This window comes from Nostoc sp. DedQUE12b (assembly GCF_034530835.1).
In the GTDB taxonomy this organism is placed as follows: Bacteria; Cyanobacteriota; Cyanobacteriia; order Cyanobacteriales; family Nostocaceae; genus Nostoc.
Window position 1 is genome coordinate 1 of sequence record NZ_JAVRCI010000016.1, and the last position, 57,671, is coordinate 57,671.

At 41.5% G+C, this 57,671-nt stretch carries 48 protein-coding genes, 1 tRNA gene and 3 pseudogenes (1 of these 52 running past the window's edge); 26 read left to right on the forward strand and 26 right to left on the reverse strand.

What is annotated here, in order from left to right; all coding sequences use genetic code 11:
- Nucleotides 1-47 precede the first annotated feature (47 nt).
- Nucleotides 48-230, reverse strand: a complete 183-nt coding sequence (locus RMY16_RS10690; RefSeq protein WP_322736331.1) for a hypothetical protein — start codon at nt 228-230, stop codon at nt 48-50.
- Nucleotides 231-498: 268 nt separating this feature from the next.
- Between RMY16_RS10690 and RMY16_RS10695 the strand changes: the two genes are divergently transcribed.
- From RMY16_RS10695 to RMY16_RS10750, 12 genes are all read left to right on the forward strand, one after another.
- Complete coding sequence (locus tag RMY16_RS10695; RefSeq protein WP_322736332.1) at nt 499-2,355, forward strand: Mu transposase C-terminal domain-containing protein; 1,857 nt, start codon at nt 499-501, stop codon at nt 2,353-2,355.
- Between the two features lie 3 nt (nt 2,356-2,358).
- On the forward strand, nt 2,359-3,213 hold the full coding sequence (locus RMY16_RS10700; RefSeq protein ID WP_322736333.1) for an ATP-binding protein: 855 nt from the start codon (nt 2,359-2,361) through the stop codon (nt 3,211-3,213).
- On the forward strand, nt 3,167-3,721 hold the full coding sequence (locus RMY16_RS10705; RefSeq protein WP_322736334.1) for a hypothetical protein: 555 nt from the start codon (nt 3,167-3,169) through the stop codon (nt 3,719-3,721). Before RMY16_RS10700 ends, RMY16_RS10705 begins: the two co-directional genes overlap by 47 nt.
- Nucleotides 3,722-4,233: 512 nt before the next feature.
- Nucleotides 4,234-4,734 (forward strand): hypothetical protein, encoded by a 501-nt coding sequence (locus tag RMY16_RS10710; RefSeq protein WP_322736335.1) that lies wholly within the window; start codon nt 4,234-4,236, stop codon nt 4,732-4,734.
- A 14-nt stretch (nt 4,735-4,748) separates the two neighbouring features.
- Complete coding sequence (locus tag RMY16_RS10715; RefSeq protein WP_322736336.1) at nt 4,749-6,311, forward strand: class I SAM-dependent DNA methyltransferase; 1,563 nt, start codon at nt 4,749-4,751, stop codon at nt 6,309-6,311.
- On the forward strand, nt 6,301-7,677 hold the full coding sequence (locus RMY16_RS10720; RefSeq protein ID WP_322736337.1) for a restriction endonuclease subunit S: 1,377 nt from the start codon (nt 6,301-6,303) through the stop codon (nt 7,675-7,677). Before RMY16_RS10715 ends, RMY16_RS10720 begins: the two co-directional genes overlap by 11 nt.
- A 23-nt stretch (nt 7,678-7,700) precedes the next feature.
- Nucleotides 7,701-8,492, forward strand: coding sequence for an abortive infection family protein (locus RMY16_RS10725; RefSeq protein ID WP_322736338.1), 792 nt, complete (start codon nt 7,701-7,703; stop codon nt 8,490-8,492).
- Nucleotides 8,493-8,553: 61 nt separating this feature from the next.
- Complete coding sequence (locus tag RMY16_RS10730; protein WP_322736339.1) at nt 8,554-11,664, forward strand: type I restriction endonuclease subunit R; 3,111 nt, start codon at nt 8,554-8,556, stop codon at nt 11,662-11,664.
- A 144-nt stretch (nt 11,665-11,808) separates the two neighbouring features.
- Nucleotides 11,809-12,255 carry a hypothetical protein gene (locus tag RMY16_RS10735; protein WP_322686490.1) on the forward strand — a complete coding sequence of 149 codons (447 nt, stop codon included), beginning with the start codon at nt 11,809-11,811 and terminating at the stop codon, nt 12,253-12,255.
- 132 nt (nt 12,256-12,387) lie between these two features.
- Complete coding sequence (locus RMY16_RS10740; protein ID WP_322736340.1) at nt 12,388-12,684, forward strand: hypothetical protein; 297 nt, start codon at nt 12,388-12,390, stop codon at nt 12,682-12,684.
- A 197-nt stretch (nt 12,685-12,881) separates the two neighbouring features.
- A complete protein-coding gene (locus RMY16_RS10745) occupies nt 12,882-13,196 on the forward strand; it encodes a hypothetical protein (RefSeq protein ID WP_163929737.1) in 315 nt (104 codons plus the stop codon).
- Nucleotides 13,197-13,296: 100 nt separating this feature from the next.
- Nucleotides 13,297-15,255, forward strand: coding sequence for a GmrSD restriction endonuclease domain-containing protein (locus RMY16_RS10750; protein ID WP_322736341.1), 1,959 nt, complete (start codon nt 13,297-13,299; stop codon nt 15,253-15,255).
- A 219-nt stretch (nt 15,256-15,474) separates the two neighbouring features.
- Here the strand turns inward: RMY16_RS10750 and RMY16_RS10755 are convergent, their stop codons facing one another.
- The gene (locus tag RMY16_RS10755) at nt 15,475-15,687 is read right to left on the reverse strand and encodes a hypothetical protein (RefSeq protein ID WP_322736342.1); all 213 of its coding nucleotides are present in this window, start codon (nt 15,685-15,687) and stop codon (nt 15,475-15,477) included.
- A 119-nt stretch (nt 15,688-15,806) separates the two neighbouring features.
- Between RMY16_RS10755 and cas12k the strand changes: the two genes are divergently transcribed.
- Nucleotides 15,807-17,744, forward strand: a complete 1,938-nt coding sequence (gene cas12k / locus RMY16_RS10760) for a type V CRISPR-associated protein Cas12k (RefSeq protein WP_322736343.1) — start codon at nt 15,807-15,809, stop codon at nt 17,742-17,744.
- A gap of 1,036 nt (nt 17,745-18,780) precedes the next feature.
- On the opposite strand, the gene RMY16_RS10765 is transcribed toward cas12k, so the two are convergent.
- The 3 genes from RMY16_RS10765 to RMY16_RS10775 all read right to left on the reverse strand — a co-directional run bounded on the left by RMY16_RS10765 (nt 18,781) and on the right by RMY16_RS10775 (nt 20,558).
- Nucleotides 18,781-18,853 (reverse strand) — tRNA-Ala (locus RMY16_RS10765).
- 92 nt (nt 18,854-18,945) lie between these two features.
- Entirely contained in the window at nt 18,946-19,674 is a 729-nt protein-coding gene (locus tag RMY16_RS10770) for an HAD family phosphatase (protein WP_322736344.1), read from the reverse strand.
- Nucleotides 19,671-20,558 (reverse strand): class I SAM-dependent methyltransferase, encoded by an 888-nt coding sequence (locus RMY16_RS10775; protein WP_322736345.1) that lies wholly within the window; start codon nt 20,556-20,558, stop codon nt 19,671-19,673. The genes RMY16_RS10770 and RMY16_RS10775 overlap by 4 nt, the downstream gene beginning before the upstream one ends.
- Nucleotides 20,559-20,931: 373 nt before the next feature.
- Here RMY16_RS10775 and RMY16_RS10780 point away from each other — a divergent pair, with 373 nt between their 5' ends.
- Entirely contained in the window at nt 20,932-22,113 is a 1,182-nt protein-coding gene (locus RMY16_RS10780) for an RtcB family protein (RefSeq protein ID WP_322736346.1), read from the forward strand.
- Nucleotides 22,114-22,341: 228 nt separating this feature from the next.
- Here RMY16_RS10780 and RMY16_RS10785 read toward each other — a convergent pair whose 3' ends face one another.
- The gene (locus RMY16_RS10785) at nt 22,342-23,232 is read right to left on the reverse strand and encodes an Rpn family recombination-promoting nuclease/putative transposase (protein WP_322736347.1); all 891 of its coding nucleotides are present in this window, start codon (nt 23,230-23,232) and stop codon (nt 22,342-22,344) included.
- Between the two features lie 162 nt (nt 23,233-23,394).
- The gene (locus RMY16_RS10790; protein WP_322736348.1) at nt 23,395-24,690 is read right to left on the reverse strand and encodes a dihydrolipoamide acetyltransferase family protein; all 1,296 of its coding nucleotides are present in this window, start codon (nt 24,688-24,690) and stop codon (nt 23,395-23,397) included.
- Between the two features lie 501 nt (nt 24,691-25,191).
- On the opposite strand from RMY16_RS10790, the gene RMY16_RS10795 reads away from it, so the two are divergent.
- A complete protein-coding gene (locus RMY16_RS10795) occupies nt 25,192-25,713 on the forward strand; it encodes a hypothetical protein (RefSeq protein WP_322736349.1) in 522 nt (173 codons plus the stop codon).
- A gap of 55 nt (nt 25,714-25,768) precedes the next feature.
- Here RMY16_RS10795 and RMY16_RS10800 read toward each other — a convergent pair whose 3' ends face one another.
- Nucleotides 25,769-26,218, reverse strand: a complete 450-nt coding sequence (locus RMY16_RS10800) for a YlqD family protein (RefSeq protein ID WP_012412623.1) — start codon at nt 26,216-26,218, stop codon at nt 25,769-25,771.
- Nucleotides 26,219-26,260: 42 nt separating this feature from the next.
- Nucleotides 26,261-28,237: an AMP-dependent synthetase/ligase gene (locus tag RMY16_RS10805; protein ID WP_322736350.1), complete on the reverse strand. Its 1,977-nt coding sequence runs from the start codon at nt 28,235-28,237 to the stop codon at nt 26,261-26,263.
- A 230-nt stretch (nt 28,238-28,467) separates the two neighbouring features.
- Between RMY16_RS10805 and RMY16_RS10810 the strand changes: the two genes are divergently transcribed.
- Nucleotides 28,468-28,713 carry a hypothetical protein gene (locus tag RMY16_RS10810; RefSeq protein WP_322736351.1) on the forward strand — a complete coding sequence of 82 codons (246 nt, stop codon included), beginning with the start codon at nt 28,468-28,470 and terminating at the stop codon, nt 28,711-28,713.
- 252 nt (nt 28,714-28,965) lie between these two features.
- Here the strand turns inward: RMY16_RS10810 and RMY16_RS10815 are convergent, their stop codons facing one another.
- The gene (locus RMY16_RS10815) at nt 28,966-29,961 is read right to left on the reverse strand and encodes an RsmB/NOP family class I SAM-dependent RNA methyltransferase (RefSeq protein WP_322736352.1); all 996 of its coding nucleotides are present in this window, start codon (nt 29,959-29,961) and stop codon (nt 28,966-28,968) included.
- A gap of 163 nt (nt 29,962-30,124) precedes the next feature.
- Between RMY16_RS10815 and RMY16_RS10820 the strand changes: the two genes are divergently transcribed.
- The 3 genes from RMY16_RS10820 (at nt 30,125) to RMY16_RS10830 (ending at nt 33,942) form a co-directional block, all read left to right on the forward strand.
- Nucleotides 30,125-31,540, forward strand: coding sequence for a DUF2157 domain-containing protein (locus RMY16_RS10820; protein WP_322736353.1), 1,416 nt, complete (start codon nt 30,125-30,127; stop codon nt 31,538-31,540).
- A 177-nt stretch (nt 31,541-31,717) separates the two neighbouring features.
- Nucleotides 31,718-32,428: a GDYXXLXY domain-containing protein gene (locus RMY16_RS10825; RefSeq protein ID WP_322736354.1), complete on the forward strand. Its 711-nt coding sequence runs from the start codon at nt 31,718-31,720 to the stop codon at nt 32,426-32,428.
- A 437-nt stretch (nt 32,429-32,865) separates the two neighbouring features.
- Nucleotides 32,866-33,942 carry a type II CAAX prenyl endopeptidase Rce1 family protein gene (locus RMY16_RS10830; protein WP_322736355.1) on the forward strand — a complete coding sequence of 359 codons (1,077 nt, stop codon included), beginning with the start codon at nt 32,866-32,868 and terminating at the stop codon, nt 33,940-33,942.
- A 168-nt stretch (nt 33,943-34,110) separates the two neighbouring features.
- On the opposite strand, the gene RMY16_RS10835 is transcribed toward RMY16_RS10830, so the two are convergent.
- Entirely contained in the window at nt 34,111-34,521 is a 411-nt protein-coding gene (locus tag RMY16_RS10835) for a universal stress protein (RefSeq protein ID WP_322736419.1), read from the reverse strand.
- 89 nt (nt 34,522-34,610) lie between these two features.
- Between RMY16_RS10835 and RMY16_RS10840 the strand changes: the two genes are divergently transcribed.
- The 3 genes from RMY16_RS10840 (at nt 34,611) to RMY16_RS10850 (ending at nt 37,512) form a co-directional block, all read left to right on the forward strand.
- Nucleotides 34,611-35,813: a phosphoglycerate kinase gene (locus tag RMY16_RS10840; RefSeq protein ID WP_322736356.1), complete on the forward strand. Its 1,203-nt coding sequence runs from the start codon at nt 34,611-34,613 to the stop codon at nt 35,811-35,813.
- A gap of 86 nt (nt 35,814-35,899) precedes the next feature.
- On the forward strand, nt 35,900-36,517 hold the full coding sequence (locus RMY16_RS10845) for an NUDIX hydrolase (RefSeq protein WP_322736357.1): 618 nt from the start codon (nt 35,900-35,902) through the stop codon (nt 36,515-36,517).
- A gap of 116 nt (nt 36,518-36,633) precedes the next feature.
- Nucleotides 36,634-37,512, forward strand: coding sequence for a TauD/TfdA family dioxygenase (locus RMY16_RS10850; RefSeq protein ID WP_322736358.1), 879 nt, complete (start codon nt 36,634-36,636; stop codon nt 37,510-37,512).
- Between the two features lie 664 nt (nt 37,513-38,176).
- Here the strand turns inward: RMY16_RS10850 and RMY16_RS10855 are convergent.
- The 4 genes from RMY16_RS10855 to RMY16_RS10870 all read right to left on the reverse strand — a co-directional run bounded on the left by RMY16_RS10855 (nt 38,177) and on the right by RMY16_RS10870 (nt 43,145).
- Nucleotides 38,177-38,383, reverse strand: coding sequence for a hypothetical protein (locus RMY16_RS10855; RefSeq protein WP_322669127.1), 207 nt, complete (start codon nt 38,381-38,383; stop codon nt 38,177-38,179).
- A gap of 133 nt (nt 38,384-38,516) precedes the next feature.
- Complete coding sequence (locus RMY16_RS10860) at nt 38,517-38,894, reverse strand: hypothetical protein (protein WP_322736359.1); 378 nt, start codon at nt 38,892-38,894, stop codon at nt 38,517-38,519.
- A 216-nt stretch (nt 38,895-39,110) separates the two neighbouring features.
- A complete protein-coding gene (locus RMY16_RS10865) occupies nt 39,111-41,285 on the reverse strand; it encodes a serine/threonine-protein kinase (RefSeq protein ID WP_322736360.1) in 2,175 nt (724 codons plus the stop codon).
- A 174-nt stretch (nt 41,286-41,459) separates the two neighbouring features.
- Entirely contained in the window at nt 41,460-43,145 is a 1,686-nt protein-coding gene (locus RMY16_RS10870; protein WP_322736361.1) for a serine/threonine-protein kinase, read from the reverse strand.
- Between the two features lie 216 nt (nt 43,146-43,361).
- Between RMY16_RS10870 and RMY16_RS10875 the strand changes: the two genes are divergently transcribed.
- Nucleotides 43,362-44,942 carry a phenylacetate--CoA ligase family protein gene (locus tag RMY16_RS10875; RefSeq protein WP_322736362.1) on the forward strand — a complete coding sequence of 527 codons (1,581 nt, stop codon included), beginning with the start codon at nt 43,362-43,364 and terminating at the stop codon, nt 44,940-44,942.
- Nucleotides 44,943-44,986: 44 nt separating this feature from the next.
- On the opposite strand, the gene cax is transcribed toward RMY16_RS10875, so the two are convergent.
- From cax to RMY16_RS33005, 3 genes and pseudogenes are all read right to left on the reverse strand, one after another.
- Nucleotides 44,987-46,108: a calcium/proton exchanger gene (gene cax, locus RMY16_RS10880; RefSeq protein ID WP_322736363.1), complete on the reverse strand. Its 1,122-nt coding sequence runs from the start codon at nt 46,106-46,108 to the stop codon at nt 44,987-44,989.
- A gap of 794 nt (nt 46,109-46,902) precedes the next feature.
- A complete protein-coding gene (locus RMY16_RS10885) occupies nt 46,903-47,139 on the reverse strand; it encodes a hypothetical protein (protein WP_322736364.1) in 237 nt (78 codons plus the stop codon).
- Nucleotides 47,140-47,160: 21 nt separating this feature from the next.
- Nucleotides 47,161-47,220 (reverse strand): annotated as a pseudogene (locus RMY16_RS33005) (hypothetical protein); the annotation flags it as partial.
- A gap of 164 nt (nt 47,221-47,384) precedes the next feature.
- Between RMY16_RS33005 and RMY16_RS10890 the strand changes: the two are divergent.
- Entirely contained in the window at nt 47,385-47,588 is a 204-nt protein-coding gene (locus RMY16_RS10890; RefSeq protein WP_322736365.1) for a transposase, read from the forward strand.
- A 134-nt stretch (nt 47,589-47,722) separates the two neighbouring features.
- Here the strand turns inward: RMY16_RS10890 and RMY16_RS10895 are convergent, their stop codons facing one another.
- Nucleotides 47,723-47,908 (reverse strand): hypothetical protein, encoded by a 186-nt coding sequence (locus RMY16_RS10895; protein WP_322736366.1) that lies wholly within the window; start codon nt 47,906-47,908, stop codon nt 47,723-47,725.
- 36 nt (nt 47,909-47,944) lie between these two features.
- Here RMY16_RS10895 and RMY16_RS10900 point away from each other — a divergent pair, with 36 nt between their 5' ends.
- A complete protein-coding gene (locus tag RMY16_RS10900; protein WP_322736367.1) occupies nt 47,945-48,289 on the forward strand; it encodes a hypothetical protein in 345 nt (114 codons plus the stop codon).
- Here RMY16_RS10900 and RMY16_RS33010 read toward each other — a convergent pair.
- A complete protein-coding gene (locus RMY16_RS33010) occupies nt 48,226-48,498 on the reverse strand; it encodes a HEAT repeat domain-containing protein (RefSeq protein ID WP_416211660.1) in 273 nt (90 codons plus the stop codon). The two genes, RMY16_RS10900 and RMY16_RS33010, sit on opposite strands and share 64 nt — an antisense overlap.
- Nucleotides 48,467-49,147, reverse strand: coding sequence for an NACHT domain-containing protein (locus tag RMY16_RS10905; RefSeq protein WP_322736368.1), 681 nt, complete (start codon nt 49,145-49,147; stop codon nt 48,467-48,469). Before RMY16_RS10905 ends, RMY16_RS33010 begins: the two co-directional genes overlap by 32 nt.
- Before the next feature lie 88 nt (nt 49,148-49,235).
- Between RMY16_RS10905 and RMY16_RS10910 the strand changes: the two genes are divergently transcribed.
- Complete coding sequence (locus RMY16_RS10910) at nt 49,236-49,640, forward strand: hypothetical protein (RefSeq protein WP_322736369.1); 405 nt, start codon at nt 49,236-49,238, stop codon at nt 49,638-49,640.
- Between the two features lie 229 nt (nt 49,641-49,869).
- Here RMY16_RS10910 and RMY16_RS10915 read toward each other — a convergent pair.
- From RMY16_RS10915 to RMY16_RS10935, 5 genes and pseudogenes are all read right to left on the reverse strand, one after another.
- A pseudogene (locus tag RMY16_RS10915) lies at nt 49,870-50,599 on the reverse strand (transposase DNA-binding-containing protein).
- A 251-nt stretch (nt 50,600-50,850) separates the two neighbouring features.
- A pseudogene (locus RMY16_RS10920) lies at nt 50,851-50,934 on the reverse strand (molybdenum cofactor biosynthesis protein MoaE); the annotation flags it as partial.
- A 69-nt stretch (nt 50,935-51,003) separates the two neighbouring features.
- A complete protein-coding gene (locus RMY16_RS10925; RefSeq protein ID WP_322736370.1) occupies nt 51,004-53,565 on the reverse strand; it encodes a hypothetical protein in 2,562 nt (853 codons plus the stop codon).
- Nucleotides 53,566-53,627: 62 nt separating this feature from the next.
- Entirely contained in the window at nt 53,628-55,841 is a 2,214-nt protein-coding gene (locus tag RMY16_RS10930) for a hypothetical protein (protein WP_322736371.1), read from the reverse strand.
- A 75-nt stretch (nt 55,842-55,916) separates the two neighbouring features.
- Nucleotides 55,917-57,671, reverse strand: partial view of a cache domain-containing protein gene (locus RMY16_RS10935; protein WP_322736372.1) — the 3' portion only. It continues 39 nt past the right edge of the window; the window shows 1,755 of its 1,794 coding nt (coding positions 40-1,794); its start codon lies off the right edge, out of view; it ends in the stop codon at nt 55,917-55,919.

The following is a 57,671-nucleotide window of genomic DNA, read 5'->3' on the forward strand; positions in this document are numbered from 1 at the left end:
CAGCCTTCAGATGGAATGGCTTTTATCTCACAATGCTTAACCCGAACTCAGGTTAGATAAGGGTGAGGAGTTAACTTTGCCCAAGGAATTTTTGCTGTATCACCTTTAGCTTCGGTATATAACACATCAAACCATGCCGATGGTTCTGATTTTTGTACAGCTTCGGTAGCTAACTGTTTAACATAAAATCGTAAATCTTCAGGTTGCTGTTCAAACATAAAAACTGACATTACTAACAATTTGTACATTCGCAGATTAAATGTCGGTATTCGCAAATAACGACATCATCTTCTTGAATTGCTGAAACCTTTACTGTAAAAACTTTTCAGTTGATTTTGTTACTTAAAAGACAAGATTACTTAATTCGCATATTTAATGTCGAAAAACCATTTTTTGCAAATTTATGTCGTTTTCTTAGATTTTGCGAATTGCAAATTAAATGTCGTATTTCATAAATTAATGGTACATTAATACTATTAATCAGTTCTTCTTACTTCTATGGCAGACCAAGAATTTGGATTAACTGGAGAATCGACGGAAGTTACAGAAGCTATTTGCCTCAGTGACAGTAATTTCGCAGTCGATCCATTGCTGATTATTCTGAAAACTACGGATAATAATAAACTAAGATTTAATTTAATTCAATGGCTTGCTGAATCGCCAAATCACCAGATTAAGTCTCAAAGAAAGCAGGCAGTAGCAGATACTCTCTGTGTTTCTATTCGGCAGGTGGAGCGTCTTCTTAAAGAATACGATGAAGACAGGTTACAAGAGACAGCAGGAGTATCACGCTCAGATAAAGGCCAACATCGAATCTCCGAATACTGGCAAGAGTTTATTAAGGATATTTATAAAACGAGTGTTAAAGAGAAACATCCAATGTCTCCTACACAGGTTTTTAGCGAAGTAAAGCGAAAAGCGACGGTTGATCTTGGGCTGAAACAAGGAGATTATCCTCACAAGGCTACTGTATATCGAATTTTAAATCCGTTAATCGAGGAAGAAAGACGGAAGAAAAAAGTTAGAAATCCGGGTTCAGGACCTTGGTTGGGAGTAGAAACACGAGATGGGAAGCTACTAAAAGCGGATTTTAGTAACCAAATTATTCAATGCGATCACACACAGATGGATCTTCGGATAGTTGATATTCTTCTTAACCTGCTACCGGAGCGACCTTGGTTAACCACAGTTGTAGATACTTACTCAACCTGTGTTCTAGGCTATCACTTATGGGTAAAACAACCAGGTTCTGCTGAGGTGGCTGTAGCCTTAAGACACGCTATCTTACCCAAACAGTATCCTTCTAACTACCAACTTAGTAAAACTTGGGACGTATATGGGACTCCCTTACAATATTTTTTTACTGATGGAGGAAAAGATTTTCGCTCAAAACATCTGAAAGCCATTGGCAAGAAATTAGGGTTTCAGTGCGAATTGCGCGATCGCCCACTTCAAGGTGGCATTGTAGAGCGGCTTTTCAAGACTATCAATACTCAAGTTCTTGAAGGGCTACCTGGCTATACGGGATCAAATGTTCAGGAACGTCCTGAAAATGCAGAGGAAGAAGCCTGTTTAACCATACAGGAGTTAGATAAGATTTTAGCTAGTTTCTTTTGTGACATTTATAACCACGAGCCTTATCCCAAAGATCCTCGTGAAACGAGATTTGAACGTTGGTTGAGGGGTATGGGAGGAAAATTGCCTGAACCTTTGGATGAGCGAGAATTAGATATTTGCTTGATGAAGGAAGCTCAAAGAATAGTTCAAGCTCATGGCTCTATCCAGTTCGAGAATCTGGTTTATCGAGGAGAATCACTCAGGGCATATAAAGGTGAATATGTGACGCTGAGATATGACCCAGACCATATACTGACATTATATGTTTACAGTTGTGATGCAAATGATGACTTGGGAAATTTCTTAGGCTACGCTCATGCAATAAATATGGATAGCCAAGACCTGAGTTTAGAAGAATTGAAAAGCCTTAATAAGGAGCGAAGTAATGCTCGTAGAGAGCATTCTAATTATGATGCATTATTAGCATTAGGTAGGAGAAAAGAAATTATTGAAGCAGCTAAACAGAATAAGAAAGAAAGAGTGCAAGCAGAGCAAAAACGTTTACGTTCTGCTTCAAAGCCAAATTCAAATGTTGTACATTTAAGAAAAACTAAAACTTCAGCTTCTGTACCAAAAGAAAAACTTGAGGCATTGCCAAAACAGATAGAAGAAGATATAAAGCCTCAACAATCAGAATTTCATACTGAAGAAGATTTATCAAATCAAAGTAATAATAATAAAGAAGAGAGACACAAGTTAATTATCTCTAAGCATCAATATAAAAATAATATTTGGTGACCTATGGCACGATCGCAACTCGCAATTCAGCCCTCTGTCGCAACTCTAGCTCCTCAGCTTGACCTCAATGCTCAACTTGCTAAAATCGCTGAGGTTGAGGAGTTATTTAGAACTGCTTTTATTCCAACTGATCGCGCTTTAGAATACTTCAAATGGTTAGATGAACTAAGGTTAATCAAGCAATGTGGTCGAGTTATCGGCCCACGAGATGTGGGAAAAAGCCGAGCTTCTTTTCAATATAAGCAAGAGGATAGGAAGCGAGTTTCTTATGCCAAAGCTTGGTCAGCGTCTAGTTCCAAGCGTCTATTTTCACAAATTTTGAAGGATATTAAGCACGCAGCAATAACAGGTAAGCGAGAGGATTTACGTCCAAGATTGGCTGGTAGCCTTGAGCTATTTGGGATAGAGATGGTCATTATTGACAATGCTGAAAATCTCCAGAGAGAAGCTTTATTAGACCTAAAGCAACTATTTGAAGAATGTAATGTCCCTATTGTTTTAGTTGGAGGTCAGGAGCTAGATGATATTTTATGCGGTGTTGATTTGTTGACCAGTTTTCCCACATTGTATGAGTTTGAACGCTTAGAATACGAAGATTTTAAGAAGACACTACTGACAATTGAACTTGATATTCTGGATTTACCAGAAGTATCTAACCTAGCTGAAGGGTCTATATTCGAGCTTTTGACACAAAATACAGGTGCGCGAATAGGAGTTCTTGTCAAGATACTAACAAAGGCAGTTTTACATTCTTTGAACAACGGCTCTAGCAAACTTGAGCTATCTGTTTTAGAAAAAGTTGCTAATCGGTATGGCAAAAAATACACCCCACCAGAATCAAGCAAAAAAAATAAATGAAGATGATAACGTTCGTCCAAGGTTAGGCTATGTTGAGCCGTATGAAGGCGAAAGCATTAGTCATTATTTGGGACGCTTGCGACGATACAAGGCTAACAGTCTTCCTTCGGCATACTCTTTAGGAAAAATTGCTGGTATTGGCGCTGTGACATCTCGATGGGAACAGCTTTATTTCAATCCATTTCCTAGCTATGAAGAATTAGAAGCTTTGGGTAAGCTTATTTGCGTGCAGGTTGACAGGATATATGAAATGTTGCCGTACAAAGGTATAACAATGCAGCCTAGACCAATTAAATTATGTGGTGCTTGCTATGCAGAAGTTCCTTGTCACCGCATTGAGTGGCAGTTTAAGGAGAAAATGAAGTGCGATCGCCATCAGTTGGGTTTATTAACAAAATGTACTAACTGTGAGACACCATTTCCAATCCCTGCTGATTGGGAGCTAGGGGAATGCACCCATTGTTCTCTGCCTTTTGCAAAAATGGCAAGGCGTCAAAAGCGCTATTGACAAAAAACTATTGAATTATACAAGTAACCTCATTGATAGGGTTTTACAAAAGGCGATCGCACTTTCTTCGGGGAGGACGATCGCCTTTATTTTTTTATCAATAATCTACGTCTCATCGATGAGGCACAAGTGCGATCGCACGTATTCAAATTCAATTAGTGGCTGAAAATTAAAACCTATAGCGCTCAAAGTTTTTAACAAAAGCAGTAAATATACTACTTAGTATTAAAAACTTTAGAGCTTATACTTGTGAAGCTAGAATTCTAAGTAATTTTTTGTTAGCTTCAAATCCTGCTGTCAAGGATTTCTGCCATTAAAGGCAGTTTATGTAGCGTAAGTTTTACAAAAGCCTTCAGAGTAAATTTTGACTTGAGGTGGCTAGGGTATGGATGAAGTCGTCAAAAAAGTAGCTGCTTTGGGTTTACCTGGTGTGATTTTGGTAATCACAATGGCAGCTACAGGGTTTACAGGTGCTGCTGCCATTACAGCTGCTTTAGCTTTTTTGGGCGGGGATGCTGGGTGGAATTGCAGTTTTGGGGCTAACAGGATTAATTACAGATGCTTTGGCAAAAGTCAGCCTAGAAGATTTTCTCACAGCAGTTTATTGCCAACGCCGACAGGATGAGTCACATGGCAAGCTGTTAGAAGAGATTAACTCGTTGTCACTGTTTGACGGCGACATCAAAGATAGACTCAAGACGACTGTAACTGACGGGTGCGGTTGTGCAACGGTGGTTAAGTCTAGTACAACAGATGATGCAAGAGAAGCGATCGCTATTTTAGAGAATGTCCCTGGCATGACTCCTGCACACCACAGAGATTTTAAAAGTTCTAATCCGATCATCAGGCTCAGGGACGGGACAGTAGTGAGAACTTGGAAAAACCCCGTTGGTGTTGACCATGTTTTTTTAGGTGATCGCAGTGACAAAATGATTTACGGCGGGTTTGTCGGTTGGATTCACAGTGAAGGGTTAAACCAGGCAATCGTTCGCATTAGAAGAGACTTTACTTAAGGGAGTAGTACTTAGTGGCTCGTGGTCAGAAAAAAACCGAACAGAATAATGGCAATGGGGCGACTTTAGGCTTTGAACAAGCTCTGTGGTTAGCTGCGGATAAGCAGCGAGGTCACATGGACGCAGCGGAGTATAAGCACGTCGTCTTGGGGTTGATTTTTCTTAAGTATATTTCCGATGCTTTCAGTGAGCTTTACAACATTTACTCACAGCAAGCTCACGTTGACCCGGAAGACCGCGACGAGTACACAGCAGAAAATGTTTTTTGGGTTCCCAAAGAAGCGCGGTGGTCATATTTACAAGCTAACGCCAAGCAACCCACCATTGGCAAACTGTTAGATGAGGCGATGGATGCAATTGAGAAGGAGAACCCATCGCTCAAAGGCGTGTTACCTAAGGATTACAATAAGCCAGCCCTAGATAAACAACTGCTAGGAGAAATCATTGACCTGATTGCCAAAATTGGGTTAGGAGATGAAGCCAGTCGTTCTAAAGATGTTTTGGGGCGAGTTTACGAGTATTTCCTGGGACAGTTCGCCACTGCGGAAGGTAAGAGAGGCGGACAGTTTTATACACCGCGTTGTGTGGTGCAGTTGTTAGTAGAAATGATTGAACCCTACAAAGGGCGAATTTATGACCCCTGTTGCGGTTCTGGCGGAATGTTCGTGCAATCTGAGAAGTTTGTCGAAGCGCATGGGGGAAGGATTGGCGATATTTCCATCTATGGGCAAGAGTCCAACCCGACAACATGGAAACTGTGCAAGATGAATTTGGCTATTCGTGGCATTGATGGGAATATTGGCGCACACAATGCCGATACTTTCCACAATGACTTGCACAAAGACCTCAAAGCTGATTTTATCCTAGCCAATCCCCCATTTAACATGAGCGATTGGGGCGGGGAGAGGTTGCGAGAAGATACCCGTTGGCAGTATGGCACACCACCTGTAGGTAATGCTAACTATGGTTGGGTACAGCAGATGATTCACCATTTAGCACCAAATGGCATTGCTGGTTTTGTGTTGGCGAATGGTTCGATGAGTTCTAACCAGTCCGGGGAAGGTGATATTCGCCAAGCTATTATTGATGCGGATTTGGTTGATTGTATGGTGGCATTGCCAGGACAGTTATTTTACAATACCCAGATTCCGGCTTGCCTGTGGTTTTTTGCACGGAATAAAAAAAATGGGAAATTTCGTGATCGGGCTGGGGAAACATTATTTATAGATGCGCGAAAAATGGGGTTTTTACTTGACCGAGTACACCGAGAACTGACAGAAGAGGAGATAGCTCGGATTGCTCAAACTTACCATGCTTGGCGGGGTGAGAAGGAAGCGGCTGAGTATAAGGATATCCCCGGTTTTTGTAAAAGTGCCAAGTTAAATGAGATTGTCTCACATAGTTATGTTCTCACGCCGGGACGTTATGTAGGGGCAGAGGAAGTTGAGGATGATAATGAGGCGTTTGAGGAGAAGATGCTGCATTTAACAAAGAAATTAGAGCAGCAGTTTGAGGAATCGGCAAGGTTGGAGAAGGCGATTAAAGCTAATTTAGAGGAAATGGGGTATGCAGAATAAATGGACACGAAAAACAATTGCTGAATGTGCGGCAAATGAACTCTACTCCACGCAAATCGGCCCATTTGGGAAAGCTTTAACTCCTGAAGAATACACCTTGTCTGGTGTCCCGCTTCTACGCGGCGTAAATGTTAATCATGGACGCTTTTATGACGATGGTTTTGTATTCATCAGCGAAAAAACAGCAGATAGGCTATCCAAGTTCGAGTCATATCCTGGTGACGTGTTACTTGTACATAAAGGGACACTCGGTCAGATAGGACTTATGCCGAAGGACAGGAAGTACCATCGGTACATTATGGGCAACAGTATGTTAAGAGTTCGATGTGACGCTACAAAGCTGATACCAGAATATCTTTACTACTGGCTCTGCTCTAGTGAAGGACAGCATTACCTCTTTAGCCGGGTGTCTCAAGTTGGTGTTCCACAAATTCAGAGGCCATTAACTACTTTAAGAGAAGCTTCATTACCCGTCCCCCCACTGGATGAGCAGAAGGCTATCGTCCACATTCTCGGCACACTCGATGACAAAATTGAATTGAACCGGGAGATGAACCAAACCCTGGAAGCGATGGCACAGGCGATCTTCAAATCCTGGTTTGTGGACTTTGACCCCGTTCACGCCAAGATGGAAGGACGACAACCAGCCGGAATGGATGCTGCAACTGCTGACCTTTTCCCTGATCAGTTTGAGGAGTCGGCATTGGGGATGATTCCGAAAGGGTGGGAGGTATGGATGCTTGGAGATTTGATTAATATCAAGCATGGTTACGCATTCAAAGGTGAGTTTTTTAGAACAGAACCACCAGGAGACATACTTTTAACACCAGGAAACTTTGCTATTAATGGTGGATTCAAAGACGATAAATTTAAATATTACGTTGGTGAGGTTCCAGAAGATTTCGTACTTGATGAAGGCGAATTAATCATAACCATGACTGACTTAAGCAAAGCTGGTGATACTCTTGGCTATCCTGCCATTATTCCACCACTCCGAAGTGGTCGTTACTTACATAATCAGCGACTAGGAAAAGTTATTTTAAAACCTAATTTTTCCCTCAGCAAGTTACATCTCTACTATTTATTGCGTACAGATATATATAGAAATGAAATTTTAGCAAGTGCGACAGGAACAACAGTTAAACACACATCTCCAGACCGAATAAAAGCTTTTAAATTTCCTTTTATAGATAATAGACTTTCCGTAACCTTTGGGAAAATTGTCGAACCTCTATATAAAAGAATTATTTTAAACGATGAGCAATCACGCACCCTTGCATCTATCCGTGACACCTTAATGCCCAAACTCATATTAGGTGAAATACGGGTCAATGAAGCAAATAATTTTGTAAACTCCTTAACATGAATAAAATACATTCTTCAGTAAGTATGGAGATATCAGAAGTCAAAGTAGATGCCACATTTATTACCTTTGAAATGCACGGTGTTCGTGAGATAGTACAGATGACTGCTGGTGCTGTACATATTGAACGCCAAGTCACAGCATTGGAAAGCGCAATTGTAGAAAACCCAGGTTTAGCCATCGACCTTATCAGGGCATTGATTGAGAGTGTTTGTATAACTATACTCAATGACCGAGGACAAGAAGTTAGTAAAAAAGATGATTTACCAGACTTGTTTAAAAAGACACTCAAACAGTTACAGCTAGTACCTGAAGATCATGCTGCTGCAACAAAAGTTAGTGATAGCTTGAAGCTCACAGCCAACGGCTTGTTTACCGTGATAAAAGGAATATGTGAACTTCGCACTAATGAAGGAATTGCATCACATGGCAAGGATGCTTATTTCAAATCGTCACTAGAGTTAATGCAGGTACAACTAGCAGCACGATCGGCAGATGCAGTAGTAAGCTTTCTCTTCAAAGTTCATAAAAACTATGGAGAAAAACATTCAGTGAAGAGGTTAATGTACCAAGATTTCCAACAGTTCAATAATTATATAGATGATAATAACGAACCAGTCGCAATCTTGAGTTTGTCTTATTCTCCAAGTGAAGTCCTATATCAGGTTGATAAAGAAGCTTATCGTGACTTGCTCATAGAATATAACAATCAAGAGTTAATAGAGAATAATAATCCCACTAAATCTGAAGAGCAGTATTTATCTGATGTTATGTGCGTGAACTCTAAAGATAAAGAAATAGAAGAAAAATCTTGTTAGTGAAAAGGTTAAAAAAATAATCATCAATAAATATTAAATATTTTTTAAAAAAAATAATATTATGCAAAATTCTGACTTCACAGAATCAATAGTTGAACAAGCTACACTTGCTTGGTTTGAAAGTATAGAATATAACATTTTATCAGCTTATGACATTGCCCCTAATGAACCAAATTCTGAAAGAATAAATTACACTGATGTGGTGCTAATTGGCCGCTTACGTTTAGCACTAGAAACAATTAACCGCCAAATTCCCGCCGACGCTATTGAAGAAACCATTCGCAAAATTACCCGCAGCGAAACCCCTAGCCTCTTTGAAAATAACCGCCGCTTCCATAAATTCCTCACCGATGGCGTAGATGTCGAATACCAGACATCAGAAAGAATTGTCTACGACCAAGTTAAAATCATCGACTTTACCAACCCGGATAATAATGACTGGCTAGTACTTAATCAATTTACTGTTATTGAAAATAAAAAAGAACGCCGCCCTGATGTAGTAGTATTCATCAATGGCTTACCTTTAGCTGTAATTGAACTTAAAAATCCAGCCACCGAAAACGCCACAATTAAAGGGGCATTTAACCAACTCCAAACCTATAAACAAGATATCCCTAGCTTATTTCCCTATAACGAAATATTAGTAGTTTCCGACGGTACAGAAGCCAGAGTCGGAACCCTTACTGCCGACTGGGAGAGGTTCATGCCTTGGCGCATGATTGATGAAAAAGGCATTGCTTCTAAAAAAACCTCCGAACTGGAAGTTTTAATTAAAGGCATCTTTGAAAAAAACCGCTTTCTCGATTTACTAAAACATTTCATTGTTTTTGAAGTAGACGGTAGCGACATTACAAAAAAAATGGCAGGCTACCACCAATTCCACGCAGTCAATAAAGCCATTGAACGTACTGTGATAGCCACATCACCCGAAGGTGATAAACGTGTAGGTGTTGTTTGGCACACTCAAGGTAGCGGTAAGAGTTTAACAATGGCATTCTACGCCGGAAAAATCATCCAGAATCCAGAAATGGCAAACCCAACTCTGGTTATTCTGACAGACCGCAACGATTTAGACGACCAATTATTTAACACCTTTGCTTACTGTTCTGACTTGCTGCGCCAGAAGCCAGTCCAAGCTCAAGATAGGGAAAACTTAACAGAACTGCTACAAGCGTCATCTGGTGGCGTTGTTTTTACCACTATTCAGAAATTCGCACCAGAACCAAGGCAACAATACCCCGAACTTTCTCCCCGTCGCAACATCGTTGTGATTGCAGATGAAGCACACCGTAGCCAATACGGTTTAGAAGCGCGTGTAGTCACAACTCAAGATGAAAGCGACACCTATATTGCTTATGGTTTTGCGAAACATTTAAGAGATGCTTTACCTAACGCCTCATTTATGGGCTTTACAGGAACTCCCATAAAATCAACTGATATTAATACAACAGCCATATTTGGTGACTATATTGATATTTACGATATCCAAAGAGCAGTTGAGGATGAAGCCACTGTCCGCATTTATTATGAAGGACGTATGGCGAGACTGGAACTGTCAGAATCAGAACGTCCTCACATTGATCCAGAATTTGAAGAAGTCACAGAAGGTGAGGAACAGTCAACCAGAGAACAGTTAAAAACCAAATGGGCAAGATTAGCAGCTTTGGTAGGTGCAGAAAAACGTATTGCCCTAGTTGCTCAAGACATCGTGGAACATTTTAAGCGTCGCCAACAAATTCTTGACGGTAAGGCAATGATAGTCTGCATGAGTCGTCAAATTTGTGTAGATTTGTACAATGCAATTATCGAAATTTGCCCAAATTGGCATCATCTCGACGACGACAAAGGAAAGCTGAAAGTTGTAATGACAGGTTCAGCCGCAGACCCTCTAGAATTTCAACCCCATATCCGCAATAAATCAAGACGTAAAGCACTAGCAAAGCGGTTTAAAAATGAACATGACCCGATGAAATTGGTAATTGTGCGGGATATGTGGCTAACAGGATTTGATGCTCCATGTTTGCACACTATCTACATTGATAAACCAATGCAAGGTCATGGTTTAATGCAAGCCATAGCCAGAGTTAACCGCGTCTTCAAAGACAAACCAGGCGGTTTAGTTGTGGACTACTTAGGCATTGCTGACCAACTAAGATCAGCATTGAGAGATTATACTGCTGACAGTCAAGGTCAAACAGGCATTCCTCAAGAACAAGCGATCGCTCTCATGCTAGCCAAGTACGAAAACGTCACAGCACTGTTAGACGGTTTCGACTATTCGCCGTTCTTTACAGGTACTCCATCTCAACGTGTCTCCACCATCCCCGCCGCAATGGATCATATTCTGGGATTGGAAGATGGACAACAGCAGTTTATCAAAGCTGTGAACGAATTAGCCAAAGCCTTTGCTTTGTGCAGTTCCAGTGATAATGCGATCGCAATTCGGGATGAAGTCGGTTTATTCCAAGCTATTCGTGCTGCTTTTGTCAAACACACTACAACTGGGGGTAAAAGTCCCGAAGATGTAGATACAGCAATTCGCCAAATTGTCTCTAACGCCGTTGTAAGTAATGAAGTGGTAGATATTTTTGCTGCTGCTGGGGTGAAAAATCCTGAGATTTCCATCCTCTCCGATAAATTTTTAGCAGATGTCCGCCAACTACCCCAGCGTCATCTAGCTTTAGAATTGCTACGGAAATTAATCAATGACGAAATCAAAACGCGATCGCATCGTAATTTAGTACAGTCCCGTTCCTTTGCCGAAATGCTAGAACAGACAATCAAAAGATACCAGAACCGCACCATCGAAACTGCCCAGGTGATGAGCGAATTAATCGAACTAGCAAAAGAAATCCGGGAAGCGACAAAGCGAGGCGAAAGCCTGGGATTATCTGAAGATGAACTAGCATTTTACGATGCCCTGGATTTAACTGATACCTCAGTCCAAGCATTAGGCGATGATACCCTCAAAGCGATCGCTCGTGACCTTGTAGATACAGTTCGCCGCAACGTTACCATAGACTGGACACAAAAAGAAAGCGTCAAAGCCAACCTGCGCCGCTTAGTCAAGCGCCTACTGCGGAAATACGGCTATCCACCCGAAAAGCAAGAGAAAGCGATGGTAACAGTCCTGCAACAGGCAGAGTTACTTTGTAAAGATTGGGCTGCATGAGGGGGAGAAAGTGCGATCGCACTCAGTGTAGAGAGTGGTTTACCTACAAGGAGTTTGTACAAGACAATGCTTTCTAATCTTTGGTAGTTTGGAGATTAGAAATTTAACACTTCCTTTAACCCTCCAAAATTACGGTAAATAAAAATGAATACATTACTTTTTCAAGTTCAACTTGAAATGCTCCATTTATGTCTGTTATGCAGCGAAAGTGAAGTCAAAGAAAGTGAAATCAAAGAAAGTGAAGTCAAAGAAATTGAACTCATCGTGCCATCAATAGCAAGTATGGCAGCACTACGCGGAGTTGCATTACATAAAAAATTCGGTGGGGGGAAAAATTTGACCTTAGCTGAAGCGATCGCACAAGAAAAACCTCTGACCCTTGAAGATATTGATAAGATGGTGGATTTTTTTGAGAAATTCAAACTAGACATGGACGATCCAGGGTGGTACAACCCTGAAAACCCTTCTGTAGGTTGGATTCGCTGGTCCCTCATGGGAGGACAGTCCGGTAAAAACTGGTCAATAGCCACCAAAAAGATGGTTGAAGAAGGTTTGAAAGATAAATCTATAAAAATAAAGACGCTGGAATAAATATACAGCAGAAAAAATACTAAAGCTTCCAGTTTTTCTAAGTAGTTCTATTTATTTGGCGATCGCAAGCAGGAACACTAGTATTAGTATAGTCGTGAACTCCGACTCTTCCCACAACCACAGCGACAAAAGGTGATAGACAGCGATACGCTTTCAACCCAATATATAATCGACGTACTCAGTAGACTACCTTTGGAGCCTCTAGAATACTGTCGGCGATGGGTTGAAGTACCTTCAGATGAACGTGGTTATCGCAAAGCTTGTGTTACGGCTCTAGCCGAGGCTACAGGCTTAAGTCCACGTACAGTTAATGACTGGGGCCCAAACTTTGAAAGGCGACCAGATCACGTTTTACACGTTCTCAGAATGGCGGATATGCTTAACCAGATCAGGAAAATAGTCTTACCACCTGATTATCCGCAAAAATAATTTAATCGGATTTTCCGACTAAAGTACTGGTATTGTGGGCAGAGATTTCTTAATCTGTAGACTGTTGTATTAGACTGCCGCTTGAGAACAACAGCATTTGCCTACACTTTTGAATCAACAAATTGAAAGTAGGCAATTGCCAATATAAAATCACTCAAGCCTTCATCTGGTACTTGCCCATCCATTACCAGCCAAGATTGCTTGTGAGACTTTCCCCTAGTCCAGAAGAGCAGAGGATTGATGCTATCCGTCAGCTGCCTTTGGAGCCGATGGAATATTGTCGTAGGTGGGTAGATATTGACCCAGCCAGAGGTTATCGTAAAGCTTGTATCAATGCTCTGGCACAAGCCACAGGGTTAAGTCCTCACACCATCAAAGACTGGGGAACCAACTTCGACAGACGACCCCATTACATTCCTTTCCTGCTGCGACAGGCTGATTTACTCAATCAATTTAAACAACTGGTTATCAGCCAACAAATAATTTTGCCTACCAACTTTCTTACTAACTAACTGTTCGTGATTTACGAGTAACTCGTGATAAAACCTCTTGCTCATACAGCTAGGGACGTTTTATTCTGTCCTACATCTGTATTCATTCGCGTGAAAATAAGTGACATCTTATCATCCTAAAGTTGCTCGTATTTCACAAAATAAAACTAATTTACCTGCGCTTGCAGCAGTATCTGAACAAAGGGCAGTAACTTCAGAACAGCAAATGCATTCTATCAGCACATTTGATATCACAAAATATCCTTTACTTGATATTTTAAAAGATATAAAAACTGGACGCATCCAACTGCCAGATTTTCAACGAGATTGGGTTTGGGATGATGCTCGTGTGCGCCGTCTACTTGCCAGCATCTCTCTTGCATACCCCATTGGTGCAGTCATGATGCTCCAGCAAAGTAACCAGCAAGTCCAATTCAAACCCCGCCTCATCGATAACGTTAAAGAGCCAAAGTACGATAAGCCCAACCTGTTAATTCTTGATGGTCAGCAACGCTTAACTACTTCATTTATGGTTTTGCTGTCGGAACAACCCGTTGTCATTAAAGACCAAAAAAGCCAAAAGCTGATAAAAAAATGGTACTACCTCGATATAGCCAAATCCCTTGACCATAACATCGACCGCCGCAGTGCTATTATTGCTTTCCCGGAATCAAAACAACTCCGAACATTTGGTGGTGAAATTATAGACTGTTCCACTCCAGAAAATGAGTATGAAGCAGGACTATTCCCATTATCAAAAATCTTCTTCTTTTCGGAATGGAGAAGTAAATATTCTAAATATTGGCAATATGATGCTCAAAAGCTCGAACTTATCGATACTTTAGAACTGGAGGTACTCAAGAAATTTGAGCATTATCAAATACCAGTAATCCAACTGCGGGACTCCTTACCCAAAGAAGCAGTCTGCCAAGTGTTTGAAGATACCAACACCTCCGGCTGTGACCTCAACTACTTCGATTTGATGAGTTCCAGCTATTGCGCCAATGACTTCAGCCTTAGAGACGATTGGAAACTGCGGGAAGCTCGTTTTCAGCAATTTAAAGTATTACGTTTAGTCCGTAACACTGACTTTGTGCAAGCCGTAACTTTAGTAGCTGGCTACGTGCGGAGAATGGAAGCCATTAACAAAGGCGGCAATTTAGACAAATTGCCTGGTGTATCTTGCGGTCGTGGAGATGTTTTAAAACTTTCCATTCCAGAATACTCTACCTGGGCTGATAAAGTTACCACAGGATTTGAGGAAGCAGCCAGATTCCTGCATGGGCAGAAAATTTTTGACGCAATGGATTTGGCTTATCCGATTCAACTAGTTGCCTTGGCGGCAATTTTGGCTGTTTTAGGAGAACGTTCTCGCTCTGTTAAGTCTCGTTCAATGCTGGAACGTTGGTTTTGGTGTGGGCTGTTCAGTGAGATGTATACGGGTTGGCACGAAACACGTACAGGACGAGATGTAGTAGAAATGCCACTATGGCTGCAAAAAGGGGGTTCACTCCCGTCTACAATCCAAGAAGCCAATTTCTTCCCAGAGCGGTTACTGACCGTAAGAAAGCGTTATGGTGCAGTTTACCAAGGTTTATCAGCCCTGCTGCGACTTTCTGGGGCAATTGATTTCATTACAGGCGAAGAAATCAATGATGTGCTTTATTTTGAAGAACAGATTGATTCTCACCACATCTTTCCCATCGCTTGGTGCAGAAAGCAAGGTATCGACCCTAAAAAATATAACTGCTTAGTCAACCGCACTCCTTTAAGTGCCAAAACAAACAAAAAGATTGGTAGTAAACCACCTTCAGCTTACCTTCAAGAGCTTGAGATGTCTGGCGTATCACCCCAAAGACTTGATCAAATATTGCGATCTCATGCCATAGATCCCGAAACTCTGCGACGAGATGACTTTGAGGGATTTTTCCAAGCACGGACAAAGGCATTGTTGGAGTTAATCGGCAAGGGAATGGGTAAGTGCTTATACATTGAGGCTTTAGAGGATTTAGGCGGAAAGCATCAAAACAGATTTATTAACAGACTGAATTCAGAAAGTTTATTCAAGAACTATTTGTAGTCATTACAACTTTGCTATAAGTCAAACTTAAGTGCAAACCAAAACAAAAGCCATGAGTAAGCCCTTTAATATTAATCGAGTGGAACATGAGTTGAAAGCAACACTGATTAGTAACGAGTCTCTGCCACCAATAGAAAAGGTTACTAGGGGCTGCAACGTTACTATACTATTGACCAATTTTGAAGCTGTGGAAAGAGATCGCTTTCCACAACTGTCCTGCTACTTTTCATTAGCAGCGGACTCTTTCTTTTTTAACCAATCCCTAATCGCCTCCTCCAAAGCTGCTGTCTGTGTGAACTCTAGACGAGCGCAAGCGATTTCAAAAGCAATTTTTAATTCTTTAGGAATTCTTCCCCGAACTTCTCTCGTTTCTTCTGCCATCTCCACATCATGCCTTGGTTCGGGGTTAATTGTTGCACAGCCTTTTAACAAAAGTACATTTGCGCTAAAAAGCTTTTATGCTATTGCGCTATTGCGCTTATAATAAAGATAGGTAGCAAAACCAGTCAAAGACTAAGAGAGCAACTTCCGTCAACGCCACACAACACACCATGAGCCTTATCACTATTCTCTGTCGCCTAGTTGCTGATAAAGCAACTCTTCGCTACCTGTGGGAACTGATGGCTGATAAAAACACGCCGCTTATTAATGAATTATTAGAACAGTTAGGACAACATCCTGATTTCGAGACTTGGTTAGAAAAAGGTGAAGTGCCTAAAAACACTATCCAAACAATATGCAACTCTCTCAAAATAGAAGACCGTTTTGCTGACCAGCCAGGTCGTTTTTACACATCAGCAGTTACTCTAGTTAAGGAAGTTTATAAGTCTTGGTTCGCCTTACAACAGCGACGACAGCGCCAAATAAAAGGAAAAGAACGCTGGCTAAATATGTTGAAAAGCGATATAGAATTACAGCAAGAAAGTCAGTGTAATTTAGATATTATTCGCGCCAAAGCTACTGAAATTTTGATTTCATTTGTTGCCAAATTTACCCAGGATAAAAATAAGCAATCCAAAATCAAAAAAGGCAATAAGACTAAAAAAAATAAAAAAGACTCTTCAAACACTACGCTTTTCAGTGGATTATTTGATATTTACGAAAAAACAGAAGACTGTTTATCTCGGTGCGCCCTTGCCTATCTGCTCAAAAATAAATGTCAGGTAAGTGAGGTTGATGAAGATCCCGAGCAATATGCTAAGAGTAGGCGTAAAAAAGAAATAGAAATTGAACGTTTAAGAAATCAAATCAACAGTCGGAAACCCAAGGGACGAGATTTAACAGGAGAAAAATGGCTAGAAACTTTGTCAGAGGCAGTTAATCAAGTCCCTCGGAATGAAGATGAAGCTAAATCTTGGCAAGCTATCCTCCTGAAAGGAAATAGCTATATACCATATCCTGTTGATTATGAAACTAATACAGACCTAACTTGGTTGACAAACGATAAAGGTCGTATCTTTGTCAAATTTAATGGGTTGAATAAACTAATAGATGAACCTAAATTTGAGGTTTATTGCGATTCTCGCCAGTTTCATTATTTTCAACGCTTCTGTCAAGACTGGCAAATTTGGCATGATGAGGATGAAACATATTCTTCTGGGCTATTTATTCTACGTTCTGCACGTCTACTCTGGCAGGAACAAAAGGGTACAAAGGAGCCGTGGGAAACTCACCACTTGATTCTTCAATGCTCTGTAGAAACACGTTTGTGGACACAAGAGGAAACAGAACTAGTTCGCCTTGAGAAAATCAACAAAGCTGAGAAAACCATTCAGAATATGGAACAAAAAGGTAATCTCAGTCAGACACAGCTACCTCGTCTAGAAAGGGAACGAACTCAGAGGCGCAAACTTAACAACCCTTTTCCTGGTCGTCCCAGTAAACCTCTGTATCAAGGAAAATCTCATATTTTGGTTGGTGTCAGTTTGGGTCTAGATAAACCAGCAACAGTTGCTGTGGTAGATGCTGCCAACAATAAAGTTCTGACTTATCGCAGCGTTAAACAACTACTCGGTGACAACTACAATCTTCTCAACCGCCAGCGACAGCAACAGCAACGTCTTTCACACGAACGTCACAAAGCGCAGAAACAAAATGCGCCAAACTCATCCGGAGAATCAGAGTTAGGGCAATATGTTGATAGATTACTGGCAGATGCGATTGTTGCGATCGCAAAAACTTACTTTGCTGGCAGTATTGTTCTACCCAAACTCCGCGATATGCGAGAAATCATTCAAAGCGAGGTTCAAACAAAAGCAGAGAAAAAAATTCCAGGTTACAAGGAAGGTCAACAAAACTATGCCAAAGATTATCGTATCAGCGTCCACCGTTGGAGCTACGGTCGATTAATCGAAAGTATTCAAACCCAAGCTGCAAAAAGTGGAATATATATCGAAAGCGGCTCACAGCCGATTAGAGACAGCCAACAGGAACAAGCCAGAGAATTAGCTTTGTTTGCTTATCAACAGCGCCAAGTTAAGGTGCTTTAGTTAAAACACTGAACCTTGAAAATATAATATAAGAATAATAGCGCCGCAGTTCATGTTCTTTAGAGCCAATGTACTGTGAAAAATCTGGGTTAGTTTGACGGTTGTCAGACCGTTTTGCTTTCTGACCCTGGTAGCTGCCCGCTTCTGATGCTGCTGTCGCAAGACAGGATAGGTGCGCTCCCTGCAATAAGAAGTAAAGCTTGAAAAAGTAATAGCCGTTGCTAGCAACGGTACGGGTTACCGCAGTGGTGGCTACTGAATCACCCCCTTCGTCGGGGGAACCCTCCTAAATATTTTTTTGGCATGTCGAAGCAAGGGTGAAAACCCCAGACCTCCTGCCAAAAAATAAAACCTTTGTCCAGACTTAGTTTCAGTCTTTTAGACACGAAGATAAGCTCTAGTTAGAGGAACGAAAAGCCATTTATGTACTTGCGCTGCCAAATTTAAGTTTGGAAGCCTGTACTGATAAGGGTATAGACGGGTCGAGTTTCAACAACCATCCCGGCTAGGGGTGGGTTGAAAGGAAGCCAAGCATCCACATGCCAAAAAAAGTTACTCGAAGTTTCAACAACCATCCCGGCTAGGGGTGGGTTGAAAGAGTCGGGCGTATATTGGAATATTTTGATATAGTTCGGTTTCAACAACCATCCCGGCTAGGGGTGGGTTGAAAGAATTTTGGGCATCTCGTGATGGGAAAATCGAAATTTATGTTTCAACAACCATCCCGGCTAGGGGTAGGTTGAAAAAATAAGCAATAAAAACTATGTACTCCGCACTAACCAGATTTTAAAATGGTTAAAGAGTATAACTAAGTTATTAGGAGGGTTGAAAGGAGTGCTGCGATCGAACAAATGTCAGCGAAAAATAATTTCCTTGTGGTAAGTTTGACAGCTAATGATGGAATAAGACGACATTAATTTGCGAAAACCTAATATACTAAAATTAGTGACACAAACTTACAAAATCGACCTTAATTTGCAAAAAGCGACATTAATTTGCGAACACCGACATATAATGTGCGAATGTACAGTACACATGGAGAATAACGGATTCGAACCGATGACCTCTGCGGTGCGATCGCAGCACTCTACCAACTGAGCTAATTCCCCTTAATCAGTGCTGAGTTATGAGTGCTGAGTCCTGAGTTATGAGAAATATCACTCTTGAGATCAATACTCTTTCACCATCACCATTGACTATTTTAGCATTCAGTTACCGATGGTTGAGGCTGTTTTTGGGAATAAACTTTTTGCACCCGTTCGAGTTCCAAATCACTGAGATAATCAACAGTCCAGTTACAGCAGCGCTGGAGCATGTGGAATGGGTAAGTATTCGCTACACCAACAACTTGCATTTGCGATCGCTTCGCGGCTTCAATACCTGCTGGAGTATCTTCAATTGCCAGACACTCGTATGGTTGAAGATTCAATTCAGGATATTCTTTATTTAGGCGTTTTACTGCTAGCAGATAACCATCGGGTTCTGGTTTACTGGTGGTGATGTCATCACCTGCGACAATAATTTTAAAATGTTCAGCTAGTTTAGCGCGATTGAGTACCAGTTCTATTTCTTGGCGAATCGCGCCACTGACTAATCCTAGTTTCAGATTGTGCGATCGCACCTGAAATATTAAGTCTTCTACACCTGGATATAAAGGCAGTTTCTTTATTTTCTCTAATTCCACCGTATAAGCTTGGGCTTTGCGGTATAGCAACTGAGTTAAATAGGTTTCATTGGCTACTCTACCACGATTAGCGAGTAGTTGCCCAAAACAAGCGCGATCGCTGCGTCCTAAAGAAGCTTGACGCTCGCTTACCTTTTGGGGTTGGAGATTTTCTTGAATGAGAATCTCATCGATCAGTTGCAGGTGGATTGGCTCATCGTTAATGATGACACCATTAAAATCAAAGAGAACTGCCTTTAAACTCATGCCATTATGCCAAACGCTGGAGAACCAAGTCCCTCCAAATCATTATTATCTACTGATGTGGGAGTATAATGACGGACATTTTCGGTTGCTATTGGTTTTATGCCGCTAGTTACCTGATTTATCCACCATACATCCTGCGATCGCACTGCTTCAAATCCGGCTGCACCCATATTCGCTTCTGTACTACTAGCAGCATACTCACGAATATATGGCTCCTCAAAAACATCATTGAGCCATTCTAACTGACGCAGAGTCTTCTGATTCCCATCTAGAATTAATACTTGTCCTCCAGTTACCAGCAACCGGAAGCTTTCCCGCAAAATTCCTAGTGACACTGCATCTGGTGTTTCGTGGAATAGCAAAGAAGCTGTTACTAAGTCAAATGTTGCATCCCTCAAACCAGTTTTTTCAGCATTTCCGTGTCGCCAGACTATTTCCAAGCCAGCATTTCTAGCTTTATCTTCCGCCCTTACCAGCATATAAGGTGATAAATCCAAACCAATAACTTCCGCTTCAGGGAAAGCCTGCTTTAACATTAAAGTAGTGGAACCAGTACCGCAACCTAAATCGAGTATGCGCCGTGGTTTCACTTGGACGGCATCAACTAAAGCTTGACGGACAATACCTTCATTAGGCGGTAGAACGTATTGAGTAACCGGATCGTAAGTAACTGCTGCATCGGAATTGAGATATCCGCCAGCAATACCATGAAAGTTTTGATTACTGTAGTACGACGGAATTATGACATCATCTCGTCGATAGCGATCGCTCTCTTTTTCCCAATTAATACTATCAGCGTAACGCCGTAACCCATCTTCATCAATCAAAAGACGCACTACAGGGGATAAAAAACGTTCCCAGATTGTATCTTGACGCACTGCCATATTGTGTCGGAAGTTTAAGGAGCTATTTAAACACAGTGATTTTCTTTACAAATTTTAATACATTGGGAAAATATTTGCTTTCTCCCTGTGGTGATAGATTGACCCTTGTAATCAATTTTGTTACATTTGTAGTATAAAGATGTAACTCCTAAAAGTAGTTCTTCAGCTTCACGAAAATTCAGGGAGCTAAATGAAAGACAATACAACATATAAATTGCTACAACTAACTAGGTAATGGGTTATATGTCATACCGATAAGTGTCACTGCCCTATACCAAATCCCTACGGGTTCAGCAGTTGCTCATGGGGGAAACCCCTAAGACCGCACTGCCTCACCAAAATCTAAAATTTAAAATCCAAAATAGAAAAAATTATGCCCTACGAAAAATTAGAAATTACCACACCAGCACCCGTCTTATCTTGGGCAAATCACTCTTTGGGCCCAGAAGAAACCAAGATGGCCAAGAATGTGGCATCATTACCATTTGTATTTAAACACGTGGCATTAATGCCAGATGTTCACTTAGGAAAAGGTGCTTTAGTGGGTTCTGTAATTGCAACCAAAGAGGCAATTATTCCAGCTGCTGTCGGTGTGGATATTGGTTGCGGTATGAGCGCGATCAAAACAGCATTTACCGCCGAACAACTAGAAGGTAAACTAAAGAAAATCCGCCTGGATATTGAAGCAGCAATTCCGACTGGATTCAACGAAAACAAAGACGTTGAAAAATCCGTCAGCAATTGGCAACACTGGGATGATTTTAAAGACTTGCATCGTGGTGTGCAAGACCTACAAGGTAAAGCAATGAAACAGATGGGTTCTCTGGGTGGAGGAAATCACTTTATTGAAGTGTGCCTCGATACAGAGAATCAAGTTTGGCTAATGCTGCATTCTGGTTCGCGTAACATTGGCAATAAACTCGCCCAGTGTCATATTCACACAGCTAGAGAATTAGCAAAAATGGCAGGTAATAAATTGCCTGACCCAGATTTGGCTCACTTTGTCGCTGGTACGCCAGAATTCAAGGCATATTGGCACGATTTACAATGGTCACAAAACTATGCGCGTGTCAACCGCGATGTGATGATGGCGCGTTTTAAGCACATAGTTGAGAAGTATTTAGCAGGTGGGAAGGCAACTAAACCTTTATTGCAGGTTAATTGTCATCACAATTACGCCGAAAAAGAAGTGCATTTTGATAAGGATGTATACGTTACTCGTAAGGGTGCAGTCCGCGCCCAAACTGAAGATTATGGGATTATTCCTGGTTCGATGGGGGCGAAATCTTTCATCGTGAAGGGTAAAGGTAATGCTCATAGTTTTTGTTCTTGCTCTCACGGTGCAGGGCGTTTGTTGTCTAGAAATAAGGCAAAAAATGTCTATACACTTGATGATTTAATTGAGCAAACAAATGGCGTTGAATGCCGCAAAGATGAGGGTGTGTTAGATGAAATTCCTGGTGCTTACAAGCCAATAGAGCAAGTTATGGCAAATCAAGCGGATTTGGTTGAGGTTGTAGCGACTCTCAAGCAAGTTCTTTGTGTGAAGGGATAAGTTTGTTGGGTGGGTAATACCCACCTTTTTTATTTTTTTAAACGCAGAGGTACTCTGAGGAATAAATGATTGTTTTAAGTGAATCGATTGAACAAATAGAGCTATCTGCTAGCGCTAACGAAAATAAATTAATGACCGAGGCTGCCCAATTATTAGGGTGCAAAGTCTACGAGCTAGGTACGAAAATCTAACTTTTTTTATAACTGATAGAAAGGTTTAGAGCAAACTCTAATTTTCTATTGTATTTAGCCAATTCATCAAATCAGCTTCACTGACAAAATCTAGTAATACTTCACCTAAGTCCTCTAACTGAGCCAAGGACAACTCTTGCAACCGAGATTGTAACTGAGAATTAATTGAACCAAGCCGACGAGTTAATAGACGCATCACTAGCCGTAGTTCTGATTGTCTTCCTTGTTCAATACCTTGTTCAATACCTTGTTCAATACCTTGTTCAATACCTCGTTGTCTACCTTCTTGCAGTCCTTCTTCAAGAATTTCTTGATAAATCGCAGATTCTCTCATATCTTCTCTCCTCAAAAACTGACGAATTAGTTCTGGCTCGAATACTAACCCTGCTAAAAGTTGGGTACATACCGAGATACTCTGTTTGGTGGCTTCTTCTTCAATCATACTCACCTGAACTGCTACCTGTTGGAGTAGACTTTGAGGAGAATCTGTTCGCGCCAAAGTTGCTAGAGGTAATAAACCAGGAAATAACAATAAAGGTTCTGGATCTTGTTCCCAAATTCGGATGACGCGGTAACGGTGGGTAGTATTGCGGGCAGTAAATTGATCTATAAAGACAGCTTCTGAAGTTGTCGGTTTAAGAAAAATCACTATCTGCTCAATATCGCAATTGTATTGTCGATATAGTCGCACCCAATAGTCCAACATCCGCAGTGGCAAGGGTGGAGTTGATGCTGGTAAGGTTTGAAACTCTAAATGCAGTATTTGATTAGCAGTTTGCAAAAATGTTACTGAATCGGCACGAATTGGCTCTTGATTTAATTCTGTTTTGAGAATCTGGATATCCGTTGCTTCAGATGCGAGTAAGTAGCGGATAAAATCTTCTGGATACTCCTCAACCAGATATTTCAGGGTGTTGTCGTATGTCACTTTGATATCAGTTTGGACATAAACTCATGTAGAGACGTAATATCGCCACATAGTTTGTCCATAAAAAATTTAAGTGTAAGTATTGTTTCTTGTTAGCGCTACTCTACGAAAAACTGCTGCTCGCTGATAGCGCTAACATTTAAATTTGGTGTTTTTTCAAAACTACATTGTCAAAGATTGAGGATTTGTCTCAATCAATTTTGCTAAATCTTGCAAGAACGCCGCAGCATGGGCACCGTAAATAATCCGGTGATCAGAAGTAATATTGACTTGCATTTGTTGTCGCAGGCCAAATAAACCGTCAGGTGTTGCTACCACTTGCGGACGGGATGCCCCGATCGCTAAAATTGAACCTTGTCCAGGCGGCAAAATCGCATCAAATTTATCTACGCCAAACATCCCCAAATTGGACAGGGTGAAAGTACCACTGTTGTATTCTTGAGGCTGTAGTTGTTTTGTCCTCGCACGTTCTACCAAAGATTTCCAAGTACGCGATAGAGAATATATATCCACTGCGTCTGCATTTTGCAGCACAGGTGTAATTAATCCGCCATCATCCATTGCTACTGCGACAGAAATGTTGATATCAGAATGATAAACAATACCCTGGTCTGAGTAGCTAGCATTTAACAATGGGTGTTTTTGCAATGTCACTGCTACAGCTTTCGCCAGTAGCGCTGTCATTGTCACGCCTTTGGATTTAATTTGTTTATAAAGTTTGTCTAACCCATCAGTGGTAATTGTATAACCGACACGGAAGACGGGCACGGATATGGTAGCTACCATGTTCCGCACTACGGCATTTTGAAAGGTAGTTAAAGGTACGGTTTGACCAGGAACAGCCGCCGCTACGGGTGCGGATGCCGGTGTCCGAGGCGCTGGGGAGGCAACTGGGGTGCTGGTTGGTACGGGTGCTGGTGGAGCAACTGGGGTGGGTTGCTTGCCTTTGTTAGACAATGCTTCTACATCTTCGGCGACAATGCGCCCGTGGGGGCCACTGCCTTGGAGTGTAGTTAAATCAACTTTGAATTCTTTGGCTAACTTACGGGCACGAGGTGAAGCTACAAGCCTTCCTTCTTTGTGGTTAGACCCGTTTTGAGACGCTAAGGCAGGTGTTGCAACTGAGGCTGTGGCGGCAACTGGTTCCGGGGAAGAGGTAGTAGTAGCAGCCGCACCGCCAGAATTGGCAAGAGATTTCGCCTGTTCAATTTCAGCTTCCGTTTCGGCGATGAAGGCGATCGCAGATCCTACCGGGGCAGTTTCACCAGCTTCAACTATGATATGGGCAAGAAATCCCTCATAAAAGGTTTCTACATCCATATCTGCCTTATCTGACTCTACAACCACCACTGTTTCGCCTTTTTCCACTTTGTCCCCAGGCGATTTCACCCAGGAAACGATTTTGCCTTCTGTCATGGTGGAACTCAGCGCCGGCATAAATACTTCGTGAATGCTCATAGGGTGGTTTGGAAATCAATGGTTTATGGACTTTAACAGTTTTTGTCAGATCGAATTGTATCTTGATGGGAGAGTTTTAGACTGTTTATATTTTAAGTTGGGCATTGGGAATTGGGCATAGTAGTTCCAAGTTCTAAGTTCCGAGTAAAGAAGTAAAATTCCTCACTCAGCATGGGCTAAATGCCCCGCTACCGCTAACAGCACTCAGCACTCCTCAAGGGCATTGGCTATTCACTAATGACTCTAGGAACCTAAATATAGCTTAGAAGTCTATAATACAGAGCTATCTTCAATGGCAAGCCAATATCTCGATCTCGTTTTAGTCATTGACTTGCAAAAACCACCACGAGTTTCTCACAGATTAAATGGGATTGCTATTTAATATTCCTCATAACCACTACTTAAGATACAAGAGTTTCTCACGGATAGAGGATATGGGATGTAGTTCAATTTAGAATTCAAAATTGGTAATAAACCTATTTGAAATTCCTGTTTACTTTTATGTCGGCAAAGCTGAAATTCTTTTTGATTGTGATATTAAGTATCTCTACTACGGTTGGTGCTGGAGTTTATATTATCCAGCACCAACAATCTGCACCGATTGTTGAGACTAGTGATGAGCAAACCCAGCAGATGGGAGCAATACATCAGTCTCAGGAAGTTGCAGCATTCTCAGAGCGTTCCGATTATCAAACTATACCTTTAGAAAAACTTAACTCATCTCTCCAAGGCAGTAATCCTACTACCCTCGCCCTGAATGCCTTTGAGGAGATAGCAGTGGGAGGATCGCGAAAGATAGAGGTAGTTTATCCCCAACCAAATCAGGCGTTAGTGACAATTACACAAATCAAGCGGGGTAATAATTCAGTTGGGACGGTTAAATATCGAGCAAAGATGACAACCTTTGGGCGATCGCTTTTTATTAGCTCACCTCCAGTGTGGCAAATTGTTTGGGCTGGCTCCCAGGTGGAATGTTGGGCTGGGAGCCGCTCTCAAACTAAGTTAAATCACATCTGTGATTAGTCATTAGTCATTGGTCACAAAATAAATGACAAAGGACAAATGACAAATGACAAATTTAAATGTCGCCGCGAATTTCTTCTACAACGCCATCGCGCAGAACGATTTCAACTTGCATTTTGCTAATCAGGTTATCACCGATTTCTACCCGGAAAAAGCCTTCCATTTGGAATTGGTTGACTTCCTGATCTTGCTGGAGAAACTGCACTTGCTGAAGATTTTGCAGCAACTGATTTTTTTGCTCCAAAAATTCACTTTTCTTTTGATTGACTTGGAGTTGGATATTGTCAATTTGTTGGAGGGTCTGGGGGCCAGGTGGTTGCAGACTCTGCTTTTGAATTGCCGCGATCGCTCTTTGTCCTTCAACGTCTAGCTGTTGCAGTTGCTGATCGAGTTGATTGATTTGCGTTTGCAGCTGCTGTTGTACTTCCTCTTTCCAGAGGGGAGTCACAATGACTTTGACGTTAACGACGCGTTTCAGAAGCAAATTAGATTTGGAGACATCCATAAATATTTCACGTTCACTCTTTACAGTTAGCAGGTGGAATGATCAGGCAAACATGCCGTCAATAATATCGCGATAGCGTTCCGTGACGACATGTCGGCGAACTTTTAGTGTTTGTGTCATCAAGCCATTTTCGATGGAAAACGGTTCCAGGATGAGTTTAAACGTTCCGATGCGGTCATCCGGTCGATAGCCTGGACGATTTTGGACTTCCCGATTCAATTCTTGGCGAAATAAATCCTGGATCATTCTACTCTCGAAGTCAATTTTTTGACTATCTGAGGAAGTCACCTGATTGCCCAGCGTATCCAGCGTTAGATTCTGACTTGCTGCCCATTTTTCTAAGGCTTCGACGTTGGGGACAATTAAGGCTCCCAGGCTGCGCTGATCTTGGCCGATGAGCATAATTTGATCGATGTATGGCGATCGCAAACACGCATCTTCGATCGGCTGTGGCTCGATGTTTTCCCCGTTAGTCAATACAATGGTATCCTTCGCCCTACCAGTCAGTACTAAGTCGTCTTGTGGTGTCAGCCAACCCAAATCGCCGCTATCAAACCAACCTTCCGCATCAATTGCTTTCGCTGTCGCTTCGGGATTTTGGTAATAGCCTTGCATAATTTGCGGCCCTCTCAACAATACTAAGCCTCGCTTTTCTATTGGTAAAGGCGATTTTGTCTCAGGATCGACGATTTTAGCTTCTGTTGCCGGAAGTGGTTGCCCTGATGCGCCAATCAAATTTCGCCAAGGACGCCGTACATGGGTGACAGGAGAAGTTTCTGTCAAGCCATAGCCTTGCAAAATCTGCACACCAATAATTTCAAAGAAATTATCTATGTGTCTGGGAAGCGCACCACCACCGCTAATCATCTGCTTAACTTGTCCCCCTGTGGCTTCCCGAACTTTGGCGTAAACCAGTCGTTCTCCCAAGGCATGGAGGGGTAATAAAGCTGATGCTTGGATCTTAGCTGTTAATCGTTCGGCGGCTGAAGCATGAAGATTATTTAAATCCAATCCCTGAGCAACTCGCCGCGCTTTAATATATTTTTCGCTAATGCCCAATAAAAATTTAATTAGGCGTTGCTTTTTGGCTGGTTGTTCGCGAAACTGCTTTTGCACTCCTTCATAAATCGATTCCCACAGACGGGGTACACCCACCATGTAGTTGGGTTTAAATTGTCTCAAATCCCCTTTTACAGAGCGCAAGTTGGTATAAACTTGCGTACAACCTTGAGATAGTAGGTAATATTCAACAGTTCGTTCATAGCTGTGCCACGAAGGCAAAATACTGAGAACTATATCGCCTGCATTTGGTTGCAATACTGTGCCAAAGGTTGTCACTTGGTGCATCAAGTTACTATAAGACAGCATTACACCCTTGGGTTTACCTGTGGTGCCAGAGGTATAAATTAGGGTTGCTAAAGCCTCACGATTTTGCTTGACTGGCACAAAATTATGGCTTTTCCCAATTTCGAGCAACTGCGAAAAGTTGAGTAACTTTAGGGTTTCGCCTGTTGGTGGTGCTTCATCGGAAAGTAAGATGACCACTTGAATTGGTAAATCGTTGAGGCGATCTTGTAGTTTTTTAAGTGTTTTTAAATCCTCAACGACGATCGCTGTACTACCGCTATTAGCGATGATAAACAACAGTTCTTCTTTTTCGGCTTGGGAGCTACGAACCGCATCAACGCCTCCAGCAGTCATTATGCCTTGATCGGCAATAAACCAGCGAGGACTATTGTCAGAAATTAAGGAAATGCGATCGCCTACTTTTACTCCCAACGCCTGTAACCCAGCAGCAAATAGTTGCATTTGCTCTGCCAACTGGGTATAAGTAATCGCTACTTCTGGTTTAGCGTGAGGGTTGCGGAGGGCAACAATATCACCAAATCGTTGAGCTGCCAATGGCCAAATTTCTGGTAGCGATTCCACATTTGTGTAATCTACCAAGCGCTTTAATGCTTGCCGTTCTTGCTCACTGATGTTAGATAAAAAAGAAGACGCGGTTTGGGTTTTTGACATAACACCTTACCTAAAGATTTTAAACTGATCGTTTTCCAGCTTATTTTGTTATTACGCTACAATATCCATCCTTATTATCCACATACCCTTCTGTGTATGATAATTCCAGGAATTCCACGTTTATATTTACAAAAATTTATGTTAAAGTTAATTTACATAGAGTGCAAGCAATGGATTGTGTTTGCATCTAAGAACAGCAATCGCCTATGTTTCACAGGAGATGATTACCTATGAATTTTATAGACGCCATCATGCTAACGCTGCTCAATATTGCTGCTTGCATAGCGTTACCGAAGCTTTTAGCTATCCTTTTGGCTGATAAAACCAAACTTACTGAAACATTGGCAAATGGCTCCAAATTACAAACAGCCAAAATTCAACTTACAAGTTTCCCTTATTGTACAGTTTACCCAGTAACAGGTAGTCAATACTGCAAATTCAGTCCTGATTTTTGCGCCAAGTGTTCTCCAAATTGATGGACTATTAGTCTGTAAATTATATTTTAAAATTTAGGTGAGGTAGTTTATTTACCTCACCTAAATTTTGTTAAGGAGTTAGTTTACAAGGTCGCTGATACTTTAAGTAAGATGCCCTAGTGCTCTTTTATCCTTCTAAATAGAGAAAAAGAACATTCTGTAACTTGTATATAAGTTGGCTAAAATTTTTCTTTGATTATAGTGATAAAAAAACGACAGAAGAGTTACGCTTAATTAAATATAGTTACCTAACTAAGTCCTAACTAATGATACGGACATGATCTCACTTGAATTTTTCAAATTTTGGTAAATATACAACGAAGAAATTGTATTTAAATCTATTTCTTTAGGCTCATATTCATTAGTATTTTTAAACAAGACTGTAAATGCACCAGCACCTAATCTATCTTGAGGAAATATCCGATAACAAGGTATTGTCATTAAATGCGATTGATATTTGGCTAAATTAGTAATTTCTATCGCTTCAAACTGGGGAAACCGTTCTAAAAACCATTCACAAACCTGCTCATTTTCTTCTGGTGAATATGTGCAAGTCATATAAGCAAGATAACCTTGCGGTGAGACGATTTTAGCAGAGTTAGCTATAATGCGCTTTTGTCGATTTGCGCTCTTATTAATAGCAGTTGGGTGAAAACATCCAGGTGCTTTTTCACCTTTGGCAAGTAAAGATTGTCCAGTACACGGAGCATCTACTATGACTAGATTGCTAGAGCCAGTAAACATTTCGGCAAAAATACTGGAATCTCGATTAACCACTGCACTAGGGCTAACCTGGCAACGCTTCAAATTAGAAATTAGCATTCCCAGACGTTTGCCAATTACTTCGTTACTGATGAGCAATTCAGGTTTTAAAGCTCTCCAAGCAAAGATACTTTTACCTCCTGGTGCGGCACACATATCAAAAACTAAACGCACTGACTCAGGAATAGCTAACAAAGTACTAGCTGCAAACACCGAAGAAAAATCTAAACAATAGAAATATCCTTTTTCATGCAAGGGATGCTTACCAGGTTTTTCTCCCAGTGATAAGCGGTCTATAAATTGTGGTTGCCAAACTGTTGGTGTTTCCACTGCCATAGGCGCAATATCTGGTTTTTGTTGACACCAAAGAATACTAGGTGAAAAAGGCTGAGGATTCATTAAAGCCTCAATAAACTTTTCTTGATCGTCTACATTGGCGAACAAACGCCGTGAGACTTTAAGTAATAAATTAGAAGGTTTTTCCATCAAGATTATCAATTATAAATTAATAGAAGTACGTTGTATCTAAATCAAAATCAAACTGTTACACAAGAACAATGTAATTAAGGCTTTTGGCTTCATACTCAAAATATAATGACCGCCATTGGGATCGCAATGGCCAAGCTACCCCACTGCACCGGAGAAGGTCATGATCTTAGATAGTTTTCAGGAAAAATTACGCAAACAAGCACAATTATGGAGGGATGAAGGATTAATTAGTTCTTCGCAGTATGAGCAGATAGCAGAACGTTATCAATTTAAAAACTTGGAAGCTGCTGCACGCGATCGCAATAAAGCAATCGCGATCGCTATCGGTAGCATCCTTTTATGCTTAGGCATAATTACCTTTGTATCAGGAAACTGGCAGGGGGGATCGCGAGAAGTCAAAATTATTCTGATGATGAGTTTGTTTTTTGCGATCGCCATCACCGGATTTTACAGATGGAGGCCACCTGAAGGAAAGAAGCCAGAACGAAGCAAACGCCTACTAGGAGAGGGGTTGCTAATTTTAAGCGCCTTCATCTTCGGTGCAAATTTACTGCTGATGGCCCAGATGTTCAATATTGTCGGTTCAGTTTCCCAACTGTTTCTCGCTTGGGGATTCGGTGTTGTGGTCATGGCCTTCAGTTTGTCCTTAAATTCTTTAGGAATTCTGTCAATTATCCTTGTGGAAATCGGCTACTGGACTGGACTAGAAGACTTATGGTACGCTTCAGGGGAGCTAACTTGGTCGCGGTTAGTAGTGCAGCATCTGCCTTTGTTGGCATGGCTGGTATTTGTACCTTTAGCATACTTCTGTCGATCCCGTTGGATTTTTGGTCTAGCAGCCTTTGTTTTTGCTAGTTCCTTACAAGCTAACCTTAATCCACTGCCACTGCTGAATTATGCTGATATAGCTCCTTGGGTGGCGTCTTTTGCTTTTACACTGCCACCTGCATTATTCTGGAGTTATGATGATTTACTCTTTCCAACCATAAATTACAGGTTGTTTCAATATCTAGCCCGTAATTTAGCGTTAGTAAGCTTCGGCGTTGTCTTTTACGTTCTGTCTTTTCGTTGGGTCTGGGAATCTCCAGATTATAGTTATAATCAGCCAACGAATTTGACAAACTTATTCGAGTCTCTGCCGATTATCGATTTGGGGATTCTCAGCGGCTTGGCGGTATTGCAATGGTTGTTTCTACTGCGCCAAAGAAATAACCCTCCGCGCCGCGAAGTAATTTTCACAACTGCTGTCATTAGTACATTTCTTGTCTTTATTGCAATAGTACCTTTTTGGCATCAAACTATCAGCCGGATTGATGAACTTGGCATTTTTATTTTCAATGTACTTCTTGCAACATTAGCCTGGGGACTAATTCAAGAAGGATTGAAATTAAGCAACAGAAGTTCCTTTTGGGGCGGTATGCTGTTAGTAACACTGCAAATTATCAGTCGCGTGCAGGAGTACGACACCGACTTACTTTTTAAGTCGCTAGTCTATGTCCTGTGCGGTTCTGCTTTAATTAGCGCTGGACTCTGGTTTGAACGCCGCCTACCTGGTGGTAGTACAAGTCAAAAGTAGGGCAAAAGATGAAAGAATTCAGGAGTCAGAATTCAGGAATTGAATAATTCCTAACTCTTAACTCCTAACTCCTAACTAAAAATCTCTGTGCGTCAAAGTTTTTAAAGTTTCTCTGCGTTAGTCCTAATCTCGTTACTTTTAACCTCCTCAAGACCTCTGCTTTTTAGGACTACGCTCATGACTAATACTTCTTCTGAATCTAAGAATAAACCCTTGTCTCCTGAAGCCGAATTTTCCAGTAAGGTGACTTTTCGGGATTACTTGATTGCTACTGAACAAAAATCGAATAAGCCCTTACCTTTTTGGCGGTTACTTGCTCCCCTGGCGCTGCAAACAGGGCTAATTATGGCAGTACCAGCCCAAGCAGTTTATACAGATGTGACAGGTAAGACGGTGATTTTGCAAACCGTACCTGTAGACCCTAACAATGCGATAGAAGGTAACACCTTAGCCTTAGATTACAACATCTCCCGTACCTCAAATTTGAGCAGATTGCCTGGTTGGCAAACATTAGTCAGCAGAGGTCGTGGAAGTGGCAGAAGATTGCCTGAAGGAACCAATATTTACGTGACTTTGCAAGAGCAATTATCTACCGATCGCGGTGTTCCGAGAGCTTGGAGACCATTACGAGTAAGTAGCGATCGCCCCACAACTCTTAGAGCCAATCAGGCAGCCTTAAAAGGTGTTTATCAGGATGGTTCCGTTAACTACGGCTTAGAAACATATTACATCCCAGAAAACCAACGGCAGCAGATTCGGAACGACTTACAAGCCCAACGCGCCCGCCGAGGACAAGTACCACCTATTGTGGTCAAGGCGAAAGTAGATCCACAAGGAAAGGCTGTGCCAGTTAGTATGTGGGTGCGCGATCGCAACTATCGTTTTTAAGCTGTTAGGCAAATAAAGAGTGCATATTTACACCACGCCAGTTTGGTCTTTGAAATTCTGAGCGCCGACTTCCGACGCTCAGAGTTTTCTGTTTTTCATTAGACATTTCGTGAAAAAGAATATAGAGACGTAGTAATGCTACGTCTCTACAAAGATTCTAGATAAAGCATATTTAATTTCACCAGATATCTTATATATCGCCTACATTTAGAAGTTGTTTTAAAAGTGTTTGGCTGTAATTTTAATCACATTTTTACCCCCCTTAATTCCCCCTGATTAAGGGGGAAAACAATAAAATCCGGTTCCCTCCCCTTTATAAGGGGAGGGTTAGGGTGGGGTAAACAAATATTTGATACACTACTACAGACTTTTCAAACATCCTCTTAGAATGAAATAGCCCTGGATTAGAGCAATTCCAGCAACAATTACAGGTAACAATGGCACGTTATCGAGTTGGTGATGGAACTGGTGGCGCAATGATATCACCTGCTACCTCATGTGTCCAAGACGCAAGCCAAGCACTTTATGCTGCGATACTGGCAATTAAAAACCAAGTTGCTACAACTCCTCAAATTCAAACTTGGATACGCGCCAACCCCAATCACCCGCAAACATTACGCTTTCAGCAGCTAGTTGAATTAGGTCAATCTTTGGAACAACAATTAGCACCCTTAGGTATAGTTCGCGCTGATTGGCAAAGTCAAGCAGGTATACTCGCAGGTACGGGTAGAGGAAAAACGACAAAACCATTTCAAGATCGTAGTATTTGGGCTGGTTTGACAACATGGCGAACAATAATGCCTAGACTTGCACATGACGACCTAGCCGCAATATTTTTAAAACATGGCGCAACTATGCAAGTATTGCGAACTAATCAAGTTGGTGGTTGGGAATCTAATATTACACCCATTGCCCCAACAGCACTTTTAGGACAAATTAAGATTCCTTTTACCAATATTTCACCACTTTCAATTCTTTTAAACCGCACTTTAGCGTCCTTAGTAGTTCCGAGGTTCAAAGATTGGTTAGTTATTGTTGTACTGTTGATAATTTATAGTATTCTTGCTCTACCTTATGGTTGGAAATTTGGATTTTTACAGATAGAACTTTGGTCTGCAAATTGGACTAATAAATGCTTGTTAATATTACGTTGCTTATTTTTACCTGCAATTGTGGAAGAACTCTTTTTTCGCGTTTTTTTGCTTCCTCATCCTAGCGAAATTACCAGTTGGTTCCAATGGTCTTTGTGGGCAATAGTGAGTTTAGTATTATTTATTTTGTATCATCCCTTGAATGCTAAAACATTTTTTAAAGCTGGAATTACTACATTTTTTAATCGCGTTTTTCTTGTTTTAGCGGCATTTTTGGGAATTATCTGTACTGTTGCATATACCCTCACAGGATCTTTATTTGCGATCGTATTAATTCACTGGATTGTTGTAGTAGTTTGGTTAATTGTTTTTGGAAGAATCAGAAAATTAGATAATCAAAAAATTCAGAATGCTAAGGTTTAAGGAGGCAGGGGGCAGGAGGTAGGAGAATAATGCTTGCTTAAGGCTAAAAATTGATGCCTTTATTTAGCACTACTAAATCTAGAACAACCTTCCTCAGCCCCCTTTTTATAGCAACCGCAGAACTTTTTATTAGCGATCGCACTACAACTAGTATTGAGCAACACACTGCTAAGGCACAATCAACACTGGGCAAGGGGAAAGGTTAATCACACGAGTGGTAACGCTATCATCCGCTCCCTCTTCAGTCAAACCTAGCCCCCGACAGCCCATGATAATTAAATCTGCCCCAATTTCATCAGCGACATCGCAGATCGTAAAAGCTGGTTTGCCTTGCCTTTCTATGGTTTCAGATTGAATTCCTTGCCCAGAAAATAAAGATTGGGCATTTTCCAGCAGTTTCGCAACTACCTCTGGCGACACCATCGGATCGTCGGCGCTAGGTGCGTCTGGAGGCGCTTCTTCTACCACAGACAGCAGCACCAAGCGACTGCTGTACTTTTTGACTACGTTGGTAACAACATCAGCAGCTTCCCGCGTTTCCCGGCTTTGATCGATAGGAAATAATACCGTCTTAAATATATCTGTCACTTGGGTACCCCTGACTCCGGTAAAATCTTGATGGTTCTACTTTCAAAACAATAACAAAAAGGCAATCAGGAGAGTTTGGTGTGTCCAAAAAAAGTTTAGCAAGTTTATCTTCGGCTGATATCTCTGGGAAACGTGCCTTAGTGCGGGTTGACTTTAATGTGCCTGTGGACGATCAAGGCAACATTACCGACGATACTCGCATTCGCGCCGCTCTACCAACCATCCAAGATTTGACGCAGAAGGGAGCTAAGGTCATTCTCGCCAGCCATTTTGGCCGTCCCAAGGGTGTGGATGACAAATTACGCCTAACTCCCGTTGCCAAGCGTCTGTCTGAGTTACTGGGGCAAGAAGTCATTAAAACTGATGATTCCATTGGTGATGAAGTTGCAGCTAAAGTTGGCGCACTGCAAAATGGCCAAGTTCTGTTACTCGAAAATGTCCGTTTTTACCCAGAAGAAGAGAAAAACGACTCAGAATTTGCGCAAAAATTGGCAGCTAATGCTGATTTTTATGTAAATGATGCTTTCGGTACTGCACATCGCGCCCATGCTTCTACTGAAGGTGTGACTAAATTCCTCAGCCCTTCTGTGGCTGGATATTTGGTTGAGAAGGAATTGCAATATCTGCAAAATGCCATTGAAAATCCCCAACGTCCTTTAGCGGCAATTATTGGCGGTTCCAAAGTTTCCAGCAAAATTGGCGTAATTGAAACACTGCTGGAGAAGTGCGACAAGCTAATCATTGGCGGTGGGATGATTTTTACCTTCTACAAAGCCCGTGGTTTGAATGTTGGTAAGTCGTTGGTAGAAGAAGACAAGCTGGAACTAGCGAAGTCTTTGGAAGCTAAAGCTAAGGAACGTGGCGTTGCTTTATTGCTTCCCACAGATGTGGTATTGGCAGATAACTTTGCCCCTGATGCCAATTCTCAAACCGTTAGCATTGAGAATATCCCCGATGGTTGGATGGGTTTGGATATTGGGCCAGACTCGGTGAAATTTTTCCAAGAAGCCCTTGCAGATACCAAAACGGTAATTTGGAACGGGCCAATGGGTGTGTTTGAGTTTGATAAATTTGCGAAAGGTACAGAAGCGATCGCTCATACCCTCGCTGAAATTGGCAAAACTGGCACAACTACCATTATCGGCGGTGGTGACTCGGTAGCGGCTGTGGAAAAGGTTGGTTTAGCCGATCAAATGAGCCACATTTCCACCGGTGGTGGCGCTAGCTTGGAGTTACTTGAAGGCAAGGTATTGCCTGGAATTGCAGCTTTAGATGATGCTTAATACAGACGTTACAGCAATTTTCAGGTAATTAAACCATCGTTAGAGGCGCACAGATGTGCGCCTCTACTGTAGATAGGAGAAAAACTGTGGAAACCAAATGGCTGGAATGGGCACAGAAGTTACAAGCGATCGCTCAAAGTGGTTTGACTTATTCTGACGGTGTTTATGATATAGAACGTTACAAACAATTACGAGCGATCGCCACGGAAATCATGGCGAGTTACTCAAATGTAGAACACAGCTATGTCCTCGATTTATTTAGCCGTGAACTCGGATATGCAACTCCCAAAGTTGACGTGCGAGGAGCAATTTTTCGTGACGATACTATATTGTTAGTCAAGGAGCGAGTAGACGGCTGCTGGACTTTACCTGGTGGATGGGCTGATGTTGGCGAGTCGCCCAGTGAGGCAGTTGTGAAAGAAGTATATGAAGAATCGGGATATCAAGCACGCGCTATCAAACTTTTAGCAGTCTATGACAGAAACAAACAGGGACATCCACCATTACCGTTTTATATCTACAAGTTGTTTTTTCACTGTGAACTTATTGGTGGTTCTCCATCATCAAGTATTGAAACTGAAGAAGTAGGTTTTTTTTCTGAAGGTGCGTTACCAGAACTTTCTCTCGGACGTGTGACACCAGCACAAATCAATCGACTTTTTCAACATTATCGCCAACCAAATTTACCGACAGACTTTGATTAGTAGCCCCTTCAATATTTAATATACTTGGCCAACTGTTTTAGGTAAGATGCTACTAAACAAATGTCCTATTTACACTAATTAACTATATAGTTTGCTACCAAAATAAATGCATAGCAATGACTCAAATTACTCAACAACAACCAATCCAGCACCACCCAAGACTCGGAATTGAAGTCCTGCGCGGTTGCAATCTTAACTGCCTCACAGAAATAGAGTCGCGTGAATTAAAAGAATCACTTTGGAAACATGGCGTTGTAGTCGTCAGACAACAACAGCTTACCGCACAACAATTAAAAGAATTTGCCAAGCAGACCTTTGGCGATTTTATGTTTGGTGGCCCTCCGAAAACATTAGATCCTGATATTAGTCCAGACTTACAAAGCCAATATGTTTATATATTGGGCAATCCTAAAGGGCCGGTTGCCGATCCAGCCGGGAAATATGCGTGGCAATGGCATCATGATAAAGATGGTCTCCCCCGTGCAGAGGGACTGGATATGAACGCGCTATATGTTGTGATGCTTTATGGAATACAAGTGCCGGAAGGTGTAGATGGGCAACCTCACACTACCGAATTCCTCGATATGGTAGAAGCGTATAATAACCTAGATCCTCAACATCAGCAGCAATTAGAGCAGATGTCGATGTATCACTCGCCACCAATGTTTTCTAAAAGTCCCAATGTAAAGACTGATACACCGAGGAAAGTGCATCCGATTGTGTCTACTCACAAAGTCACTGGTAAAAAGGGATTATATTTAGGTTCGGACACTGCGATCGCAGTTGGTATGGAAGATCGACCAGAAGAAGCAAAACGTTTCTGGGAGGATTTGTTTAGGACTGTTCTAGACTGTACGCCAGTCTACTCTCATGTTTGGCAGCCAGGAGATATTATTTTTTGGGACAATTCACAAGTGATGCACAGAGGTAGACCTTACGATCCAACGAAGCACCAGCGAATTGCGTTGCGTTTAGGTGTAGTGCAAACAGATTGAAAGACACTACTACCGCAAGGCGGAATTCAAAATTCAAAATTCAAAATTCAAAATTAATGCAGCATAAGCGTTTTGTTGATTTGAAATGGTATGTTTATTTCCGCCGTGTTGTACTACTACAATAGACCTCTTGCAAAAGTTGAATAGACCCCCCTTAATCCCCCCTTATAAAGGGGGGAAACTTGAAATATTGCCCCCTCCTCAACACATCGGGGAGGGTTGGGGAGGGGTATTCAAGGATTTTTGCAAGAGGTTTAATGTCTAAGCTAGTAATGAAAAGTTTGTAGTAAGCATTTTAGTGCTTAGAAAACTAAGGACTAAAGTCTTTACTACGAACTTACTTACCTATCAATTTAAACTTGAGAGACTACTAGCTAGACTTTAGAGGTTGTTTGAAAAGTATTTTACCTAGCTCCCCTTAAAAAAGTGGGAACGGGAATCAAAGTCCTCCAATATATTGAGGGATTTAGGGGTATCTATAACTTTTTATACCGACAATACGACTTTTCAAACATCCTCTAATAAAGGTGCAGCAATGAGAATAGCTAAAGTTTGACCACTAGAGAGCGAAACATTAACTATTACTATTTAGGTATACAAAAGTACTACTAGTGTACTCTCTCTCAAAGAACCTTCTAATAATGTCCATCCCAAACCTGATACTTTAATAAAGTATCGACTTAAATAAAATACCAATAATTAGACTAACTATTCCAGCAATCAAACCGGCACAAAAGAAGTAGAAAAACAATTCAAAACTTGCTTGAATATTTTGGGTATATCTGAAATAAAATATTGCCCAAATTGCTCCAAGCATTCCTAAAATAACTGTTGGAATCGTTACGATTACAATAATACTTTGAGTTTTCATTTATAATATATGTATAGTAGTATGAGCCGGAAAATTTTATAGTTAAACACATAACATAAAAGACGGAAATTCGACAAAAAACTAAAAAATACGCACGAATAGGATCTATAAACACGTATTTATCCAGAACGGATTATAAATAAAATCTGATAAAAATCAATCCTCCTAAAACTGCTCCCACAATAATGCCTATAATCCAGAAAATTGAAAGCCAAATAATCCAACTTGCGCCTTCAGAGGTAATAAAGAAATCACCTGAAAATTCTTCAGATACCCTCGAACCAACTAGATGACCAATAAAACCACCAATTATTCCACCAAGCAATCCTCCCAAAAATGAGTAGAAAAATAATTTGAGAGTTATTTGAATATTTTGGCTATACAGTAGATAAAATATTGCCCAGAGCGATCCTATGATTGCTGAGATTACTAATGGTTTTGTTATATAAAAAATTATCCATTTCATCACTTTTTTTGCGGTCTTAGCTATAAGTATTATTAAAAAAGGCACTATTAAACAAAGGAAATAAGCCTCAAAGTTAATTTAAATCTTCGACTTTTAACTATATACATTTTGAGATCCTTAACTCAGCACTACTGGGTCATTTTGTCCTTTCTTAGTCTAAACACCAATACTAGTACAGCGCGGCGGAAATCAAGCCACCATTTTAAACAAGCAAAAGCCTTGATATACAAACTTTTGACTTTTGACTTCCGCCTTGCGGTACTATGGCGTTGTCTCAGGAGTTGGTGTTGGTGTAGGTTCAGGTTCAGGTGTGGAGGTTTCTGTAGGCGTGGGTGTTTGCGTAGGTGTTGGCGTTGGCGTGGGAGTTGGTGCAGGTGTGGATGTTTCCGTGGGCGTGGGTGTTGGTGGTGGGGGAGCGATGGGATTTTCTGCTGTAATAGTGAGTTGATAATCTACTGGCTTTGTTGCTGTGGAAACCACGACAAACTCATAAAATCCATTTTCTGGTAATTTAGTTGACAAACTACGCTTGGTAGAATCTTCTAAAAATCGAATTTTGCCGGAGGGTGAATAGACTGATAACAAGACTTGGGAATTTGCTTCTAGGTTCAAGTCTAGAGATTGGTCTTTGGCAAGTCCAGCAATGAATACCTTACCACCACCAGGTTGGAGAGTACCGTTGACTGTTTTGCCAGTAGCCCCAGGATCGAAGACAAGTTTCTGGAAAGCTCTACCAGCAAGGATTGCACTGAGTCGATCGCTAACAAATCCATACCAAACTTGTCCAATGGGCTGACCTTGAAAACTTTTACCCCGCTGCTCAGGAAATACACTTAAAAAAGCAGTATCTCCCAAATCATATAAAGAACGACTACCAACGTTGATTTTGTTGACTTCTGCTTTCCAGCGATCGCGTTCAGCAGTTGTGTAAGTTCCCAGTTTTTGGCGGGCATTATTACTCAGTGGTGCAAGCTTTTCTAGTAATTCTGAAGCTGTTTTATCCCATTCTGCGCGCAAACTCTCATCTTCAGGGCCATTGCTGAGAGTACGTCCCCGTAAACTGGGATTTCTGTCCCAAAAAACTTGATTCACCAAGTTCACATAGAAGTTAGAGTCAATACCCAACTGTTCACGGCGATCGCTTAATCTTTCTTTGCGTTCCCTTTCTGCTGGCGAATATTGCGCTAAAGGATCGGTTGGTTGTTCGCTAGTTGGAACGGGACTGGCTGTAGGATTAGGATCGACTTGCCCAATATCTCGTCTGCCATTCAATCCCCACCAAATTAATCCCACACTACCAGCGACTAGCGCCGCCACCAGGAAGGTTTTTGTTGGCGTCCACCATGAGGAAGAGGGGGAAGATGAGGGATATGAAGGATATGGAGGGGTTGGGGAAGGTGGGGGAGGTGGAGAGACGGCGACGGTGGCGGATGTGGGTTGTGGTGGAGTGGGATATTGAGTTGGCGGATAGTTTGCTGGGGGTGAGTTGAGGGCTTGGAGTACTTGACGGGCTGATTGATAGCGATCGCTTGGTCTAGCAGATAGCATTTTATCTAATACTTGTGCCAAATCTTGACTCAGATTAACTTCCCGTCGCCATTGCCAACTGAGAGTATAGGTATCAATTAATTCTTGAGGTTGTTTCCCTGTCAGTAAAACCAACATTGTTGCAGCCAAAGCATACAAGTCGCTGTGGGGGGATACTAACCCAGTTTGCATTTGTTCTGGGGGCGCAAATCCGATTTTACCTAATAAGGTTGGTGCTGGTGGAGGCGCAACCATACCGGGTTGGTAATATTCGGAAGCTACAGTTGCTACTACTTGTTTAACACCGCCAAAATCAATTAAAACTGGCAGTCTGTCAACAGTCTGAAGCATTAAATTATCTGGAGAAATATCTCGATGAATTACTCCTAATGAGTGAATGTATTCCAACACTGGCAAAATTGAAAAGAATAATTGGCGTATTTCTACTTCTGTAAAGCGCAAACCCTGTTTTATTCGGGCATTTAATAAAGAATTGTAAGTTTCCCCTTCTACATAATCTTGCACCAAAAACAGATATTCTTTGCCCCCTAAATTCAGCCGCAGCAGTTCTCGGAAGCGGGGAATTTGGGGATGTTGCAGTTTATAAAGAACACTTGCTTCTCTCTCGAAGAGTTCTTCAGCTTTTTGGACAACGTAAGCGGTTTGAACTTGGGGGGAAAATTCTTTTAAAACACAAAGTTCGCGGAAACGGTTGACATCTTCAGCCAAATAAGTGCGTCCGAAGCCACCTTGGCCAATTTGACGCACGATCGCATAGCGATCGCCTAAAGTCATTCCTGGTTGTATACCATAACTCATGGGCGTATCCAACAAATTTTCGCCACACTGGAGACAAAAGCGGCTACCTGGGGAATTTTCATGTCCTTTAGAACAATAGATTGAATTCATTGGAAAGTTAGGAGTTAGGAGTTAGGAGTTAGGAGTTAATAGTAACAAGGAGTAGCGAGTAGCATTTTCCACTTGATTGAACTACACTACTCCGTGTATTAAACCGTGGTCTATAAAGAAAATTGCCCTAATTCATAACCCATAACTCCTAACTTATAACTTCTCACTCCTAACTTATCTTTGTACTTTACTGACTTGCTCGGCTGCGATCGCATACCAAATTTGACCAAAAGTCTGTTGATTGAGTTTCCTACGCTCCTGATCGGGAAACAAGCGATCGAATTTTTCATTTGTGTCTTTGGTCAACTGATCGATTGTATAGTTCCCAAACTGCCCCGATCGCGCTTCTCGTCTCCATGTATCGTAATCTTTTTGACTATAGTTCCCCAGTTTCCGACGAGCTGTTGTACTGAGGTTAGCCTGCTCTAGTTTATCCAATAAATTATCAGCCATATCAGACCATTCATCTCGTAACCCCGCATCTTCAGGTTTAGATGTCAGGCTACGTCCTTTTAATTCTGGTTTTTTTGTATAAAATAAATCATCTACTGTGCGAATAAAAAATCCTTCAGTAATTTCTAGCTCTTGACGACGACTGATAATTTTCTGGAGGTCGCTATTTTTTCCTTTGTCGCCGCCTGGTTTACCAGTTGGAAACTGTGGGATTTGCGGTAATGAAGGTAATGAAATTGATGGGATGGTGATTGAAGTTACCGCCCGAATAGCTGCATTTCCCGCCGCTAAAGTTAATCCAACTAACGCCGTTACCCCTAAACTCATCATAAAAGGGCGAATCCAAACAGGGAAAGTTATCGGTTTAGCAATCGCTTGCGTTTGCCTCTGGAATCTACTCACAACCGCACTGGCGTGTTGTCTTCCGGGAGCAACGACCATCGTCTTGATCTTGGTAGTAATATAATTACCTGGGGATTGAGTTGCAGTTGGCGATGGTAAATCTCTGAGGATTTGCTCGGCTCGATCATAGCGATCGCTCGGTCTATAAGCCAGCATCTTTTTTAACACCGCCTCTAGTTTGGGACTAACTCGGATTTCCTTTCCCCATCCCCAAATTCCCTGATAGCTGTCGTATAATTTTTGTGGTTCTTGACCTGTAAGTAACACCAGTGATGTCACCGCTAAAGAATATAAATCACTACTAAAAAATGCTTTGCCCTGCCGTAGCTGTTCTTCTGGAGCGTAGCCCTTTTTACCCAGCAAAGTGTTATTTCCAACCAACTTGGTGCGCCAAAAACCTTGAGAAGCTGGCAATTGCTTCACACCACCAAAATCAATTAGCACTGGCAGATTATCAGAACGCCGTAAAATTAGATTATCGGGAGAGATATCACGGTGAATTACATCCCGTGAGTGGATGTATGATAATACAGGTAAAATCTGTTGCAGGAGGGTGATTACTTCCTCTTCACTAAAGGTTTTTCCTTGACTTTGCCGCTGTTCTAATAACTGGTAATAATTATCACCATCTACATAATCTTGCACTAAAAAGAAAAAATCTTTAGTGCCTATCTTCACTTGTAGCGAGGTGTGAAAACGCGGAATCTGTCGATGCTGAAGTTTTTTTAGGACATTCGCTTCTCTTTCAAATAACTCTTTAGCTTTTTGTAAATCTTGATTTTCTTGTACTTGGGGTGCAAATTCCTTCAGCACACAGGTTTGACGGGATTTATTTATATCTTCCGCCAAATAGGTGCGTCCAAAGCCACCTTGTCCTAAATGACGGATAATTTGATAGCGATTATCCACAACCTGTCCCACAGCAAGAGGTAATGGTTCACCACAATGGGTGCAAAAGCGGTTACTACCATTATTTGTGTGTTGTTTACTGCAATAGAGCTGCATGATGCTGAAGGATAAATTAAGGTTTTATTGAATGACTACAACGCGCATACCCTCATTTTCGGATATTCTATCCAAAGGTTAGGAGCATTTGATGCTGTTAGCGTTAACGGGGCGTTTAGCCCGCGCGATTATTACTTTTTTACTCAGCACTCAGCACTCAGCACTCAGCACTGTTTAACGATGTTGGTTCTACTTCAGGATAAATAAGCAAGCGTCATGAACGGCAAATCAAGACAGCAGCAAGTAATTAAAGCATTTGAAGATTTTTTGTCTACCCCCCTAGAAACCATACTGCAAAGGCATCTCAACACTCAAACTTCGGCAGCTTTGAGTTTATTTCACGATGTGGCAGCTAATGTACCGGCCTACAAGGCTTTTTTAGCAGAAAGGGAAATTAATCCCGCCACTATTCAAACCTTAGAGGAGTTTCAAAAACTACCAGCGATCGCTAAACAAAATTATATACTGCGTTATCCCTTACCTGACTTGTGCCGTAACGGACAACTTCAAGAGTGCGATATGATAGCTGCGTCTTCCGGTTCCAGTGGTAAACCGACATTTTGGCCTCGTTTTTTCACAGATGAACTCCAAATCGCCACACGCTTTGAACAGATTTTTCACGATAGTTTCTATTCAGATAGCAGACGTACTATAGCAGTGATTTGTTTCACTTTAGGCACTTGGGTAGGTGGAATGTTTACTACTAATTGCTGTCGTTATCTTGCTAGCAAAGGTTATCCCATCACTGTAATTACTCCTGGTAACAATAAAGAAGAAATCTTGCGAGTTGTGCAGGAACTAGGTTCAGGCTTTGAGCAAGTGGTGTTATTGGGATATCCGCCATTTTTAAAAGATGTCATTGATACTGGTATCGCTCGTGGTGTGGAGTGGCAGCAATATCAGATTAAATTAGTGATGGCGGGAGAAGTATTTAGTGAAGAATGGCGAAGTTTAGTTGCCCAAAGAGTTGGTTCACAAAATCCTTGTTATGATTTTGCATCACTTTACGGTACTGCGGATGCAGGAGTTTTGGGTAATGAAACACCGTTAAGTATTTGTATCCGTCGCTTTTTAGCAGAAAATCCCGATGCAGCGAGAGCTTTATTTGGAGAATCGCGTTTACCCACACTAGTACAATACGATCCTTTCACTCGCTTTTTTGAAGTTCAAGATGGCGGATTGCTGTTTTCGGGAGATAACGGTATTCCCTTAGTACGTTATGACATTTTAGATACTGGCGGAATAATTAGTTATGACGCTATGCTGCAATTTTTAGCAGAATGGGGATTTGATGCTGTTGCAGCGTTACAGAATGAGAGTCACAATTCAGAATTCAACACTCCAAACTCAGCACGGGCTAAACGCCCCGCTTCCGCTAACAGCACTCAGCACTCGCTTAGAGGTATTCATCAGCTACCTTTTGTTTATGTCTTCGGCCGTTCTAACTTTACAGTTTCTTACTTTGGTGCAAATATCTATCCCGAAAATGTGACGGTGGGATTAGAGCAACCAGGAATTCAAGAATGGGTGACGGGTAAATTTGTGTTGCAGGTGAAGGAAGATGCTGACAAAAACCGATTTTTATCTGTAGTTGTGGAATTAGCAGTAGGAGTAGAGGGTAGTGAAGATCGAAGAGAAGCGATCGCATCTTCTATTCTTTCACAACTGCTACGCCTAAATAGCGAGTTTGCTAATTATGTTCCCGTAGAATATCAAACACCACAAATTATATTAGCCCCAATGGGTGATTTTGAATATTTCCCCATTGGGGTGAAACATCGTTATACCCGTCAATAAAGTTTGGTTTCGCTTTCATCTCCAAAAAGCTGCCCGATTAGCGCTCAAACTGGATGGAAGTAGAAGGCAGCACCCAGTACAGCATAGGTTGCTAGCAGCAACATCCCCTCTAACCAGTTAGAGCGACCATCCAAACTAATTAAGTTGGCAATCACCACTGCAATGATCACTGCAACAACCTCAAACAAGTTAAAGTTTAAATCCATTGGTTGTCCAATTACCTGCCCAACTAGCACAAGGATGGGTGCAACCAACAAAGCAACTAGTAGACTCGATCCCATTGCTACAGATACTGACAAATCCATATTGTTCTTAATCGCTACTCGGACAGCAGTTACATATTCGGCTGCACCTCCAACTAGTGGTAATAAAATTACTCCGGTAAACAAAGGTGTCAATCCTAGTCCTTTTGTTGCTTCTTCAACTGCACCGACAAAAATCTCCGACACGAACGCTATACCAATGGTTGCCACAAGCAAAACACCAACCCAAAGGCTCAAGTTTGGCTTTGAATGTTTATCTGGCTCTGTGGTGGCCTCGTGTTCAGAAACACCTTCTAGTTCTACAACCCCAACATCGTAGAGGTAGCTGTGAGTCTTCAAGGAGAATAACAGTGTAAAACCATAAACTACAATTAAAATGACTGCTACAAAAATCGACAGATTAGTAATAGCGCTTTGCTCGACGACATTAGATGTAGTGATTACCATTGCAGGTAGGACAATTGCAGTTACTGCTAGTGTCATTGTCGAACCATTGACTCGCGCTGCCATTGGCTGAAAAGTCTGCTCCTTATAGCGTAACCCTCCCAGCAACATAGATAGCCCCATTACCAGCAGTAAATTACTGATAATTGTTCCTGTAATGCTGGCTTTAACAATATCTACCAAGCCTGCTTTGAGAGCTACTAGAGCAATAATTAGCTCTGTTGCATTACCGAAGACTGCATTTAACAAGCCTCCGATAGAAGGCCCTAAAACCACAGCAATTTCTTCTGTCGCCTGACTCAGCCAAACTGCTAACGGAATAATTGCAACTGCTGAAAGTCCAAATACTATTAATGCATCCCATTCTAACTTTTCTGCCACAATAGCAATGGGAACGAAAATTAGCAGACCTATTGAAATTAGATTTTTAGTTTGTATATTTTTGAGTGCGGTTGGCATAAGTATATAAGTCTAATAATGATAGCTATCGTTCAATTCATTGAAATAATTGCACAATATAAGCAATTTTCCTTGTCTGTAACACTTTCTAAAGAACTTACAGTAGATAAATTTCTTCCTCAAGAATTTTATCTGCTGCGAAAAACTTTGCTAACTGGCTAAAGATGGATGAGGCTGGTAAATAAATTAATCCCTTTGACTGCTGTAATTGCTACTTATTACAATTAACGCTCTTCCATGACTCTTAGAGGATGTTTTATAAGTCGTAATTTCAAATATTTTTACCCCTCCCTAACCCTCCCCGTATGTATTGGGGAGGGAACCGGATTTTTCTTGTTTCCCCCCAATGCATCGGGGGGACTAAGGGGGGTAACAACGCAATTAAAATCACAATCTTCTTAGGAGAGCGTTAGGGATTTCCAAGAAATAAATTATCCAAATAAACTAACCGCAGAGACGCAGAGAACGCAGAGAGAGGATAAATAGAGAAGATTTTTGCGTCAGTTTTGGGATGTTTTTTATTTGGAAGTCTTTTAATTAACTCATCACGGCGATCGCAAAAACGATGCCTGCGGTGGTAACAGAGCTTTGTCGAAGTGCGGGCTACGCCTACGCATTCCCATTCTGTTTACAATATCTGTTTTATTAGAGGCGATCGCATACCCTGGATTGCGGAAAGATCAAACGCGATAGATTTACGAGACGCCTACGAGATGCGATGAATCGCGTCTTTACAAGGGATTGTAGCTTCCAGATTTCGCTAATGTTTTGGCTGGAGGAAGTATTTTTCTTTCCTACTCTCCAGTTTTCACTTTCTCTTGTTGATGCCAAGCTTGGTAAAAAGCTGGGTAGGGCATACTTTGGGCGCACTTCCAGATGAGGGAGTAGCAATCATTGAACCTGTTAAAGTCATTTTTGTAAGTTTCAGGTGATAAGTAATCCTTCAACGCTGTAACAAGACTTGGCATCTGTTCCTCTGCCATAATTTGCCGTAAGGTATTTGATGCTAGCCATCGGGTATTATCATCCACCTGTGGGTTGCAAATTAACTCAACCAAGGCATCAATTGCTTTTTCGTTGCCAGAGCCAATTTTCCCTAAGCTTTCTGCTGCTCGCCATCAGGTATGATCATCGAGCTGTGAATTGCTGATTAACTCCACCAAGGCAGCAATTGCTTTTTCGTTGCCAGAGCCAATTTTCCCTAAGACTTGTGCGGCTTGGATTCTGGTATAGAACCCATTTGGGATCTTGGAAGAACGGGTAAAATGAGAAATAAATGCCGTACTCCAGCAGCTTAATCGACAAAGAGTGGGCAATCATTGAACCACTATTGCCGCAGAAAAAGCAAACCAGACCACCAAAGTGGACAAAGCGACAAATCTTAGATGGTATCTTCTATCAACTCAAGAATGGGGAACATTGCCTCATGCGACTGCCAAGCTCAATCTATGTTTTATCAGACTCATGCTTAAGCGGTTAGCTCAGGCATAGATATCAAATGGGTTCTATATATCCTTGGACTCCATAAACCTGTCAGTTCACAGATAAGGGCACTCTACTGCCGAGGCAAGGTCGGATCAAGTTATCCGGAAACTTCTCAACGTCTCCCCTCTATCAGGTTTCTGCGATGCGATCTGCTTTGCAGCAACGCTTCGTGATCGCTTTCAGCCCCGAATCATCCCTACTCAATCTTCCAATTAGGCGTATAACCAGAAGTAACTTGGCTATACATTTGCAAGACCGATGCAGAAATACGTCCTGAGAGTTTTGCGATCGCCCATAGCGCTCTTGTAAAATCATTTTCAATTGTTGAGAATTCGCTCCAGGAAAAAGTTTATGGCAGATATGTCCGGTCAAGACCCCTCGGAAATCACAATGGCAACGGTTGATGAAGAACGAAAAGGCGCAACTTTCAGCGGTACGGTCATCCTTGGTATAGATCCTGAGGGTGGGGAAGTCGTTTTCTTTAGAGACTTTTTAATTGAAGATTATAAAGGCGAACTTACCGCAAATCTTGCAACAGATGGCGATATAAGGAAAAGCATTGATTTAGGCGAACTCGATCATAAAAGCCCCAGTTTTAGGCTGCCAATTCCGCTGGGAACGGATACATTACCCTACAATACAGTCGTGTTGAGCGACAAAAAAAGCAAGAAAAAAATCCTGACGATCAATCTATAAAATTTGTAACTTAGCTCGTAGTTCAGCCAAATTCGATTGCCCTCCTGTATAGATCTCAAATGGGTTCTATAATCATCCACATGTGGTTTGCAGATTAACTCCACCAAAGCAGCGATCGCTTTTTCGTTGCCAGAGCCAATTTTCCCTAAGCTTTCTGCCGCTAGCCTTCGGGTATAATCATCCTGTTGTGGTTTGCCGATTAACTCCACCAAAGCAGCGATCGCCGTAGAGTTGCCAAGTGCTACACAACAGCGCTAACCGCAAAGGATTTTTAACTAAATCTTGGATGCGCTGACGTTCAGCTTGATTTAATTCCCTCCATAATTGTTCCCCTTTGTTACTCCCCCTCTCCTTAATAAGGAGAGGGGGCTGGGGGGTGAGGTTCCAAGGTTGAAACCAACGCCCAATAAACTCTTGCACTTGTTGCAGATATTCAAAATTGAGTAACCGATACGTCTCGAAATCTGCTAAAGCGCCAGCGTTTGCTTCCCAAACATTCACCCCACAAGTCAGCACAACCCGCGCATTTTTCACCCATCCCGTCAACTGCTGCGAAATCTCAGTTAATGGTTGGGGTGAAGACATTTCATCTGCTGCATCCAACAACAACCACACACGATTATTCTTGAATAAATCTGCAAAAGCGTTTTCCTGTTCTTCTGTTACACGCACTACTTCTAAAGCATTCTTCAGCCAATCTTGCAGCAGATAATTTTCTACACTCTTTCCTTGCAAGTCTGCCAAAGAAATCCAAATTGGTAAACCCAGATTGTTGTTTAATATCCAGAAAGCTATAGTTTGCAACTGAGTAGTTTTTCCTGCACCCGGTTCCCCAAGCCGCAAAAGCTGACGATACAAGCATTATAGACGCTGCGTGGGGGATGTGTCTGGGGAAATACCCAAAAAAATAATTGACCTTGTAAACCCAAAAACAAGGTGAATTCAGATGTCAGCTAAAAAACCTAGTAAGAGTGCAAGTCAAAGAGCGATGTCTACGACGGGCTACGCCTACGCTTTCTTGCTAATTTTGCAAACAATGCTAATTGGCGTAAATGCCGAAAACCGTCTTCAGCAAGGAGATTCACCAATCGAGGTTTTAATCTGGATGATTAACCAGTATATCCCAGTCCTGAAACAAGCCAGCAGCTTGCAAGACAAGCAGAAAAAGAGCCTGTTACCCGACATCGCCATTCTGAGGATCAATAATATCATAAGCTCCTTTTTGCTCGGTCGAATTACCCCCCTTAATCCCTCGATGCATTGGGGGGAAACAAGAAATCCAGTTTCCTCCCCTTTACAAGGCTACCGTGTACACACAAGTCAAATTACCCCCCGCAATCCCCCCTTGTAAAGCTATCCATTATAAACATCTTTCTTAATAAGAGGATTGACAAAAAAGAGTAGTTGTGTGGGAGGGGCTGTAGGCAAAAAAATCACCAGTGAGTGGCAAAAATGGGCATGAGAATCAACAGAGTTTGAAAAAGTCAAATTTTCGCATGGCAACCTTAGTGTAAAAAACTAATTATCGGCAGTGGAAAAAGGAAAACACCGCACAAACAGAATACAAGATGGAGTAATAATTAACTATCAAAAGACTGGCAAAGCAGCCAACCCTCAACTAGATCATGTAATCGACTCAATCCACGCCAGAGAACTTTTACACCTAAAGAGCCATCGCTTTTGCGACCTAAAAACCCACCAAGTCGAGCAATCCAATTGACCACTTGAGCGAGAGCAGGTGGTGTAGTATAAGGATAAAGTTGATGATGAATAGTGGTATAGAGGACTTGCCACTCATGAGCTGCTAAAACTAGTTCACAACTAGCATCAGGCTGGAAACGAGCTAAGTAAGTCAGCCACAGCAAACGCCAAGCAACGAAGTTCTTCTTCATTTCTTGACCACACATCTTGCTCGATGATGCCCAATGGTATTCCCTGTGCAGAGACAGTGAAGACTGAGTGGACTTTTAACCCTTTGGCATATTTACTATCGAGATATCCTGTTCCCGATAGAGCTTTGTGGCTAGTGTAGTTAAGTTCTGTGGTATCTTGTATTGCCAAAACTACTTTATGCTGGATAATTCGCTCTACTGTCGCATCGATATGTCCTTGTCTAATCATAGATGGTTTGATGTACGGTGAATCCCAGAAGTCATAGGTGGCTTTCGTTTGTGCCCATGTTTCACTTGCTTGCGGAACACTAGCTTCAGGTTTAGCACTTAAATTTTCGACTATTTTGATTAACCGTTTGGTTCTTCTGCTGTCACCTAATTTGGTTCTTTCTAGTTCCTGTGTGATCCATTGTTCCATTTGCTGACTTTGCGATGCTTCCGGGTCTTCCTCTAGACAACACACAATCTCTGGCTTTTGTCAAACTTTCTGTTAAGAAAGATGTTTATAATGGATAGGTTTTTAAGGGGGATTCGGGGGGATCTAAAACTGCGTAAAGTCACAGCGAAACACTTTTTAAACAACCTCTAACAAAAAAATAGTATTACCTGTACTTGTCAAGATTTTGTCAATCTAACTCCTGAATTCTGATTTCTGAATTCTTCTTCAAATCAACAGTTTTCTCCTGATGTTTCACATGCACCAATACTCACCCAGGTGCTAGAACCATCTTGCCAATGTTCTTTCTTCCAAATCAGTGTACGTTTCCGTGTTTAATACTCGCTAAAGGCGGAGGAAGAAGCGATTTTCAGCACAGTAAAAGTTTATCTATCCAATTGAGGTGGCTGCTCAAAAGGGAATAGAGTAGGAGGCTGTTTCATATCTGAGTCATTATCAATATCTTCTTCGTTACTTGGTCGCGGAGGTTCTTGCTGAACTGTATCTGTCTTCTTCTGTCCATCACTTGTTGCTTTTTGGGCGTTTATTAGTGCCTGTCCCACAGCCGCAGCCGCAGCCACAGCTGGATCTTGGGCTTGCGGATCGTAGGTTTCTAGAATCAGCGATCGCACCTGCTGTTGCCCGGTAGTAGTAGTAACTTGAAGTACCAATGTCATAGTACTAGGCTTTGGGTCAAGATTTAGAGATATCGAGCCTTTTAGAGGTACATTTCCAGGTGCGGGAAGTAACTGAACCTGTGTAGAGTCACTAGCATCAACCTGCCAAGCAAAAATTAGAGGTAAAATCTTTTTATCTTTGCTGATGGGAATGAGATATTTGTTGTTAACAGGCTTACCATTGATTGTAAACTTGAGAATGCGCGGTGGTCTAGGAAGAATTTTAATTATTTCTGTCTGTTTTGGTTCAAGCTTGTCGTTTTCCTCACCTTTGGGAATTGCTTTCAGTGCAAAGACGTAACTACCTGGTTTCTTAATACCAGTTTTTACCTTCTGGCAGACAAGCTGTTCTTCAACAGTACATAACTTCCGCAACTCGCGGGGAATGCCCTGGTTGAAGTCGTATGTTTTTACAGGACTTACTATTAAATTGTCAGGAGTACGACCGATAATTTGTAGTGATTGCAATTCTTCTGGATGTGTCACAGACCAATTGAGGTGAATCTCATCATCCACGAGCTTGCTAGATTCCTCAGTTTTTCCCTTTGACTTGTGACTTCCGACTTCTACCTTCTGTCTTTTTTCCCCTGTCTCTTGTCCTGGGGCTTCTTGATATATCGGTTGTGTTGAGTTAAAAACAACAATAGAAGGCTGGGGAATAGGAACAATTGTTACTGGGGTAGTTTTACCGATGTCTGTAACAGCACCCCGCCCTGGCTTTGGTAGAGCAGTCATTTCAAAAACGTAAGTTGCGCTTTTGCGGGCGCTGGTGCGAACTTGACCACAAGTTAGCGAACTTTGGTTTTTCGTGCAGAAAGGTTGCAGATCCGCAGGTACACCTTGATTAAAATCATACACTTCTGGACGAGTCAGAGGTGTACCATCAACAGACAATCCGACAATTTTCAGAGTTTGCAGGCGATTAACATCGCTGATTTGCCAGCCAAGATGCACCACATCGCCATTAACAGCTGAATAGGTAGTATCTTCTGGATACAACTCGACAATTTTAGGCGAGGGAGGAATTCTAAATAATACCCACCAAATTAAATAGGCAACTGCCCCCACACTCAATAAACCTAAAAGTAAAAAAGGTAACAATTGCCATAAAGGACGGGCTTCCCACACCAACACTCCAGGTATTCTATTGTTAGCGATAGGCAAATGCTGTAAATCTTCTAAATCAACGCAAAAGTTAACAATTCGCCCACCACCAATTAGCGGACGCCGCCACCACTTCTGTGGCTGTACCTGCAAGTTGATACCTACGGTTTCCTGCGGCTGCACGAGTGCTTGAGACTGCTCTAAAGTGTAAGAATAGATTTCTAACTCATCGAGATTCTTGACTTGTAAAGAAATCTGTCGCTTTATATTGCCAGAGTTGGTCAACTGTACTTGAAATAATCCTGGCTTAGTTCGTACCCGACTAATAATTGAGCGTAATTCTGTCTGAAGTAGATGTCTGGGTGGTACTTGCAGATAAACTAAATCAAGCATTATCAAGTCTGGATAGTTTTCTGAATATAACCGCAAAGTTGGGACATAGTTCCCAGAGAGCGCATCCATACCTGGAGTAATCACAAGCATGATTACCCCACACTCGCCTGGGTTCAGGTTCAAACTGTCAGACTGAACGATTAATCCAGTGCCTTGGAAACCTTGAGGATAAGTAACGGTAAACCAACTTTTAGGCAAATCAGAACAAACCAGCCGAAAGCGATCGACGCGATCGCCCCGGTTTTGCACCAATACTTGAACAGGCAGCGCCCCTCCCTGCTGAATCACAGCCAGGTTAGTAGAACTGCTGACAGGTTGTAAGATAAACGTAGGCTCACTGGTACTAACAATATCATTAGTACTAGGCAACACTTGGATATACTGTTCGTACCGAATTGGTGTATCTTCGGGATAATGCTCGTGGGCATCAACTACCAAAATATAATTGTAAGTTCCTGGTAGCGTATCAACAGGCACATTAAATGTAAAGACGACCTCTTCACTCTGTTCTGACCCTAACGCCAAATATTCTCGCCCAGAAGTACACCAAGAGCGCACACCTGATGATATTTCCTCAATGTAGACTTCTATAACAGCACTTTGCTTGCCCTTATTGCCTAGCGTCACACTTAAAACAAAAGTTGACCCTGCCGACACAGCATCTTTGCCAGAAGCGCTTAAAATCACGAAGAGTGGTTTTGCGCGAGTAGAGTTGAGAAGACTGCTACTCAGTTGCGTATCTGCTATATGTGAGTCCAAATGTTTGCTTAACATTATCTTGTTTTTTTTGGGGAAGAGCTAATAGTTAATGGCTAATGGCAATGAGCAATTAGCAATTAATGACAATCCGAGAAAAACTGTTTAACCCGTTGCTGTTTCACTAAATGTTCTTCTGAGCCACTGACAACTAAAATTTCATCTCGAATGCGTATTATGTCAACACTTGTCAGCGATTTTGCAGAGTGCATGAGTACTTTACCTGTTAAATTTTTACTGTTACGCTCCCCCTCCTCATTCAAAGACCAAAGCTTTGCCTGACCGCTTTCGCCTGCACTTGCCAAGTAACAACCATCACTACTCATAGCTACTGCACGCACTGCTTGCGAATCGGCAGTCCACTCATCTACCAATTCACATTTAGCTTTGCTCCTCAAGCAAGGACGTAAGTTCCAAATTTTGATTGTGCCTTGGTTGTCTCCAGTTACTAACAGATTAGGCTTGCTGTCACTAGAGGCTAAAGTAAAAATATAGTCTTTATTAGTGTTAGAACCAGTAGATACAGAACGTAATTGATTAGCTTTCAAATCCCAAAGAGTTAGTTGGTTGAATCTGCCAGCAATTGCGAGATGACTTTCTGCTTCCCCAACCAAAGCCAAGGCATTTACTGCAAATCCTACCTGCTGCTTGCGAAATATCCGGCTTGATAACCCATCTAGCGTCCACTGTACAACTAATCCGCTACCATGACCGCTAAATAGCGATCGCGAGTCTTTGCTAAACATTAAATCAAATACACGGTCATCTATTTTAGCGGTGAAGGGAGGCTCGGCTTTTCCTGACAGCAAATTAAACAACTGAATTTGACCGTTTTCAAAACCTACTGCTACTTTGTCGTTGTTCACAGGGCGGTAACGCACCACTCGCACGGCTTTATTTGCTCGTGGCAACACTCCTAGAAGCGCTAACCCATTTGATTCCACGCGCCATCGGCGGATAGTTTGGTCATTAGAACCGCTAACCACTTCCTCAGCTAATCCGTTGAACTGAACAGTGTTCACTGTATCTGTGTGTTGTTGCCCACGCCAAAATAACCAATTACCTAAAGCTAGACTCAACATTACTCCGATGCAGAGTCCTCCTAGTTGCAGCCATTGGGGAATTACAGGCAGCACCTGTAACTCTAATGTTTGGGTATCATTGTGTATTTCAATCCGCTTGTCATTTGTGACAGCTTTGGCTTGTAAAAATTTGCGTTTTGTCCAACCCAGCCAAGGACGTTTTTGCTTCACCTTGAGGTTAAAGTGCGTTAGTCCCCCCTCTTTGAGGTCTGCTTTTTCTGGCATCACCTCAAATTCAAGACTAGAAATTTGGGATTTGGAGTTTGGGATTGGCTCGTTTCCATTATTTGACTGCCTAAGAAGATGGATTTTAGATTTAATTGAATCTACAATCCCAAATATTAAATTTAAAGTCTTTTTTTCCTCCTCGACATAACTGACTTCAACACTTGCTTCCTGGCGGAGATTACTTTGATTATCAAATTGGAGCGTATATTCAGCACTATCAACATTTCTATCACGCCACACACCTAGTTTCTTTGGTATTTTTTGGCGTAAAGGAATACATTCAAAATTTATAAATCCTTCAGGTAAAACAGTTAAATAGCCTTGGACATGAACCAAAGGCGCTTCTGGCTGATTTGCTTCAATGGTGAAGGCGTAGCGATCGCTCAATGCTTCCGCAGTTGTGGGAATGTAGCACTCAAAAACTTCTTTTATCTTTTCACCAACTGGAAGTAGCAGACGTTTCTCGGTTCCCTCTGGAAACCACGAGGAATCTAAACCTAACAAACGCAGAGTAACTTTGGTAGCTCGTGGACTATAGCTTTCTAAAGAAACAGGAATCTGAAACTTTTCTCCCGGATAGCGCTTAAACTCTTCGTTAGGTAAGTCAAGTTGCGGTGCCGCAGCGCCTGTTCCTGGTATTATCAACCTCACCACCAAGCGACTATCTGAAGACGGTAACTCTAGAGAAAAAACCCGCACTGTCATTGTTATTAAACCTGTAAATCCAGGTTTAGGGCTATCAAGTAGGGTGATAGAAAACTGAGTTGAGTCACCTGGAGGTTTTTTAGTACAAACTTCCGGGGTTATTCTGTACCAGTTAGCACTTTTACCAGTCTTAGCCCCAGCTGCTAGCAATTCTACCTGAAAAGTTGCAAACTGGTCGCTATTATTAACCACCATAACATCAAAAGATACAGGATTTACCCCAGGTTTCAGTGTTATTTCTTGTGTGGAAATCTTCGTAAATATAAGTTCTTTTAACATAAGAAATTACTAATTATGAGTTTATCAGTTATAAATTTTAATTTAGTATTTTTATGAATAAGTACCCTTATTGAATTAACTATTAATAGACACTTCTTTAGTAATTTGCTTTACTAACTCAGGACTTTTTATAAGTAGGTTTTGCCATTTTTGTCGATCAATCACAAACAAAGTTGTTGGTTCTAAGGTGCGTGCTGTTGCAACTTCAGGGATACTTTCTAATAGAGACTGTTCGCCGAAAAATTCCCCTGCTGAGAGAATGCTTAAGGGCTTTTTCAATTTTTCAATGTGAAGTTCTACGCTGCCTGAGATAATTAGATAAAATTTGTTGTTTAGTTCATCTTCTCGATAAATAACAACATCTGTAAATAAAGATTCTTGGTAGCCAACTTCAATAAGTTGTTGTAATAAAATCGAATTAAACTCTTGAAAAGAAGGAACTTTATGCAGCAGGTTACTTAAGTTTGGTTTAGGAAATGTAGTTTTTTCCCTGCATGAACGCGATCGCATTAATAATTCTTGGAAATCAACATTACCATTCATCTGCTTTAATAAAGCAGTTTTCTTGGCTTTGTCAGTTTCCGAAAGCAACTGCTGCACCCGGTCTTTGAGACTCTTTTCACGACTATAAACTATATCAGCCATTTCTTGAAACACCCGTGCCAATTGCCCAATTTCATCAGAACGCTTGGTTAAGAGTGTGAGCCTGTTTAAGTCAAATTCACTAGATGCAATTTGCTTTGCTGCATCATTCATTTCCAGGATAGGGTTGGTTAGCCAGCGAGTCGCCACTAGCCCTAGCAGCAAGCTGAACGCTAACGCACCAATTCCGACAACAATAGTGACATTTCTAGTGTGCTGGAAACCTGCCATAAATTCTTTTTCCGGCACAACTAAGACTACCAGCCACTTAAGACCATATTTGTCTTGAAAGGGAGTAATTTGCACTAAATTAGGTTCTGTCCTTTGTGAAGAAAACTTAAATTGCTGTTTCCCTTGAATTTTGCTAAAGCCACTGTATTTATTGTTTACATATTCAGCAGTGTCTTTAATCAGTGGCTCTTGAAAAAAATTCTTAGCTTCAATTTGTTTGCCTTGATCGTCAAAAATGCGATTGTCAGTTGATGCGGCAATTAATTTTCCCGAAGGTTCTACAATAAAAATTTCTCTAGAATTACCGTGACTCAATTTCTTAAGAAATTCACCGATTTGAGTCAAGAAAAAATCTACTGCCAAAACGCCTTGCAGCTTCCCACTACCTTTTTGATAAACGGGACGTACTGCTGAGACGCGCAGTTGAATTTCTTGAGTGTTTTTTTTCTCAAAAACTCCCGTCCAAGTCGGCTTTCCTGCTTTCACCGCCGTTTGATACCAGTTACGCTTGCGGGGATCGAAGTTACGTTGTTTATTTGACTCATTCCCACGATTTCCTTGCTCGTCTGCTTCATAGGCTACATATACCCTATTAATAGACGCATCGGCAACATTAAACATCAGTTCATCCTGATTACTCTTTTCTCTAATAATGCTTCGTAGTTTGCCAGACGCTTCGTAACCAAATAGAATGCCATTCACAGATTTAAACGCCTTGGCTTGATACCAAAAATGACGCTCTAATTTATTCGGTTCTTCCAAATTTAATTGGCCCTGCACAATTGCATCAGCATTTATTTGATTAATTAGATGCGGTGTTTCTAAATATTTTCTCAGATGTTCTGTAATCTGCTCACTCATCGTTCTCATACTTTGCTGCGAAAAATGTTCAGCATCGTGATGACTTGTATATAAAGCAATCGTTCCCAACACTCCTACACAAGTTAGTAGGGGAAC

Coding starts and splice junctions, on each gene's coding strand:
- RMY16_RS10690 (WP_322736331.1), bottom strand. CDS start 230: ATGTCAGTTTTTATGTTTGAACAGCAACCTGAAGATTTACGATTTTAT.
- RMY16_RS10695 (WP_322736332.1), top strand. CDS start 499: ATGGCAGACCAAGAATTTGGATTAACTGGAGAATCGACGGAAGTTACA.
- RMY16_RS10700 (WP_322736333.1), top strand. CDS start 2,359: ATGGCACGATCGCAACTCGCAATTCAGCCCTCTGTCGCAACTCTAGCT.
- RMY16_RS10705 (WP_322736334.1), top strand. CDS start 3,167: ATGGCAAAAAATACACCCCACCAGAATCAAGCAAAAAAAATAAATGAA.
- RMY16_RS10710 (WP_322736335.1), top strand. CDS start 4,234: ATGCTGGGTGGAATTGCAGTTTTGGGGCTAACAGGATTAATTACAGAT.
- RMY16_RS10720 (WP_322736337.1), top strand. CDS start 6,301: ATGCAGAATAAATGGACACGAAAAACAATTGCTGAATGTGCGGCAAAT.
- RMY16_RS10725 (WP_322736338.1), top strand. CDS start 7,701: ATGGAGATATCAGAAGTCAAAGTAGATGCCACATTTATTACCTTTGAA.
- RMY16_RS10730 (WP_322736339.1), top strand. CDS start 8,554: ATGCAAAATTCTGACTTCACAGAATCAATAGTTGAACAAGCTACACTT.
- RMY16_RS10735 (WP_322686490.1), top strand. CDS start 11,809: ATGAATACATTACTTTTTCAAGTTCAACTTGAAATGCTCCATTTATGT.
- cas12k (WP_322736343.1), top strand. CDS start 15,807: ATGAGCCTTATCACTATTCTCTGTCGCCTAGTTGCTGATAAAGCAACT.
- RMY16_RS10770 (WP_322736344.1), bottom strand. CDS start 19,674: ATGAGTTTAAAGGCAGTTCTCTTTGATTTTAATGGTGTCATCATTAAC.
- RMY16_RS10775 (WP_322736345.1), bottom strand. CDS start 20,558: ATGGCAGTGCGTCAAGATACAATCTGGGAACGTTTTTTATCCCCTGTA.
- RMY16_RS10780 (WP_322736346.1), top strand. CDS start 20,932: ATGCCCTACGAAAAATTAGAAATTACCACACCAGCACCCGTCTTATCT.
- RMY16_RS10790 (WP_322736348.1), bottom strand. CDS start 24,690: ATGAGCATTCACGAAGTATTTATGCCGGCGCTGAGTTCCACCATGACA.
- RMY16_RS10795 (WP_322736349.1), top strand. CDS start 25,192: ATGTCGGCAAAGCTGAAATTCTTTTTGATTGTGATATTAAGTATCTCT.
- RMY16_RS10800 (WP_012412623.1), bottom strand. CDS start 26,218: ATGGATGTCTCCAAATCTAATTTGCTTCTGAAACGCGTCGTTAACGTC.
- RMY16_RS10805 (WP_322736350.1), bottom strand. CDS start 28,237: ATGTCAAAAACCCAAACCGCGTCTTCTTTTTTATCTAACATCAGTGAG.
- RMY16_RS10810 (WP_322736351.1), top strand. CDS start 28,468: ATGAATTTTATAGACGCCATCATGCTAACGCTGCTCAATATTGCTGCT.
- RMY16_RS10815 (WP_322736352.1), bottom strand. CDS start 29,961: ATGGAAAAACCTTCTAATTTATTACTTAAAGTCTCACGGCGTTTGTTC.
- RMY16_RS10820 (WP_322736353.1), top strand. CDS start 30,125: ATGATCTTAGATAGTTTTCAGGAAAAATTACGCAAACAAGCACAATTA.
- RMY16_RS10825 (WP_322736354.1), top strand. CDS start 31,718: ATGACTAATACTTCTTCTGAATCTAAGAATAAACCCTTGTCTCCTGAA.
- RMY16_RS10830 (WP_322736355.1), top strand. CDS start 32,866: ATGGCACGTTATCGAGTTGGTGATGGAACTGGTGGCGCAATGATATCA.
- RMY16_RS10850 (WP_322736358.1), top strand. CDS start 36,634: ATGACTCAAATTACTCAACAACAACCAATCCAGCACCACCCAAGACTC.
- RMY16_RS10855 (WP_322669127.1), bottom strand. CDS start 38,383: ATGAAAACTCAAAGTATTATTGTAATCGTAACGATTCCAACAGTTATT.
- RMY16_RS10865 (WP_322736360.1), bottom strand. CDS start 41,285: ATGAATTCAATCTATTGTTCTAAAGGACATGAAAATTCCCCAGGTAGC.
- RMY16_RS10870 (WP_322736361.1), bottom strand. CDS start 43,145: ATGCAGCTCTATTGCAGTAAACAACACACAAATAATGGTAGTAACCGC.
- RMY16_RS10875 (WP_322736362.1), top strand. CDS start 43,362: ATGAACGGCAAATCAAGACAGCAGCAAGTAATTAAAGCATTTGAAGAT.
- cax (WP_322736363.1), bottom strand. CDS start 46,108: ATGCCAACCGCACTCAAAAATATACAAACTAAAAATCTAATTTCAATA.
- RMY16_RS10890 (WP_322736365.1), top strand. CDS start 47,385: ATGCCGTACTCCAGCAGCTTAATCGACAAAGAGTGGGCAATCATTGAA.
- RMY16_RS10895 (WP_322736366.1), bottom strand. CDS start 47,908: ATGATTTTACAAGAGCGCTATGGGCGATCGCAAAACTCTCAGGACGTA.
- RMY16_RS10900 (WP_322736367.1), top strand. CDS start 47,945: ATGGCAGATATGTCCGGTCAAGACCCCTCGGAAATCACAATGGCAACG.
- RMY16_RS10910 (WP_322736369.1), top strand. CDS start 49,236: ATGTCAGCTAAAAAACCTAGTAAGAGTGCAAGTCAAAGAGCGATGTCT.
- RMY16_RS10925 (WP_322736370.1), bottom strand. CDS start 53,565: ATGTTAAGCAAACATTTGGACTCACATATAGCAGATACGCAACTGAGT.
- RMY16_RS10930 (WP_322736371.1), bottom strand. CDS start 55,841: ATGTTAAAAGAACTTATATTTACGAAGATTTCCACACAAGAAATAACA.